Annotated in this window: 54 protein-coding genes, 2 tRNA genes and 1 pseudogene (1 of these 57 only partly in view); 18 read left to right on the top strand and 39 right to left on the bottom strand. The window is 69.6% G+C overall.

Annotation, left to right across the window (positions count from 1 at the left end; translation table 11 throughout):
- The 4 genes from TBIF_RS12280 to TBIF_RS12265 form a co-directional block, all read right to left on the bottom strand.
- Positions 1 to 1804, bottom strand: the 5' portion of a protein-coding gene (locus tag TBIF_RS12280; protein ID WP_148302253.1) for a DUF6541 family protein. The gene continues 323 nt to the left of window position 1, outside the view; only the first 1804 of its 2127 coding nucleotides appear in the window; it begins with the start codon at positions 1802 to 1804; its stop codon lies off the left edge, out of view.
- A gap of 266 nt (positions 1805 to 2070) precedes the next feature.
- A complete protein-coding gene (locus TBIF_RS12275) occupies positions 2071 to 2268 on the bottom strand; it encodes a CsbD family protein (RefSeq protein ID WP_024795088.1) in 198 nt (65 codons plus the stop codon).
- A gap of 349 nt (positions 2269 to 2617) precedes the next feature.
- Positions 2618 to 2693 (bottom strand) — tRNA-Thr (locus tag TBIF_RS12270).
- Positions 2694 to 2761: 68 nt separating this feature from the next.
- Complete coding sequence (locus TBIF_RS12265; protein WP_024795087.1) at positions 2762 to 3943, bottom strand: DNA polymerase III subunit delta'; 1182 nt, start codon at positions 3941 to 3943, stop codon at positions 2762 to 2764.
- A 92-nt stretch (positions 3944 to 4035) separates the two neighbouring features.
- Between TBIF_RS12265 and TBIF_RS12260 the strand changes: the two genes are divergently transcribed.
- Complete coding sequence (locus TBIF_RS12260) at positions 4036 to 5535, top strand: adenylate/guanylate cyclase domain-containing protein (protein WP_038170951.1); 1500 nt, start codon at positions 4036 to 4038, stop codon at positions 5533 to 5535.
- Positions 5536 to 5590: 55 nt separating this feature from the next.
- Positions 5591 to 7111 carry an adenylate/guanylate cyclase domain-containing protein gene (locus TBIF_RS12255; protein WP_084611682.1) on the top strand — a complete coding sequence of 507 codons (1521 nt, stop codon included), beginning with the start codon at positions 5591 to 5593 and terminating at the stop codon, positions 7109 to 7111.
- On the opposite strand, the gene TBIF_RS12250 is transcribed toward TBIF_RS12255, so the two are convergent.
- From TBIF_RS12250 to TBIF_RS12240, 3 genes are all read right to left on the bottom strand, one after another.
- Entirely contained in the window at positions 7092 to 7955 is an 864-nt protein-coding gene (locus tag TBIF_RS12250) for an alpha/beta hydrolase family protein (RefSeq protein WP_024795084.1), read from the bottom strand. The two genes, TBIF_RS12255 and TBIF_RS12250, sit on opposite strands and share 20 nt — an antisense overlap.
- 138 nt (positions 7956 to 8093) lie before the next feature.
- A complete protein-coding gene (topA, locus tag TBIF_RS12245; RefSeq protein WP_024795083.1) occupies positions 8094 to 11063 on the bottom strand; it encodes a type I DNA topoisomerase in 2970 nt (989 codons plus the stop codon).
- 138 nt (positions 11064 to 11201) lie between these two features.
- A complete protein-coding gene (locus TBIF_RS12240) occupies positions 11202 to 11810 on the bottom strand; it encodes a hypothetical protein (RefSeq protein WP_024795082.1) in 609 nt (202 codons plus the stop codon).
- Positions 11811 to 11942: 132 nt separating this feature from the next.
- Between TBIF_RS12240 and TBIF_RS12235 the strand changes: the two genes are divergently transcribed.
- Positions 11943 to 14264 (top strand): DEAD/DEAH box helicase, encoded by a 2322-nt coding sequence (locus tag TBIF_RS12235; protein ID WP_235174700.1) that lies wholly within the window; start codon positions 11943 to 11945, stop codon positions 14262 to 14264.
- A gap of 76 nt (positions 14265 to 14340) precedes the next feature.
- Here the strand turns inward: TBIF_RS12235 and TBIF_RS12230 are convergent, their stop codons facing one another.
- Positions 14341 to 14871 (bottom strand): GNAT family N-acetyltransferase, encoded by a 531-nt coding sequence (locus TBIF_RS12230; RefSeq protein ID WP_024795080.1) that lies wholly within the window; start codon positions 14869 to 14871, stop codon positions 14341 to 14343.
- 187 nt (positions 14872 to 15058) lie between these two features.
- Here TBIF_RS12230 and TBIF_RS12225 point away from each other — a divergent pair, with 187 nt between their 5' ends.
- Positions 15059 to 15430 (top strand): hypothetical protein, encoded by a 372-nt coding sequence (locus TBIF_RS12225; RefSeq protein ID WP_024795079.1) that lies wholly within the window; start codon positions 15059 to 15061, stop codon positions 15428 to 15430.
- Between the two features lie 19 nt (positions 15431 to 15449).
- Here TBIF_RS12225 and TBIF_RS12220 read toward each other — a convergent pair whose 3' ends face one another.
- The 11 genes from TBIF_RS12220 to ssd form a co-directional block, all read right to left on the bottom strand.
- Positions 15450 to 15806: an Rv3654c family TadE-like protein gene (locus TBIF_RS12220; protein WP_024795078.1), complete on the bottom strand. Its 357-nt coding sequence runs from the start codon at positions 15804 to 15806 to the stop codon at positions 15450 to 15452.
- A gap of 1 nt (position 15807) precedes the next feature.
- Positions 15808 to 16122 carry a TadE family type IV pilus minor pilin gene (locus tag TBIF_RS23555; protein WP_051461506.1) on the bottom strand — a complete coding sequence of 105 codons (315 nt, stop codon included), beginning with the start codon at positions 16120 to 16122 and terminating at the stop codon, positions 15808 to 15810.
- Positions 16123 to 16157: 35 nt separating this feature from the next.
- Positions 16158 to 16367 carry a DUF4244 domain-containing protein gene (locus TBIF_RS12210; RefSeq protein WP_024795077.1) on the bottom strand — a complete coding sequence of 70 codons (210 nt, stop codon included), beginning with the start codon at positions 16365 to 16367 and terminating at the stop codon, positions 16158 to 16160.
- 328 nt (positions 16368 to 16695) lie between these two features.
- Positions 16696 to 17364 (bottom strand): methionine ABC transporter permease, encoded by a 669-nt coding sequence (locus TBIF_RS12205; protein ID WP_024795076.1) that lies wholly within the window; start codon positions 17362 to 17364, stop codon positions 16696 to 16698.
- Complete coding sequence (locus TBIF_RS12200) at positions 17361 to 18380, bottom strand: methionine ABC transporter ATP-binding protein (RefSeq protein ID WP_024795075.1); 1020 nt, start codon at positions 18378 to 18380, stop codon at positions 17361 to 17363. Before TBIF_RS12200 ends, TBIF_RS12205 begins: the two co-directional genes overlap by 4 nt.
- The gene (locus TBIF_RS12195; protein WP_024795074.1) at positions 18380 to 19213 is read right to left on the bottom strand and encodes a MetQ/NlpA family ABC transporter substrate-binding protein; all 834 of its coding nucleotides are present in this window, start codon (positions 19211 to 19213) and stop codon (positions 18380 to 18382) included. Before TBIF_RS12195 ends, TBIF_RS12200 begins: the two co-directional genes overlap by 1 nt.
- Before the next feature lie 53 nt (positions 19214 to 19266).
- Positions 19267 to 20280 carry an isopenicillin N synthase family dioxygenase gene (locus tag TBIF_RS12190; RefSeq protein ID WP_024795073.1) on the bottom strand — a complete coding sequence of 338 codons (1014 nt, stop codon included), beginning with the start codon at positions 20278 to 20280 and terminating at the stop codon, positions 19267 to 19269.
- 304 nt (positions 20281 to 20584) lie between these two features.
- Positions 20585 to 21295 carry a type II secretion system F family protein gene (locus TBIF_RS24490; protein ID WP_024795072.1) on the bottom strand — a complete coding sequence of 237 codons (711 nt, stop codon included), beginning with the start codon at positions 21293 to 21295 and terminating at the stop codon, positions 20585 to 20587.
- A complete protein-coding gene (locus tag TBIF_RS12180; protein WP_024795071.1) occupies positions 21292 to 22095 on the bottom strand; it encodes a type II secretion system F family protein in 804 nt (267 codons plus the stop codon). Before TBIF_RS12180 ends, TBIF_RS24490 begins: the two co-directional genes overlap by 4 nt.
- Entirely contained in the window at positions 22092 to 23276 is a 1185-nt protein-coding gene (locus TBIF_RS12175; RefSeq protein ID WP_024795070.1) for a TadA family conjugal transfer-associated ATPase, read from the bottom strand. The genes TBIF_RS12180 and TBIF_RS12175 overlap by 4 nt, the downstream gene beginning before the upstream one ends.
- Complete coding sequence (gene ssd, locus TBIF_RS12170) at positions 23273 to 24343, bottom strand: septum site-determining protein Ssd (RefSeq protein WP_038170948.1); 1071 nt, start codon at positions 24341 to 24343, stop codon at positions 23273 to 23275. Before ssd ends, TBIF_RS12175 begins: the two co-directional genes overlap by 4 nt.
- A 330-nt stretch (positions 24344 to 24673) precedes the next feature.
- On the opposite strand from ssd, the gene TBIF_RS12165 reads away from it, so the two are divergent.
- Positions 24674 to 25492, top strand: a complete 819-nt coding sequence (locus TBIF_RS12165; protein WP_024795068.1) for an HAD-IB family hydrolase — start codon at positions 24674 to 24676, stop codon at positions 25490 to 25492.
- A 466-nt stretch (positions 25493 to 25958) separates the two neighbouring features.
- On the opposite strand, the gene TBIF_RS12160 is transcribed toward TBIF_RS12165, so the two are convergent.
- Complete coding sequence (locus TBIF_RS12160) at positions 25959 to 26816, bottom strand: SDR family NAD(P)-dependent oxidoreductase (RefSeq protein WP_024795067.1); 858 nt, start codon at positions 26814 to 26816, stop codon at positions 25959 to 25961.
- Positions 26816 to 27589 carry a Fic family protein gene (locus TBIF_RS12155; RefSeq protein ID WP_024795066.1) on the bottom strand — a complete coding sequence of 258 codons (774 nt, stop codon included), beginning with the start codon at positions 27587 to 27589 and terminating at the stop codon, positions 26816 to 26818. Before TBIF_RS12155 ends, TBIF_RS12160 begins: the two co-directional genes overlap by 1 nt.
- Before the next feature lie 129 nt (positions 27590 to 27718).
- Here TBIF_RS12155 and nhaA point away from each other — a divergent pair, with 129 nt between their 5' ends.
- The 3 genes from nhaA to TBIF_RS12140 all read left to right on the top strand — a co-directional run bounded on the left by nhaA (position 27719) and on the right by TBIF_RS12140 (position 30487).
- Entirely contained in the window at positions 27719 to 28933 is a 1215-nt protein-coding gene (nhaA, locus tag TBIF_RS12150; RefSeq protein ID WP_024795065.1) for a Na+/H+ antiporter NhaA, read from the top strand.
- 94 nt (positions 28934 to 29027) lie between these two features.
- On the top strand, positions 29028 to 29531 hold the full coding sequence (locus TBIF_RS12145) for a phage holin family protein (protein ID WP_024795064.1): 504 nt from the start codon (positions 29028 to 29030) through the stop codon (positions 29529 to 29531).
- A 20-nt stretch (positions 29532 to 29551) separates the two neighbouring features.
- Positions 29552 to 30487, top strand: coding sequence for an alpha/beta fold hydrolase (locus TBIF_RS12140; protein ID WP_024795063.1), 936 nt, complete (start codon positions 29552 to 29554; stop codon positions 30485 to 30487).
- Between the two features lie 9 nt (positions 30488 to 30496).
- Here the strand turns inward: TBIF_RS12140 and TBIF_RS12135 are convergent, their stop codons facing one another.
- The 6 genes and pseudogenes from TBIF_RS12135 to nth form a co-directional block, all read right to left on the bottom strand.
- Complete coding sequence (locus TBIF_RS12135; RefSeq protein ID WP_024795062.1) at positions 30497 to 31588, bottom strand: class I SAM-dependent methyltransferase; 1092 nt, start codon at positions 31586 to 31588, stop codon at positions 30497 to 30499.
- Positions 31589 to 32207: 619 nt separating this feature from the next.
- A pseudogene (locus TBIF_RS26715) lies at positions 32208 to 33421 on the bottom strand (IS110 family RNA-guided transposase).
- Between the two features lie 126 nt (positions 33422 to 33547).
- A complete protein-coding gene (locus tag TBIF_RS12125) occupies positions 33548 to 34738 on the bottom strand; it encodes a MarP family serine protease (RefSeq protein WP_024795061.1) in 1191 nt (396 codons plus the stop codon).
- Complete coding sequence (locus TBIF_RS12120; protein ID WP_024795060.1) at positions 34735 to 35448, bottom strand: NUDIX hydrolase; 714 nt, start codon at positions 35446 to 35448, stop codon at positions 34735 to 34737. The genes TBIF_RS12125 and TBIF_RS12120 overlap by 4 nt, the downstream gene beginning before the upstream one ends.
- Positions 35445 to 36104, bottom strand: a complete 660-nt coding sequence (locus TBIF_RS12115) for a TlpA family protein disulfide reductase (RefSeq protein ID WP_024795059.1) — start codon at positions 36102 to 36104, stop codon at positions 35445 to 35447. Before TBIF_RS12115 ends, TBIF_RS12120 begins: the two co-directional genes overlap by 4 nt.
- Before the next feature lie 10 nt (positions 36105 to 36114).
- Positions 36115 to 36843, bottom strand: a complete 729-nt coding sequence (nth, locus tag TBIF_RS12110; RefSeq protein WP_051461505.1) for an endonuclease III — start codon at positions 36841 to 36843, stop codon at positions 36115 to 36117.
- A gap of 134 nt (positions 36844 to 36977) precedes the next feature.
- Here nth and TBIF_RS12105 point away from each other — a divergent pair, with 134 nt between their 5' ends.
- Complete coding sequence (locus TBIF_RS12105; RefSeq protein ID WP_024795057.1) at positions 36978 to 37205, top strand: hypothetical protein; 228 nt, start codon at positions 36978 to 36980, stop codon at positions 37203 to 37205.
- A 369-nt stretch (positions 37206 to 37574) separates the two neighbouring features.
- Complete coding sequence (locus TBIF_RS12100; protein ID WP_024795056.1) at positions 37575 to 38249, top strand: Crp/Fnr family transcriptional regulator; 675 nt, start codon at positions 37575 to 37577, stop codon at positions 38247 to 38249.
- Positions 38250 to 38310: 61 nt separating this feature from the next.
- Here TBIF_RS12100 and TBIF_RS12095 read toward each other — a convergent pair whose 3' ends face one another.
- Genes TBIF_RS12095 through sp36 form a run of 3 tightly spaced genes read right to left on the bottom strand, consistent with a single transcriptional unit; the run spans position 38311 to position 39780 of the window.
- On the bottom strand, positions 38311 to 39132 hold the full coding sequence (locus TBIF_RS12095) for an MBL fold metallo-hydrolase (RefSeq protein WP_038170944.1): 822 nt from the start codon (positions 39130 to 39132) through the stop codon (positions 38311 to 38313).
- Positions 39133 to 39142: 10 nt separating this feature from the next.
- Positions 39143 to 39607: a RidA family protein gene (locus tag TBIF_RS12090; RefSeq protein ID WP_024795054.1), complete on the bottom strand. Its 465-nt coding sequence runs from the start codon at positions 39605 to 39607 to the stop codon at positions 39143 to 39145.
- On the bottom strand, positions 39604 to 39780 hold the full coding sequence (gene sp36 / locus TBIF_RS25410) for a Sp36 family protein (RefSeq protein WP_148302252.1): 177 nt from the start codon (positions 39778 to 39780) through the stop codon (positions 39604 to 39606). The genes TBIF_RS12090 and sp36 overlap by 4 nt, the downstream gene beginning before the upstream one ends.
- 115 nt (positions 39781 to 39895) lie before the next feature.
- Here sp36 and bagA point away from each other — a divergent pair, with 115 nt between their 5' ends.
- A complete protein-coding gene (gene bagA / locus TBIF_RS12080) occupies positions 39896 to 40903 on the top strand; it encodes an ATPase BagA (RefSeq protein ID WP_024795053.1) in 1008 nt (335 codons plus the stop codon).
- Positions 40900 to 42030, top strand: a complete 1131-nt coding sequence (bagB, locus tag TBIF_RS12075) for an ArsA family ATPase (RefSeq protein WP_024795052.1) — start codon at positions 40900 to 40902, stop codon at positions 42028 to 42030. Before bagA ends, bagB begins: the two co-directional genes overlap by 4 nt.
- Before the next feature lie 31 nt (positions 42031 to 42061).
- Here bagB and TBIF_RS12070 read toward each other — a convergent pair whose 3' ends face one another.
- A complete protein-coding gene (locus TBIF_RS12070) occupies positions 42062 to 42373 on the bottom strand; it encodes a WhiB family transcriptional regulator (RefSeq protein ID WP_038170942.1) in 312 nt (103 codons plus the stop codon).
- Between the two features lie 426 nt (positions 42374 to 42799).
- On the opposite strand from TBIF_RS12070, the gene TBIF_RS12065 reads away from it, so the two are divergent.
- The gene (locus TBIF_RS12065; protein WP_024795050.1) at positions 42800 to 45124 is read left to right on the top strand and encodes a penicillin-binding protein; all 2325 of its coding nucleotides are present in this window, start codon (positions 42800 to 42802) and stop codon (positions 45122 to 45124) included.
- Here the strand turns inward: TBIF_RS12065 and TBIF_RS12060 are convergent.
- Positions 45121 to 45591, bottom strand: coding sequence for a GatB/YqeY domain-containing protein (locus TBIF_RS12060; protein WP_024795049.1), 471 nt, complete (start codon positions 45589 to 45591; stop codon positions 45121 to 45123). The genes TBIF_RS12065 and TBIF_RS12060 overlap by 4 nt on opposite strands.
- An 82-nt stretch (positions 45592 to 45673) precedes the next feature.
- Between TBIF_RS12060 and TBIF_RS12055 the strand changes: the two genes are divergently transcribed.
- From TBIF_RS12055 to TBIF_RS12040, 3 genes are all read left to right on the top strand, one after another.
- Positions 45674 to 46636: a metallophosphoesterase gene (locus TBIF_RS12055; protein WP_372435173.1), complete on the top strand. Its 963-nt coding sequence runs from the start codon at positions 45674 to 45676 to the stop codon at positions 46634 to 46636.
- Positions 46637 to 46709: 73 nt separating this feature from the next.
- Positions 46710 to 46783 (top strand) — tRNA-Pro (locus tag TBIF_RS12050).
- A gap of 232 nt (positions 46784 to 47015) precedes the next feature.
- Positions 47016 to 48464 (top strand): cryptochrome/photolyase family protein, encoded by a 1449-nt coding sequence (locus TBIF_RS12040; protein ID WP_024795047.1) that lies wholly within the window; start codon positions 47016 to 47018, stop codon positions 48462 to 48464.
- Between the two features lie 16 nt (positions 48465 to 48480).
- Here TBIF_RS12040 and TBIF_RS12035 read toward each other — a convergent pair whose 3' ends face one another.
- The 6 genes from TBIF_RS12035 to TBIF_RS12010 form a co-directional block, all read right to left on the bottom strand.
- Positions 48481 to 49818, bottom strand: coding sequence for a TIGR01777 family oxidoreductase (locus TBIF_RS12035; protein WP_024795046.1), 1338 nt, complete (start codon positions 49816 to 49818; stop codon positions 48481 to 48483).
- Between the two features lie 25 nt (positions 49819 to 49843).
- A complete protein-coding gene (locus tag TBIF_RS12030; protein ID WP_024795045.1) occupies positions 49844 to 50830 on the bottom strand; it encodes an SDR family NAD(P)-dependent oxidoreductase in 987 nt (328 codons plus the stop codon).
- Between the two features lie 15 nt (positions 50831 to 50845).
- Positions 50846 to 51715: a Rossmann-fold NAD(P)-binding domain-containing protein gene (locus TBIF_RS12025; protein WP_024795044.1), complete on the bottom strand. Its 870-nt coding sequence runs from the start codon at positions 51713 to 51715 to the stop codon at positions 50846 to 50848.
- Between the two features lie 13 nt (positions 51716 to 51728).
- Positions 51729 to 52184 carry an SRPBCC family protein gene (locus TBIF_RS12020; RefSeq protein ID WP_024795043.1) on the bottom strand — a complete coding sequence of 152 codons (456 nt, stop codon included), beginning with the start codon at positions 52182 to 52184 and terminating at the stop codon, positions 51729 to 51731.
- 146 nt (positions 52185 to 52330) lie between these two features.
- Positions 52331 to 52633: an Asp23/Gls24 family envelope stress response protein gene (locus TBIF_RS12015; protein ID WP_038170940.1), complete on the bottom strand. Its 303-nt coding sequence runs from the start codon at positions 52631 to 52633 to the stop codon at positions 52331 to 52333.
- A gap of 116 nt (positions 52634 to 52749) precedes the next feature.
- Entirely contained in the window at positions 52750 to 52950 is a 201-nt protein-coding gene (locus TBIF_RS12010; protein ID WP_024795041.1) for a CsbD family protein, read from the bottom strand.
- 603 nt (positions 52951 to 53553) lie between these two features.
- Between TBIF_RS12010 and TBIF_RS12005 the strand changes: the two genes are divergently transcribed.
- Both TBIF_RS12005 and TBIF_RS12000 read left to right on the top strand, forming a co-directional pair.
- Positions 53554 to 54054, top strand: coding sequence for a flavin reductase family protein (locus TBIF_RS12005; protein ID WP_038170999.1), 501 nt, complete (start codon positions 53554 to 53556; stop codon positions 54052 to 54054).
- A 158-nt stretch (positions 54055 to 54212) separates the two neighbouring features.
- Positions 54213 to 55691, top strand: coding sequence for an SDR family oxidoreductase (locus tag TBIF_RS12000; protein WP_024795039.1), 1479 nt, complete (start codon positions 54213 to 54215; stop codon positions 55689 to 55691).
- 25 nt (positions 55692 to 55716) lie between these two features.
- On the opposite strand, the gene TBIF_RS11995 is transcribed toward TBIF_RS12000, so the two are convergent.
- Entirely contained in the window at positions 55717 to 56361 is a 645-nt protein-coding gene (locus tag TBIF_RS11995) for a lipocalin family protein (protein WP_024795038.1), read from the bottom strand.
- Between the last annotated feature and the right edge of the window lie 216 nt (positions 56362 to 56577).

The raw sequence follows: 56577 nt of genomic DNA, 5'->3' as shown, positions 1-56577 counted from the left end.
TGCCGAGATCGCGCAGATTCACCCACACGTCCCATTGCCGCGTCCCCACGTGGGCCGGCCAGAAGTAGTGATTGAACGCCATGTGCAGGCCGTTGAGCGAGTACGCCCAGCCGGTGCCCGTCGCGGGATCGTTGAAGATCGTCGTAGTCATCGCGTCCGGCTGCTCCGCCAGGAACGCGAACGCCTCCCGATCGCCCGCCGAGACCATCCGGTCCGTGCGGTCCATGTGGAGCATCGGCTGCATTTTGGTCGACAGCTCGGGGACCTGCCAGATCGCCGCGCCGAAGATGAACAAGACCACTGCGGCCAGTCCCCCGGCCCGCACCTTCTGCGGCACGGAGTCCAGCTTCTTGAAGCCCTGGAACGCGAACCAGAGCACCATGCCCAGCGCGCAGCCGGCGACCGTGATCATCAGGACGGCCTGGGGGTAGCCGAGCCGTCGGGCATCGTTGTAGAAGGAGTTGCTGAACTTGAACAGCAGGTCGGCCCACGGCTCGCCGAACGGGACCATCGAGTTCGTCGCAAGCAGCACCAGGCCGCCCCACATCGCCAGCCACCACCAACTGCGCAGCGCCAGCAGGATGACAGCACCCAGCAGCCCCAGGGCAAGCAGCACCCAGGGCGTCGAATGCGTGCCCAGGTCCCACCCCTGCTGCGAGATCACGTGGCCGAACGCCTCCATCCGCGGGATCGGCTGGACGAAGTCGAAGCTCTCGATCTCCTCGACCTCACCGAGCACTCCCAGGATCTGCGGCGCCAACACGATCGCCGTCAGGATCCCCACCGCGGCCAGGCTGCCCAGGTCCAGCAGCCGGCCCCGCCGGGGCCGGATCAGCACGTCGAGGAGCCACCAGGCGCCCACCATCATGCCCGCGACCAGCGCTCCCGAGGGGTGGATCGCGGCCAGGCCGATCAGGCCCAGCGCGGCCAACGGGATTCGCGACGGCGCGCCGGGCACCGCCATCACGAGCACCGCGACCAGACCCGCAAGCCCGACGCCGATCGCGAACGGCACCGCGCCGACGCCGATCTCCACATACGGCAGCGCGGGGAACATGCCGCTGATCCCCGCCGCGATACCCGCGGACAAGGCCGCCGGGGCCGGCGCCATCCGGTCGCGGACGATGCGCCAGGCCAGCGCGCCCACCGAGAGCGGGATCACCAGCGCCACCGTGACGATCGAGGAGATGTTGAACACCTGCACGGTCGTCGAGCCTGTCAGCGGGATGAGCAGCGCGTTCAAGGCATGCCACGCGTCGGGGTAGTAGAGCGCGCCGTGGGTCTCGACGTTCATCAGCCGGCCCAGTTGCACCGCGCTGGCGATGCCGGTCTCGTCGATGAACGTCATCACGCTGCCGTGCCAGTGCGAGTCCCAGCCGCTGGGGACGTTGTTCACACCGTCCACGGCCTTGAGGAGACTGTCCGCCAGGATGTACAAGATCGTGCCGAAGCCGACGACAACGCCCACGCCGGGGACGGCCAGCCACGGCCAATCAGGCAACTGCGACGGGCTGCTCGACTGCTCGGCCACCGCCGCATCGTCCCGCTTGCCATAGCGGGCCAGCACTACGCGGTACAGCACCGCCAAGGCCATAAAGACAAGCAGCGTGCCCGCCGCCGTCGCCAGATTCCACGGCACAGTGACCACACCCGTGAGGTAAGTGCCGACGGCAACCATCCCGTAGGTCACCGGCACCGCGAAGCCGAGCGCCAGATGCCACGGCATGCGGGCCAGATAGCCGACGATCAGACCCGGCACCACAGCGAGGAGAACCACCGTCCCCGCCAAGATTATTGTGTGCACTGCGGCCAAATCCTCCCGATGCCTAGGACTGCCGCGCTCTAGCGGACACGTCACCTGATGGTCCTGCCCCATTAAACAGGCCACCGTGGCGACACTCGCCATCGCCACGCGCAGTGCCCGTGTTACCGGCTCGTGTTACCGACACCCGGCTAGGTAGACGTGCGTCCTCTACCTGCATTCAGGACGACAGTCGCCAAAGGCCCGCTCGCAGCACTCTGCGAGCGGGCCCGATTGCAGCTTCTACGCTGCGGCTGAACGTCTTTGCGCTACTTGCCGGTCAGCTTGTCTGCGATCTCGTTGGCCTTGTCCTTGACCTTCTCAACGCCGTCCTTGACTGCGGAGGAAGCCTGGTCAGCCTTGCCTTCGGCCTTCAGGTCGTCGTCGCCAGCGGCGGCGCCGGCCGCCTCTTTCGCGCGTCCGCCGAGGTCTTCGGCCTTGTTGGAGAACTTGTCTGCGATACCCATCGTTCGACCTCCTAGTTATCCATTGGCGGTTGCCGCCCACCATGGTGCCACCACTCTTGAAACCTTGCAGCGCGAGAAGGTAGACGATCCGGCGCAACCGGCGCTCGACAAAAAGGGGCCCGCCCCGCTCTCCGGGGGGGGGTGGAGTGCGGGGCGGGAAGTAACTCTGCGGCCGGGGGGGTGGCCGACAGAGCCAAAAGCGGCGCGCACCAGGGGGGGTAGGCACCGACCGCCGCTGGACACAACGCTAACAGGTATCGGACGATAGTGCGAATTTAATATTGAACGACTTAACGCCAATATTTTCGCAAAAAAGTCCGGCCCCTCTTACTGGAGGGGCCGGACCTTATGGAGCCGCCTGACGGAATCGAACCGTCGACCTTCTCATTACGAGTGAGACGCTCTACCGACTGAGCTAAGGCGGCGAACTCGGCTTGTGGCCGAGCGAATGGAAGTTTAGCGACTTGCCTGCCAGAAGGAAAATCGGCGCCAACTATCGGGTCGCCGCCTCGAGTCCCGCGACCATCGCATCGACCGCGACCTGCGGTTTCACGTTGCCTGCCAACGCCTCGCGGCATTCCATCACCGACTCGACCGCCCGGAGCAACCCCTCCGGCCGCGCATGCTCCGCCAACTGGCGGGCGCGGTCCTCCACGTCGGGGTGCAACGCCGGCACGGAGGCCCCCAGCCGGATCGCCAACGCGTCCCGATAGAGCCCCGCCACGTCGATCAGCGCCCGGTCCAGGGCGTCGCGCTGCGAGCGGGTCAGCCGTGACTTCTGCCGCCGCTCAAGATCCTTCAGCACCCCCGCCGAGCCGCGCAGCGCGCCCCCCGAGCCCTTGCCGGTGCCGCCAGCCCCCAGCGCGGTGCGCATCTCCTCGGTCTCCTGCTCGTTGCGGTCGGCATTGGCCAGCTTGGCCTCCTCCGCGGCGGCCGTGATGAGGTCAGCAGCAGCCCCATAGCCGCCCGCGGGGCGCAGCACGGCCAGGGGGATCTGCAGCGCCTTGAGCCGCCGGGCACGGGCATCCGCGTCCTTCGCCAGCCACCGAGCCCGGCCCACGTGCCCGCCGCCGACGGATGCGGCCCAGTGTGCCGACTCCTCGTCGAGCCCGTCCGTCTCCCGGAGCACCTGCGCGATAGCCTCCGCGGTGGGCGTGGTCAGGCCCACGTGCCGGCAGCGGGAGCGGATGGTCACCGACACATCCTCCGGGTCGGTGGACGGGGCACACAGCAAGAACACGGTCCGCGCTGGCGGCTCCTCCACGACCTTGAGCAGGGCGTTCGACGCGCCCTCGGTGAGCCGGTCCGCATCCTCGACCACGACCACGAGCCAATTGCCCGTGCTGGGGCGCCTGCTCGCGATCCCGACAATCTCGCGCATCTCCTTCACACTGATGCTCAGGCCCTCGGGCACCACGCGCCGCACGTCCCCGTGGGTCCCCGCCATCGTCGTCGTGCACGCCTGGCACTGCCCGCAGCCCGGCACGCCTGGCGACTCGCACTGCAGCGCGGCCGCGAAGCACAAGGCCGCCACGGACCGGCCGGAGCCCGGCGGACCCGTGAACAGCCACGAGTGCGTCATCCCCGGCGCGCCCGAGCGCGCCGATTCCGCAGCGGCAGTCAACTCCGCTTCCACCGCCGCCTGGCCCACGAGCCGATCGAATACACCCGTCATAACCAGCGAGCGTAGTCGTAACCCCCGACAGCAGTCTGCGCGGACAGTGCCGCCGCAGGCTCGGGCCGACTACGGTTACATCCGTGCGTCGCATGTGGAAATTGGCTCGCTGGCTGCTCGGAACGCGCTGGCCGATCTATGCCTTCACCATGTTGCTCGCGAACATCGTCGGCGCGCTCGCCCTATTCGTGTGCATGAAGATGCTCATCCCCGACAGCCCCATCACCATCCCCAGCAGCTTCACCCCCGCCACCGCTGGCCTGTTCTTCGGCTACCTGGCGTTCGCCCTCGTGATCGGCGGGATCGGCGGCATCTACCTTGTCTTCCCGGTGCTCCGCTGGCAGCGGGACAAGGTTGGGAATGCCCACAAGGTGCGGCGCCGGGCACTGCGCATCCCGATATACCACGCAATCCTGCACCTGGCGCTGTGGTCGGTCGGCGTCGCGCTCATCACACTGATCAACGTCAACACCCTCGGTGGCGGGGCCCTGACCATCGCCGTGGCCGGCGCGCTCGGCGCGATCACCACCAGCGCGTTCGGCTATCTGCAGGCCGAGCGGATCCTGCGCCCCGTCGCGGCCGAGGCCCTCAGCTACGGCGTCATGGAGCAGACCAACGCGCCCGGCGTCTCGGGCCGCATTCTGCTGACCTGGGTCACCTGCACCGGCATCCCCATCTTCGGCACCGCCTTGATGGTCGCCGGGCTGTCCCTGGGCATCCTGCCGAGCGACTCCGAGAGGGTGCTCGACGTCGTCCTCGCCGTCTGTGTCATCACCCTCGTCGTCGGCGCCATCTCGTTCACTCTGATCGGCAGCACTATCGGCGACCCCATCCGCCAGCTTCGCGAGGCCCAGCGCAAGGTCCAGGGCGGCGATCTCAACACCCAGGTGACCATCTACGACGGCGGCGAGATCGGCCTCCTCCAGGCCGGCTTCAACAGTCTGCTCACCGGGCTTGAGGAGCGCCAGCGTCTGCGCGACCTCTTCGGCCGCTACGTCGGCGAGGACGTCGCACGCCGGGCCCTCGCCCACGGGACCGAACTGGGCGGCGCCGAGCGCTATGTGGCGGTGCTGTTCGTCGACCTCATCGGATCGACCCGGCTCGCCGCCACCGTCGGGCCCGAGGTCGTGGTGATACTGCTCAACGAGTTCTTCCGCGAGATCGTCGAGACCGTCAACCACCACGGGGGCTTCGTCAACAAGTTCCAGGGCGACGCTGCCCTCGCCATCTTCGGCGCGCCCCTGGAACATCCGGACGCCCCCGGGGCCGCTCTGGCCGCGGCCCGCGAGCTACGCCACCGCCTCGACATCGTGGTGGGCGAGGGCGAGTTCGGCATCGGGGTCTCCGCCGGCATCGCCATCGCCGGGCACGTCGGGGCTGCCGCGCGATTCGAGTTCACCGTCATCGGCGACCCCGTGAACGAGGCCGCCCGCCTGACCGAGCTGGCGAAGAATGAGCCCGGCGCCGTCCTCGCCTCGGCCCGTGCCGTCGAGGACGCCCGGGCCCCGGAGCCCAGCCACTGGGTCCTCGGCGAGACGGTCTTGCTCAGGGGCCGACGCGCGGAGACCCGGCTCGGCCGCCCCACCTGTTAGGACAGATATGTGGCGTACCGGCCGGCTCGCCCGCCCGGCACGATAGTTTTAGCCCATGCGTCTGACTGTGCCCTTCCGGAACAGGGCTGTGTGGGCCGCGCTAATCTCCGGCACCGCGCTGTCCAACGTGGCAGGCGCGATCTTCATCTACCTGCTGATGCGCTTCGCGCTCTCCTCGGCCGTCAACGAGCTGGCCACTCGCTCCGCAGAGGTATTCGTGGCCGTCGTTGTCATCGCGGCGGTGGCGCTGATGGCGGGCACCTTGTGGCTGGTCGAGCCGGTCGCGCGTTGGCAGCGTGAGAACCCCGGCCAACAGTCGGCGCGACATCCCGAGCATGTTCGTAGCCGCATCGTCAGCCTGCCAATCCGCCAAACGCTGCTGACCGCCAGCGTGTGGACGATTGCGGCGGCGGTCGTGGTCGTCCGCGCCGCGAACGAGTCCCCCGGTCTAGGCGCGGTGACCTTGCTCTGCGTGCTGCTCGGCGGCGTCGCCAGCTCCACCCTCACCTATTTCGAAGCCGAACGGATCCTGCGTCCCATCACCATCCAGGTGCTCGACGGCGCCGTGCTCGCCCGTGTCTACACCCCCACCGTCCGCACGCGCATCATCACCGCGTGGGTACTGGGCACGGCCCTGCCGATCCTCGGCATCCTCCTGGTCGCGGCGGACATCGGCATCGCCGGCAATGTGGGCCAGCCGGCCGATATCCGGCCCGCGATCATCTCCCTTTCCGTCGCGGCCCTGGCCTTCGGCGCGATCGCAACCTGGCTGGCCTCCGGCGCCATCGGCGATCCCGTCGACTCGCTGCAGCAGGCCGTCCAGCGGGTCCAGCGCGGCGATCTAGGCGCGCAGGTGACGGTGTACGACACCTCCGAGCTCGGCCAGCTCCAGGTCGGCTTCAACGCGATGACCCGCAGCCTCGCCGAGCAGCAGCGGATGCAGGACCTCTTCGGCCGCTACGTTGGCGAGGACGTCGCCCGCCAGGCGCTCCAGCACGGCACCAACCTCGGCGGGGAGGAGCGGCAGGTCGCGGTGCTGTTCGTGGATCTCGTCGGCTCCACCACCATCACGGACTCCTCGAGCCCCCAGGACGTGGTGCGCCTGCTCAACCGGTTCTTCGAGGCAGTCATCACCGTCGTCGACAAACACGGCGGCTTCGTCAACAAATTCCAGGGCGACGCCACCCTCGCAGTGTTCGGCGTGCCCGTCCCCCGAGGAAATTCCTGCACTGCCGCCCTAGCCGCGGCGCGGGAATTGCATCCGCTACTGGTCCAGATTGTCGGTCCAGCCGGTGCCGGTATCGGCATCTCGGCCGGCCCGGCCATCGCCGGACACGTGGGCTCGGCGGACCGCTTCGAATACACCGTGATCGGCACGCCGGTGAACGAGGCCGCCCGCCTCACCGAACTCGCGAAGGACGAGCCCGGCGTCACCCTCGCCTCCGAGACCGTCCTCGCGCTGGCCGATCCCGCCGAGCAGGCGCATTGGGTCCTCGGCGAATCCGTGACCCTGCGCGGCCGCACCGCCCCCACCCGGCTGGCCCGCCCGGCGGGTCTCACCCCCACGCCTCATTGAGGATCACCCGTTTGGCCTCTCGCCACGCGTCGGAGTCGACGTTGCCGAAATCCCCGTGCCCCGCACCGTCGATCAGCACTAGCTCCGCGGGATCGCCAAACTCCTGCGCCGCCTGAACATACGAGGACGACTGCACCGGATCCACCGTGGTGTCGGCGGTGCCATGCATCGCGATCACCTTCGTGCCGATCGGTAAATGCGCGATGGGAGCCGCCACCGCATAGCGCGCGGGATACTCCGACGGCGGGCCGCCGATCAGATCACGCACAAACTTGTCATGCCCGTTGAGCACTGCGAGCGCCGGATCGAACACCCCCGCCATCACCACCGCCGATTTCGCCAATACCGTGGGCTGTCCGCCCGGAGCGTCTGCCGGCAGCGTGTGCCGCCCCACGATCCACGCCGCCAGGTGCCCACCCGCCGAATGTCCGGCGACCACCACCCGGCCCAGGTCCAGCCGCCCATTCGCAGCGACCTGCACCACTCCGGTGAGCGCGTCGGTCGCATCGTCCGCGTCGGCAAGGGTCACGGGCCAACCGCCCGCGCCTCCCACCCGGCGATACTCGATATTCCACACCGCCACCCCCTCCGCCGCGAGCGCCTGCGAGAGCGGCTCGAAGTAGCTCAGGTCATGCTCCTGGATCCAACCGCCGCCGTGCACCATGACCACGACGGGAAAGGGGCCAAGGCCGGCGGGCACGTGCAACATCCCATAGTTGGCGGGATCATCGCCATAGGTGACCTTCGAGACCAGCGCCGCATCATCCGCAGACGACTCGCTGGCGCTGCACGACAGGAGCGCGCTCGCCACAAGCGCGACCATCGCCGCTGCGATCCAGGACATTCGACCCGAAGCCGACATCTGAACGTTCCCTCCACGTACCTGACAGTCAATAACGATTCGCCGTCGCTTCCGGCGTTCGCTCCCGTTGCAACGGGGGCGACCACAGGAAGCGACGGCGGATTCACATCGAGTAGGGGGCTACTCCGAGTCGGCGGCCTTCTTCGCCGCGACCTTCTTAGCCGGTGTCTTCTTGGCCGCCGCCTTCTTCGCTGGGGCCTTCTTGGCGGCGGCCTCCTTGGCAGGCGCCTTCTTGGCCGCCGTCTTCTTCGCGGCCTTCTTCACCGGCGCCTTCAGGCGTCGCTCGGCGAGCAGCTCCGCGGCACGGTCATCCGTGAGCGTCGCGACATCGTCACCCTTGCGCAGGCTGGCGTTCGACTCGCCGTCGGTGACGTACGGGCCGAAGCGGCCGTCCTTAATCACCATCTGCTTCTCGGTCGCCGGGTCGATGCCCATCTCGCGCAGCGGCGGCGTCGCGGCGGCACGGCCCCGACGCTTCGGCTCGGAGTAGATCTTCAGCGCCTCGTCGAGGGTGATCGTGAACATCTGGTCCTCGCTGGCCAGCGAGCGCGAGTCCGTGCCCTTCTTCAGGTACGGGCCGTAGCGGCCGTTCTGCGCGGTGATCTCCTCGCCGGACTCCGGATCGGCGCCCACCAGGCGCGGCAGCGACAGTAGCGTCAGCGCCTCCTCAAGGGTGATGGTCTCGAGGTTCATCGACTTGAGCAGCGAGCCGGTGCGCGGCTTCGGTCCGTCGGCCTTCTTCTTGGCAGCGGCCTTCTTCGCAGGCGCCTTCTTGGCCGCTGTCTTCTTCGCGGCGGCCTTTTTGGCGGGCTCGGCCGCTCCCGCTGCGGGCAGCGGATCCGGCTCGGGCTCCGGCTCCACGACAGCGGCCGCAGGCTCGGCAGGCGGCTCAGGCGTTGAGGGCTCAGGCAAAATCTCTGTCACGTACGGGCCGAAGCGGCCCTCCTTGGCGACGATTCGGTGCCCGGTGGCGGGGTCCACACCCAGCTGACGACCCTCCTGGGGCGTCGAGAACAGCTTCTCGGCGACCTCGAGGGTCAGCTCGTCGGGGGTGATCGAGTCGGTGAGGTTGGCGCGCTGCGACGTCGGCTCGCCGTCCTCGCCCACAATCGTCCGCTCCAGGTATGGGCCGTAGCGGCCGACGCGGACGAACACGGCGCGGCCCTCAGCGTCGTCGAAGACGTGGATGGAGTTGACCTCGCGCGCGTCGATGCCCTCGAGGTTGACGCCGACCATCTTCTTGAGCCCGCCAGAGCCGGACAGCGTGTCGGGCGCGTCGGTCTCGTCGCCGAAGTAGAAGCCCGTCAGCCAGTGGGTGCGGCTCTCGGTGCCCTGCGCGATGCCATCGAGCTCGTCCTCCATGGACGCGGTGAAGTCGAAGTCCACCAGGCGGCCGAAGTGCGTCTCCAACAGACCGGTCACGGCGAAGGCGACCCACGCGGGGACCAGCGCGCTGCCCTTCTTATAGACATAGCCGCGGTCCTGGATGGTCTTGATGATCGACGCGTACGTGGACGGTCGGCCGATGCCCAGGTCCTCGAGCTGCTTGACCAGGCTGGCCTCCGAGTAGCGCGACGGCGGCGAGGTCACGTGGCCCTCCGGCGTCAGCTCGGTGGCGGTGACGGACTGGCCCTCCTTGAGGTACGGCAGGCGGCGCTCGGCATCGTCGGCCTCGCCGCCGGACTCCGAGTCGACCGTCTCGACGTAGGCCTTGAGGAAGCCGGCGAACGTGATGGTCCGGCCCGAGGAGCTGAACACGCACTCCTCGCCGGAGGTCGCCGTGCCGGCGATGCGCAGGCTGAGCGTGACGCCCTTCGCGTCGGCCATCTGGGAGGCGACGGTGCGCTGCCAGATCAGCTCGTACAGGCGGAACTCGTCGCCATCGATCGCGCCGTGCAGCTGGCCGGGGGTCTTGAACGTCTCGCCGGCGGGGCGGATCGCCTCGTGCGCCTCCTGCGCGTTCTTGACCTTGCGGGTGAACTGGCGCGGCGTCGGGTGCACGTGGTCGGGGCCGTACAGCTCCCCTGCCTGCTGACGCGCGGCGTGGATCGCGGACTCCGACAGAGTCGTGGAGTCGGTACGCATATAGGTGATGTGGCCGTTCTCATACAGCCGCTGGGCGATGCGCATCGTGCGCTCCGCGGAGAAACGCAGCTTGCGGCTGGCCTCCTGCTGCAGCGTCGACGTCATGAACGGCGCATAGGGCTTGCGCGTGTACGGCTTCTCCTCGACGGAGGTGACGGTGAGTGCCTGGCCGCGCAGCGCCTCCGTCAGCGCCCGTGCGTAGGCCTCGTCGATGAGGACCGAGGTGTCCTTCGTGAGCTGGCCGTCCTGCCCGAAATCGCGGCCGGTGGCAACGCGTTTGCCAGCAACCGAGAGCAGCTTGGAGCCGAAGCTGCGGGGGCTGGTGTCGGCGCCGGCGTCGAGCACCGCGGCGATGTCCCAGTAGCCAGCGGACGTGAACGCCATGCGCTCGCGCTCGCGCTTGACGATGATGCGGGTGGCAACGGACTGCACGCGGCCCGCCGAGAGCTTCGGCATGACCTTCTTCCACAGCACCGGGCTGACCTCGTAGCCGTACAGCCGGTCGAGGATGCGTCGGGTCTCCTGCGCGTCCACCAGGTCGATGTCCAGGTCACGAGGGTTTTCGACGGCCGCAAGGATGGCAGGCTTGGTGATCTCGTGGAACACCATCCGGCGCACGGGCACCTTCGGCTTGAGCGCCTCGAGCAGATGCCACGCGATGGCTTCCCCCTCGCGGTCCCCATCTGTTGCGAGGTAGAGCTCGTCGACGTCCTTGAGCAGAGCCTTGAGCTCGGAGACCGTCGACTTCTTGTCGGGGCTCACCACGTACAGAGCCTCGAAGCCCTTGTCCACGTTCACGCCCAGGCGCGCCCACGGCTCGCCCTTATATTTGGCGGGGACGTCGGCGGCGCCGCGGGGCAAGTCGCGGATGTGCCCGCGAGAGGACTCCACTACATAGTTCGGGCCCAGGTAGGAGCCGATCGTCCGGGCCTTTGCCGGGGACTCGACGATCACGAGACGACGGATCGCGTCGCCACTGCTCTTGGAACCCTTAGTGCTCGCCACCTGTGGACCGCACCTTTCTTTCAACGTTTTTGCCGGCTTCAACAGCCGCGCGACACAACCAAGTTAGCCATAGGTTGCCAGATCATGGTTACACCAGCCTCGCATATTCCATCATGAGGTCCCCTGCGCAGCGACACTTCAGCCCACCGGCCAGGCCCCGACGGCCGTCGCACCCGACGGCGGCTCGCCGATATTCTCGGCCAACCGGGCCAGGCGCCGATGCCCCGTGATCCGCAGCGCCGGCCCGCCTCCCCGCGGTCCGATCAGCACGGCGGCGATGCCCACCCGGGCCAGCGCGCCGGCCAGCGGCTGGTGCGTGTCGGGCGCGTGCGGGTCCAAACCCAGCAGGTAGTGCCCGTCCTCGCTGTTGTCGATGCTGCCGCGTCCCGCCGCCAACGCCCACGCACGCTGCGCGCGAGAGCTGGGGGTCCAGCCGTCGGGCACGGTTTTCGCGGCCCCTTTGACCCAGGACCGGCTCAGTGCCGACAGCTCCGGCGCGAGTTCGGTGCGCACGAGGGGCCGGCCCTCCTCGGAGCGGCCGATCTCGGTGTCGAGGCGGCGGCCGGGAAGCGCACACTCCGCCATTAGCTCGGCGATCGCCTCCGCGCGCCACAAGTCCTCGACAACGACCGAAATGCGCGCCCGCTCCCCGGACAGCACGCATTGGCCGGGCCCCGCGAGTAGTCCCGAGAGGTCCGCGGGCTCCGGCGGCTCGGACTCGGCCGCGAAAAAGGAGAGCTGGTGCACAAGGGAAAGACTAAGGCACGCAGGGTCGCCCCGGACTCGCCGCGCGGCGACCGGCCCGGCCCACAGCCGGGACGCCTCCCATAGGCTGGCACATTGGAATCGATCCGCCACAGACCACAGGAGGCCACGGGCGTGACTCAGGCCTCGTTCGGGCAGTCGCTGCTGGCGCATATCCTCGCGGGCACTCCGGCCGCCGAGGCCAAACACGTTCTCACGCACACCGCCGAGCTGCCCCGGCGCGACGCCGTCTTCGCCGACTGGCCGGCCTGGTCCAACCCCGCCGTCATCGCCGCCATGGTCGAGCGCGGCATCGAGCGGCCGTGGCTGCACCAGACGCAGGTCGCCGAGCACGCTTTTGGCGGCCGGCACGTAGTGGTCTCCACCGGCACCGCCTCCGGCAAGTCCCTCGGCTACCACCTGCCGATCCTCACCGAGATGGCCGCCGACCCCCTCGCCAGCGCGCTATATATCGCGCCGACGAAGGCCCTGGGCGCGGACCAGCTCCGCTCCGTCGCCGAGCTGTGCCGCGACACCCCCGAGCTCGCCAGCGTTGGCGCCGCCTCGTTTGACGGCGACACCCCCACCGACATCCGGGACTGGGTGCGGGCCAACTCGCGCTGGGTGTTCACCAACCCCGATATGCTGCACCTGGGCATCCTCGCCGGCCACCGGCGCTGGGGGCCCTTCCTGCGCCGGCTCCGCTATGTGGTGATCGACGAATGCCATTCCTACCGCGGCGTTTTCGGCTCCAACGTGGCCCTCGTCATCCGTCGTCTGCGCCGCATCTGCGCCCGCTACGGCGCCAATCCCGTGTTCATCCTGGCCAGCGCCACCACCTCCGATCCCGCGGCCGCGGCGAGCCGGCTGATCGGCGCGGACGTTGTGGCCGTCACCGAGGACTCCTCGCCGCACGGGCCCCGCACCGTCGCCCTGTGGGAGCCGCCGCTGCTGCCCGAGCTCACCGGCGAGAACGGGGCCCCAGTGCGGCGCGCCGCCGGCTCCGAGGCCGCGCGGATCATGGCCGACCTCGTCATCGAGGGCGCCCGCACCCTGACCTTCGTCCGGTCTCGGCGCGGCGCGGAGCTCACCGCCATGGGCGCCGCCCGTCTGCTCGAGGAGGTGGACCCGGACCTTGCCCGACGCGTGACCGCCTACCGCGCAGGGTATTTGGCGGAGGACCGCCGCGCCCTCGAGGCCGACCTGGCCGACGGCACCCTCCTTGGCGCAGCGACCACCAACGCGCTCGAGCTCGGCGTGGACATCGCGGGCCTCGACGCCGTCGTCGTCGCCGGCTACCCGGGCACGGTCGCGTCGTTCTGGCAGCAAGCTGGTCGCGCGGGCCGCCGCGGCGAGGGCTCCCTCGTGGTGCTCATCGCCCACGACGACCCCCTCGACACCTACCTGGTGCACCACCCAGAGGCGATCCTCGGCAAGCCCGTCGAGGCCACCATCACCGACCCGTCGAACCCCTACATCCTCGGCCCCCAACTGCTGTGCGCGGCAATGGAACTATCGCTCACCGACGCCGAGGTCCAGGAGTTCGGCGGTGCGGAGGTGCTGGCCGTGCTGGCCGTACAGGGAAAAATCCGCCGCCGGCCCAATGGCTGGTTCATCACCGCCGGCACCCACCCGCACTCCGAGGTGGACATCCGCGGCTCCGGCGGCATGCAGATCGCGATCGTCGAGGCGGACACCGGGCGGATGCTCGGCACCGTCGACTCGCTTCGCGCGCCGGCCACCATCCACCCCGGGGCCGTGCACATCCACCGCGGCGACACGTTCGTCGTCGACGAGCTGGACCTAAACCACGGCGTCGCCCTCGTGCACGCCGAGAACCCCGACTGGACCACCAGCGCCCGCGAGATCACCGACATCGTCATCACCGACACCCACGAGTCCGTCACGCTTGGCGAGGTCACCATCGCGTCCGTGTCCGTGGAGGTCACCCACCAGGTCGTCGGCTACCTGCGCAAGCTGCTCACCGGCGAGATCCTCGACCAGATCGAGCTGGACATGCCGCCGGACACGCTCGACACCCGTGCCGTGATGTACACCGTCACACCCGAGCTTCTCGCCCGCGCCGGGCTCGAGGAGGCCGACTGGCCCGGGGCCCTGCACGCCGCCGAGCACGCCGCCATCGGCCTGCTGCCGCTGATCGCCACGTGCGACCGCAGCGACATCGGCGGCGTCTCCACCGCCCTGCACCAGGACACCGGGTTGCCCACCGTGTTCGTCTATGACGGCCACCGCGGCGGGGCAGGCTTCGCCGAGCAAGGACACCGCGACCTCAAGCACTGGCTCACCGCCACCCGCGAGGCCGTGCGCTCCTGCGGTTGTAGACACGGCTGCCCGTCCTGCGTGCAATCGCCCAAGTGCGGCAATGGCAACGACCCGCTGAGCAAGTCCGGAGCCATCGCACTGCTGGGCGCGGTGCTCGGCGAGATCACCCGCTAGGTCGCAGCCTCTAGACCGGTGCTGGACCTCTCGACAGGTGTTGATTGTGCAGCTACGCAGGAGCAAAGCCAGCTCGCTAGGCCGTGCCCGATGCCGCCAGCACCCTATGCGCCGCCGAGACCTCACGTGCCATCCCAATCCGCGGCCAGTCCTCCGCGTCAAAACTGTCCTCGTGGCTGAGGACCTCCTCGAGCTCCTGGTTGAGGTGCTCTCGAAAGCCCAGGCTCGAATAGTAGGGTGCGTTCCAGGGCACCTCGGTGAAGGTGGTGAGCGTCAGCAGCGGATAGCCCCGGGCCGCGGCGTCCTGCTCGGCGTGCTCAATGAGCCGGGCGCCATAGCGCAGACGCGCGAACGCCGGATCCACCGAAACCTGCTCGATGTGCAGGCTCGCGTCCAGGCCGATCGCCGCCAAGTACGCGACGACGCCTGCCGTCCGCGTCTCATACACCCAGCACATCTCTCGCTCGATGGCCTCCATGAGGCACTCCGATGATGGCGGGTCGTCGTCGGCGACGCTGAGCATCCCCAATTCACGAAATGGCTCCCCCGCCGCCACCTCAATCTCCTGCAGCCGAAGGATCTCCCATAGACGAGCCGTGCGAATCACCTCTACAGGATAGTCCGAGACCCCACCCTTCACCCGCCTCCACTGATAGACAGCCGCCCAGGAGTGCGACAAGTTAACGACAACCCCGGTCCATACTGAAACATCTGTGGTTCTACACTGACGTCCATCTGGGTTGCCGGGCGCCCTGCCACGGCGTCGACAACACTCAGCGCGGACAGGGGAACACATGAGAGTCAATCGCATCACAGCCATTGCGGCGGGGACCGCGGCACTGGGGGCCAGCCTGGCGATCGGCGCCGGCAGTGCCGCCGCGATCACGCCCTGGAGCGGCACCGGCTATGTCGGCGCCACCCTCACCCACGACGAGACGGTGCTCGCCGACCAGCTCCGCGCTGGCGCGCTCATCAACGTCGCGTTCGGGGACAACTGGCGAGTCCGCCTGCCCCACGACTCGATCTGGCACACCGGCGGCTGGACTCCCGTGACCGGCGAGCAGTTCGTCGCCGAGGCGGCCTCGCACCCCAACGGTCAAATCGGCGTGTGGCTGCAGGACTCCGGTATGTACGGCGAGCCCTTCCTGGCCGAGTCCATCTGGTGACCCGGGCACTGGTGGCGGCTCACTCGTAGACCGGCCCCGCCCGCGCTGCCGCGACCGCCGGCCCCAGCCCCACCGAGCCCAGTGGCAGGCCGAGCGGCAGCGCCACCGTCACCCGCACCACGACATCCGCCCCCTCGACGACGCAGCTCGAGAGCTCGCCCCCATTGCGGTCGGCGAGCCGCAGCGCCGCTGCGCAGCCCTCCCCGCCCAGCGCCACCTCGCCCGCGGCCGCCAGCGCCGCGAAGTCCGCCGCCGATTGCGCCCGGTGCCGCGCCGTCACCGCCCCACCGATCTCAATTCCCGCGGCCGCGAGCAGCAGCAGCGCCAGCAGCGCGAACGCGGCGAAGACCGTCCCCGCGCCCCGGTCGTCACCCATCTCAGCCGACCTCCGGTTCCATCGCGGCGACCGCCGTCGCACCGAAGGACACCAGCGGCAGCAGCGCGCTCTGGGCCCGCACGGTCGCGGTCGCGGTATCGCCGTCGACCCGCACAGTGATGCTCGCCCCCGCGGGGGCGACGCGGCCGGCGACCTCCTCGGCCCACGCAGTATCCCCGCGGGCGGCGAGCCTCGCGGCCTCGCGGGCAGCGTCGACGCACTGCACCTGCTGCCCCACCGCGAGGATCGCCCCCACGCAGCTCACCACCACGACGATCAGCGCCGCCAACGCGAGCGCGGCCTCCACCGTCGCCATGCCGGCGTCCCCCGCAAGGCCACCGGACCGACTGCTCAGACGCTGGTGCTCAGCGCCCGATCGATAATGCCCGTCAATGCGCTGACGATGTTGTCGCCGGTCACAACGGTGTACAGGATGGCGCCGAAAGCCGCGGCCGCAATAGTCCCGATCGCATATTCTGCGGTGGACATGCCGTCGTCCTCCAGCGCGGCCAACGTGATCCGCGCCTGCGTCCTCCTGATCCCCGTGCCAATCGCGCCCATGCCAATCGTCCCCATGGCCCGCCCCCTTCTCTTCTCCCACCGCGGCCAATCCGCGGCGGACATCGCCGGCGCTCACAGCACGTCCCCGTCGGGTAGCTGGGCCCTTGACCGGCCCCACCCCCGCGGCCGGACGGCGACGCGACTCGGCTCTGCGCCTTGCCGGTTCCCCTCGATCGCCATGGCTCCACAGTGCCCCATCACCGCAACCGGGCACCCCGAGAAACCGGTCGCCTGTGAATTCGCGAGTGCTTGTGGATAACCCTCAGAACCTGCACCGCCGCCCCACTCTCAGAGCATGGGGCGGCGGTGTGGAGCCAAATCCGCGCGCCTAGCGGCGGTGGGCCAGAGCTCGAACGATGCCATCGCCGATCGACTGGAAGATCTGCACCATGACGATCAGCACGACGACCGAGACCAACAGCACCGGCGTGTTGAACCGCTGGTAGCCATAGACGATCGCGAAGTCGCCCAGGCCGCCACCCCCGATGACCCCGGCCATCGCGGAGTACCCGACCAGCAGCACCACGGTCAACGTCGCGCCCGCCACCAACGCCGATGCCGACTCCGGCAGCAGCACCTTGCGGACGAGCTGACCGTTGGTGGCGCCCATGGCTTGACCGGCCTCGACGCGGCCGACCGGAACCTCGCGCAGCGCGGCCTCGACCACCCGCGCGTAGAACGGGATCGCGCCGATTGTCAGCGGCACGATGGCCGCGGTCGGGCCGATCGCCGTGCCGACGATCCACCTGGTCACCCCGATCAGCGCGATCATGAGGATCAGGAACGGCAGCGACCGGAAGACGTTGACGATAGTGCCAAGCACCATGTTGATGGCCCGCTGCGGCCACAGGCCCTTCGCCGAGGTGACATGCAGCACCACCCCGAGCAGGATCCCGCCAAGCACGGTGAGCAAAAATGCGATCGCCACCATGTACAGGGTTTCGAGCGTCGCGTCCCATACCTCGGGCAGCGAGTCGTACCAGGACAGTTTCTTCATTCGAGCAGTCCCTCAATCTCGATGTCAGCGCCCCAGGCGAGGGTGACGTTCGGTTGCGCGGCGACGAACGCGTCGACGGCAGCGCGGTCCACATCCGGACCGAAGCGCAGCCGCAGGCGGCCGACGGTCACGCCCGCCACCTGCTCGACCCGGCCGCCGACGACGGCGACATCGGCGTCCAGCGTGCGCACAAGCTGCGCGAGCCACGGCCCGTGTGCCTCGGCCCCGATCGTCGTGACCAGCGCGGTATCCGCGCGGTCGCCGCCGGACGGGTCGTCCCCGACCGGGACGATCGCCGCGCCCAGCGCCGAGCCGGGGTCGGCCACCAGGTCCAGGATCCGCCCCGTCTCGGCGACCCGGCCGTCCTCAAGCCGGGCGGCAGCGGTGCAGATGCGCCGCAGCACGCCCAGCTCATGGGTAATGAGCACGACCGTGACGCCGAGCGTGCGGTTGAGCTCGACGAGCAGGTCGAGGACCTGATCGGTGGTGTCGGGATCGAGCGCGCTGGTCGCCTCATCGCACAGCAGCACGTCCGGCTCCGACGCCAGCGCTCGGGCGATACCGACGCGCTGTTGCTGACCGCCGGAGAGTTGCGACGGGAACGCCTTCTCCTTGCCAGTCAGGCCCACCAACGCGATGAGCTCATCAGCCCGGGCCCGTCGCTGCACCCGGTCCAGGCCCGCGAGCTCGAGCGGGAACTCGACGTTGGCCCGCACCGTCCGCGCGTGCAGCAGGTTGAACTGCTGGAACACCGTGCCAATACGCCTGCGTGCGCCACGCAGGCTGGCGCCGGCGAGCTGCGAGAGGTCATCGCCGCGCAGCGCGATCCGGCCGGAGGTGGGCTGCTCGAGCAGGTTCAGGCACCGCAGCAGCGTCGACTTGCCCGAGCCGGACGGGCCGACGATGCCGAATATCTCGCCCTCGGCGATCTGGAGGTCGATCCCGCGCAGGGCTGAGACTTCCCCTGCCCCGCCTGCGGCGGGGAAGGTCTTTACCAGGTTCTCGACGAAAATCATCAGCTAGCCGCGTGCACCGGGACGACGGAGCCGGAGTAGTTCTCTTGGATCCAGGCGGCGGTCTCCGGGGAGACGAGAGCGTCGGCGAGCGCCTCGACTGCCGGGGAGTTCTCGTCGGCGGCGCGGACGACGAGCAGGTTCGCGAACGGGTTGCCGACGACGGTCTCCGACAGCAGCGCGTCGTCCGCCGGGATCAGGCCGGCCTCGATCGCATAGTTGGAGTTGATGACGGCGGCGGTGATCTGCGGGTCGCCGAGGTTGCGCGCGATCTGCGAGCGCTCGACCTCGATGAAGTTGAGGTTCTTCGGGTTCTCCTTGATGTTCTTCTGCGTCACGATCGACAGGTCCGCCTCGGCGAACGGCACGTCCATCTGAATCAGGCCGGCCGACTCGAGCAGGTACAGCCCGCGGGAGAAGTTGGTGGTGTCCTTGGGCAGCGCGATGGTCGAGCCGTCGGCGATCTCGTCGACCGCGGAGACCTTCTCGGAATACAGGCCCATCGGCTCGAGGTGCACGTCGGCGACGGCGACCAGGTCGTCGACGCCCTTCTGCTTCTGCCAGTCCGCCAGGTAGGGGGCGTGCTGGAAGTAGTTGGCCTCCACGTCGCCGGCGACGAGCAGCTCATTGGGGTCGATCTCGCCGGTGACGGGCTTGATGTCCAACTTCACGTCGCCCAGGGCGCCAGACGCGGCGATGTGCTCGAGGATCTCCACGTGCGGGGTGCTGGACGCGGAGACCACCAGCGTGTTCTCGTCACCGCCCGAGGAGCAGGCGGCCAGGCCCAGCGTGAGCAAGGCGGCGGCGGAGAGAACTGCGGTGCGGCGCAAAAACATTCGAGATGTCCTTTCGGTGGCGTCGGCCGTGGCCGACAAGAGCGTGGGAATGGTCAGCCGCGGAGTGCGGGCAGGTCGAGGAGGTCGCGGTGGTACCGCTCGGTCACGTTGGGGTGCGCGCGCAGACGCGACTTGAGCGCGTTGAGCCCGTACTGGGCGTGCAAGGCGCCGCCGTGCTCGTCGGGTCCGACGCCAGCGGCCTCGGCCGCGAGCTCGGGCGACAGCGACACAGTGGGCAAGGCGTGGTCGTAGCCGGGGTTGAGGAAGAACGGCAGCGAGACGCGGTCGGAGCCGGCGGGCGGCGGCAGCACCCGGTGCACGGTGGCCTTGAGATAGCCTCCGGTGGCGACTTCAAGGAGCTCGCCGATGTTGACCACCAGGTGGCCGGGCAGCGGCGCGACGTCGAGCCACGCGATCTCGCCTCCCGCACCCCCCGTCTCCACCTGGAACCCGGTGCTGCCCGGCTCGGGGTAGAGCAGGGTCAGTGCCCCGACGTCCTTGTGGCTGCCCACCCCCTGGCCGGTGACCGAGCCGTCGTGGCCCGGGTAGCGGGCGATCTTCAGCAGCGGGTCGGGATCGGCGAACGCCGCGTCGAAGAATTCTTCCGAGACGCCGAGCGAGGACGCCCACGCGCTGATCAGCCGCAGCCCGGCGGTTTGCGCCTGGGAAGACCACTCGAGCGCCAGCTCGCGCAGCCGCGGCACCCCGGCCGGCCACAGGTTCGGCCCGTGCAGCACGTCCCACGGGCGGTCCGGGTCGAACGGCTTCACCGCGGCGCGCTCGGGCCCGATATCGAGCTGCTCGCGCCAGTCGATATACCCCTGGGTGCGCTCGCCGCCGACCCGGGTGTAGCCCCGGAAATGCGGTGATTTGCCGTTCTCGATCTCCAGCTTGTCGGCCTCGGGCAGCGCGAAGAACTCACGGGCCGCAGCGACGAGGTCGTTGGTGAGCTGCTGCTCGATGCCGTGGCCGGTGAGGTAGAAAAAGCCGATCTCGTGCGTGACCGCACGCAGCAGATCCAAGTCGAGGCTCTCCAGATCGATTATCGGGAGGGTTTGAGCAGGCATGGCAATGATTCCTTTTCCCACGGGCACCGGCGGACCACTCATGCTGCGACGGTGTGGTGCCCGGTGGGAAGAATCAGCACAGGGATGCGGGATGGCCAGGAGGGGCCATCACGCGGGATCTCGTCTCAGTTCACGCGCATGCAGCGACAACACACGTGGCGCATTCGCGTCGCGGTGGCGGTGGCTGCGGTGCCGCGCATCGAGGTCCTTCCCGGACATGATCTAGAACGGGCGTGTCGGGGGTTGACATGCCGATCGGGCATAGGCTAGCGGCTTCCAGCCGCCCAATCAAATCGCGGCGCGCTCACAGCACGCCCCCGCCGAGCACTTTCCCGGCCAGGCCCAGCACCACCGGCGCGATCCCCAGGCAGAGGAAGGCGGGCAGAAAGCACAGGCCCAGGGGCCCGGACACGGCGACGCCGGCCCGCTCGGTGGCGATCAGCGCGCGGTCTCCGGCCTGTTCCCGGGTCGCCGTCGCCAACTCCGCCGCGCCCGCCGCCAGCGAGGATCCCGAGTCCGCAGAGCGCCGGGCCATCCGCGCCACCGGCCCCAGCCCCTTAGCCTGCCCGAGGGTCTCCCACACGGCGCCGGCATCCCCGCCGAGCGCGAGCAGATCCGCCGCCCGGCGCAGCCCCGACCGCATCCGCGGCGCGCCATGCAGCGTCCCCGCCACCGCGCCGACGGCCGTCGCCAACGGCAGCCCCGCCAGTAGGCAGGCGGAGAGCAAGTCGAGCCCCGCGGCGACCGCCAGCGGATCATCCGCCGGCTCCCGCACCGACCATCGTCGCAGGACGAAGGCCAGCGCCGCGGCAATCACCGCGCCTGCCAACACTCCGGCGAGGCCGCCGACCACCGCCGCGGCCGCCAGCCCGCCGAGCACCGCGAAGACGCTGTGCCGCAGCCACTCCGCGCCGCCGGATCGCTCCAGGGTCGACAGCGGGAGCCGCTCGCGGACCTGCCGGCGCGGGGCCGTCAGCACCGCCGCGGCGAGGAGCACCGCCACCAGCGCCGTCATCGGACACCGACCCGGGCGATCCGCTCCGCCCACAGCAGCCCGCCGCAATCGAGGAGGACACCGACGACCAGCAGGACCCCGCCGAGACCGCCGCCGAGGAGGACCCCCAGCGGGGCCGCCCCCATGAGTTGCCCCAGCCCCACCCCCACGACTGGCAGGAGGGCGAGCACCGTGGCGGTCGCCCGTGGACCGGCCAGGCCAGCCGACACTCGCCGGCGAAATCCCTGACGCTCCAACAGGTCCCGGCGCACCACGTCGAGCATCTCCCCCATCGCGATGCCGTGCCGCTCCGCCAGCGCCCAGACTCCCGCCACGCGCGGCAAGTCCGGGAAGTCCGCGACGTCCGAGTCCAGCGCCTCGGCGATCGATCCGCCGAGCGCCGCCTGGGCCGCCGCCCGCTCCAGCACCGGGCCGACGGGACTCCCGCCGCATTCCACGGCCGCGAAGGCGCACGCCATGCCGGGATGCACGCCCACTCGAAGCTGCGAGACCAGCACGTCGAGGGCCTCCACCAGCGCTGCGGACCCCTCCTCCCCGCGCGCGTCCAGGATCCGCGCGTGCCGCCGAAAAGCCAACGTGCCCACCACCATCGCCGCCGCCACGATCCCCGCGAGACCCACCCAGAATGCGCCGGCCAGCACAGCCAGCACAGCGAGCACCCCACCCGCCTGCCCCCGCCTGCGCACCGTGCGGATCCCGCGCGCTGGGTCCGCGCGCAGCCGCTGCCGGGCCGCGCCACCCGGCCAGGCCAGCAGCGCACCGGCCAGGGCGAGCGCCGCGAACCCCAGCCCCGCGGTCATGCGAGACCCCCGCCGTGGCCCCGGTCCGCGAGTAGACGCACCAACTCCGGAAACCCCGCCGCGGGCCCCGCGCCAGCCGTCCACGCCTCCACCACCCGCGCGCTGTCCCCACCGCGGACGAGCATCGCGATCGAGGCGAGCTCTCGTCGTCCGCCCGCTGTCCGTCGCACATGCAGCACGGCCTGCACCGCCGCCGTGAGCTGGCTGTGCAACGCGGCGCGGTCCATCCCGCCGGATGCCGCGAGCGCCTCCATCCGTGCGGGCACCTCGAAGGGCGAGTTCGCGTGCACCGTCCCCGCCCCGCCGTCGTGGCCAGTGTTCAGCGCGGCGAGCATGTCCACGACCTCCGCGCCGCGAACCTCGCCGACGACGATCCGGTCCGGGCGCATGCGCAGGGCCTGGCGGACGAGGTCGCGCAGTGTCACGGCCCCAGCCCCCTCGACGTTGGGCGGGCGCGCGACCAGCCGCACCACCTGCGGGTGCTGCGGGGCGAGCTCGGGGGCGTCCTCGACGCAGATGATCCGCTGCGCGGGGTCGACCTGGCCGAGCATGGCTGAGAGCAGCGTGGTCTTGCCGGCCCCGGTGCCGCCCACGACGAGGAAGGACAGCCGCGCCGCGATGATCGCCCGCAGCAGCAGGTGGGCCCGCGGCGCGATGGCCCCGCTGGCCGCGAGCGCGTCGAGACCCTGGGTCGCCGGGCGCAGGACGCGCAGCGAGATGCAGGTGCCGTCGATCGCGATGGGCGCGAGCACCGCGTGCATCCGCACGGCCGAGACGCCGGCATCTGCCCCTGCGAGGCGACCGTCGACCCAGGGTTGCGCGTCGTCCAGCCGTCGGCCGGCCGCGAGGGCCAGCCGCTGGGCGAGCCGGCGCACGGCGGCCTCGTCCGGGAATCGGACCGCCGCGCGTCGCAGCCCCGCGCCGTGGTCGACCCACACCTCCGCGGGTCCGTTGACAACCACGTCGGACACCCGCGGGTCCGCGAGCAGCGGCGCGAGGATCCCAGCGCCGGTCAACTCCATCTCGAGTTCCCGCAGGATCAGCAACATGTCGGTGTCGCCGACCACCCCCGAGGACTCCGCGCGCACGGCCGCGGCCACCGCTGCCGCCCCGGCGGCTCCCCCGACACCCGCGAGCCGCTCGCGCACCCGCTGGACCAGCCCGGGGTCGACAGCGCTCACGCCGCACCGTCCGGCCGCAGATTGTGCACCCGCAGCACAGCTCCCGCCGCGGCCGCCAACGGTGACCGCCGGCCCAACACCAGGCCCGAGTGCTCGAGCCGGCGGGCCAGGCCCGGCTCCGGCCGCATCGAGGTGAGCAGCGGCAGCCCCACCGCGGCAGAGATGTCGGTCGCACGCAGCCCGCCCGGGGACGGCCCGCGCACCACCAGGCACCGGTTGGGGTTGTGCGGCAGGATCCACGCCGCGGCGCGGGCGGCCGCGGCGCACGCCGACACATCCGCCGTCGCGAGGAGCACCACCAGGTCCGCAAGCTCGAGGGCCAACTCAGCGACGGGGCTCCGCGACCGGGACACGTCGCACACCACAACGAGCCCGCCGTCGCGTCCCGCCTCCAGAACCGCGCGCACCGCGGGCTCGGCGGGCGGCGCCAGATCCCGGCCAGAGGACAGGACCGAGACCCCGCCCTTGCTCGGCAACGCCCGCCGCAGCGCCGCCGCATGCACGCGGCCGCCCTGCAGGCGCAGATCCGGCCAGCGCAGCCCGGACGCGCGCTCCAACCCGAACATCAGATCCAGGCCCGCCCCCATCGGGTCCAGGTCCACGAGCAACGCCGCCGGCTGCGCGCAGGCGGCGACGGCCGCGGCGAAGACCGAGGCTCCGACCCCGCCCTTGCCGCCGACCACCGCGACCACCCCACCAGTGCCCGCCCCCGTCGCCCGCGGCGCGCTGCCCAGCAGCCGCACGAGCTGCGCGGCGTCGGCCGGCAGCGCGAGCACGTGCTCCGCGCCCAGCCGGACGGCCAGCTGCCAGGGGTCCGCACCCTCGGATCCATCGCTCAACACCAGCACCCCGCCTCGGCGGGGCAGCCCGGCCTCGATGCATGCCCCTGCCGCCTCGACATCGAGGAGGAGCGTGCGCGCGCGGTCCCACTGCCCACGGCCCGGCGCCGAGTCCAGCTCCTCCACCGCCACCGCCGCCGCCGCGGTGGCCCGAGACACCTCGCCGCGCAGCACGGGCCCGCTGAGCCAGCTCAGTACCGGCTCCGGCCGGGGTTCGTCGATTCCCATGACCCCACCGTGCCCCAGCGCTTAGCCCTCGCACCCCGCGAATCAGGCCGCCTGTGGATAGGCGAGCAGCTGTGGATAACTCCAATGTCTAGAACGGAGGTTCAGTTATCTGCGAAGGAAGACGCCCGAGAACATGGGACAACCCCCGCCAAGGGGGGTGGGCGGGGGTCGTCGCGTCCAGCCCCGGGGGGCTGAAGGCGCTCGGGCCTGGCCCGAGCGCTGTCGATGCTACTCCCGGATCGACGCGTTGTGTCCGAGTCCCCGAACCGTCTCACCAGCGGTTTGTCCGATGCCACACCCCCCGTGCCGGCGTCCGCCTATCCTTGACTGGTGAGCGAAGACAACAGCACCACCACCTCCACCGGGCGCGTGGCGGCGTTCTTCGACCTCGATAAGACCCTCATCGCGAAGTCGAGCACGCTGGCATTCAGCCGCCCCTTCTTCGACGAAGGCCTGCTCAACCGCAGAGCGGTGCTCAAGAGCAGCTATGCGCAGTTTCTGTTCCTGATCTCGGGCGCCGACCGCGACCAGATGGACAGGATGCGGACTTACTTGACAGCCATGTGCGCGGGCTGGGACGTCGAGCAGATCAAATCGATTGTCGGCGAGACCCTGCATGACATCGTCACCCCACTCGTGTTCGCCGAGGCCGCCGACCTCATCGCGGAGCACACCGCGCTGGGCCATGACATCGTCGTGGTGTCGGCCTCCGGGGAGGAGGTGGTCCAGCCCATCGCGAAAGCCCTCGGAGCCACCCATAGCGCAGCCACCAGGATGTGCATCGAGGACGGTAAATACACCGGGGAGCTCGAGTTCTACTGCTTCGGCGAGGGCAAGGTCGAGGCCATCAACAGGCTGGCCGCCGAGCATGGCTACGACCTCGAGCACTGTCACGCATATTCGGACTCCAGTACGGATCTGCCGATGCTAGAGGCGGTGGGCCACCCCACTGCCGTCAACCCCGATCGGCTGTTGCGCAAGTCCGCCGCCGCGCATGGCTGGCCGGTGCTGACCTTCACCGACGCTGTCGCGATCAACTCCCGCCATCTGACCCCCGGCCCCTCCACTCTCGCCGCGGGCGCGGCGGCGGGCGTGGGCGCGGTCGCGGCGGGCGCGCTGGCCTACCGTTTGCTGCGCCGCCGGCCCTGAGCCCTGCCGAGACCCGGCTGCGGACTGCGGCGACTGCTCTCACCAGCGGGCAACCCCTGCATTCTGCCTGAGATTCGCCCGCCTCGTCGCCAATTGGCGGCCTTCGAATTACCCCTTGCACCACTGCGAGAGACGGGGTAGAACTGTGTTACGGAAAGCACGGCAGGCCAAGGCCGGATCAGAAGAGAAGGTCCGCTCTCCCGGCCGTGAACTCCCGACATGGACATCCAGACTCTCCACGCGGAGCACGCCGCATCAGGCATAAAGCGTTGTGGGCCTGCGTTGTGCTCGCCGAATCAGTGGGACATGAACCCTTTGGGTAGGGGTCCCCACATGGACGACGAGCACCCGCCGAGGCCACCCACACAACCCACCATTGCACGCTTGGAAACTGGCAGTCTGTGTTCGCGGGCGGCGGGGTTCGAGAAGGTCGGACACGCCGCCCGCGTCATATTCTCTAGAAGGATTAGATCCCCGCGCGCCGCACCGCGGCATCCATCAATCGCGGCGACACCCGATTCACGATTCGCAGCAGATCGACATTGCGCGGATGGATCTCCAACTCCCGGGTGCGCAGCGCCCGCAGCACCCACCCCGCGGCCTGCTCTGCGGTCAGCGCCGGTTGGTCCTTGTACGCGGCGGTCGGCGCGATCATCTCGGTACGGATCAGCGGGAAGGACACGGCGGAGGCATCGACCCCGCTGCCGCGCAACTCGGCTCCCAGACTCCGCGTGAACGCGCTGATCGCGGCTTTGGACCCGTGGTACGCCGAGAATCTCGGCATCACCCCCGCCGGCACGCCCCACGTTGCGACGTTGACGACATGGCCGCGGCCCGCCTCAACCATGGCCGGCACCAGCCCGAGGGTCAGGCGCACCGCGGCAAAATAGTTGATCGCCATCGTGCGCTCATAGTCGTGGAAACGGTCGACGGACTCCAGCACCGAGCGCCGGATGGAGCGCCCCGCGTTATTGACGAGCACGTCGACGCCGCCATCCGCCAGCACCTGCGCCACGAGCGCGTCGACCTGCGCGCCATCGGTGACATCGCAGACCCTGCCCCTAGCGGTTCCGCCCGCGGCGGCGATCTCCGCACACACCTGCTGCAGCTCGTCCTCTCGGCGGGCGACCACGGTGACGTCCGCGCCCCGCTTCGCCAGCAGCTTCGCCGTCGCCGCCCCGATACCGGCGGACGCGCCCGTGATCAGCACCCGGGTGCCGGCCAGCTCGTCCGGATGTCGCCGCCGCGCGGTGGACACCGCCGCCCGCAGGCTCGGGGACGGTCCGAGCAGCAGCGCGGCGGCCGACCTCACCAGGCGGGCCACTACTGCGCCGCGTGCGCGTTCGCGATGCCCAATGCCTCCTGGGCTCCAGTCTCCAGCGCGCCGCAACACGTGATCACCCAGTTCGCGACACCCTCTGGAGTGCCGGTCGCGAAGCCGTCCAGCGCGGCGAAGTACGCCTTGCGACGCTTGAGCCAGTACACCTCGGGCACGCCCAGGTTATGCGGGTCCAGGCCCGTGGATGTCGAGATCAGCCGGGACACGGCGCGGGCGATCACACCGTCCGCCTGGCCAAAGGGCTCGAGCGCGGCCAGTTCACCGTGCACGACGGCCGCCAGCACCGGAGCCGGCACATTCGTACCGCCCGTCACCAACTGCGACAGCGCGTCGAGCCGCTCGCCCACGCCCTGATCGGTGCGGGGCCGGCCCAACTCGTCCGCGCTCTCGACCAGCCCGGCCGCGGCCAGCACGTGCAGCCGCGCCAGCACCTGCAGCGGCGCGCGCTGCCAATTCGCGATCGTCGCGGGCAGCGCGTCCCCGTCGAGCGCCGCGGACACCCGCAGCGCGCCGGCCAGAATCGGGTCCTGGATATCGCCGTCGAGAGGCAGTTCCAGGGAGCCACCGGCGATCGAGGCGGAGGCCCGCGCGCCACGCACCGACGCCTCGGTGGCCGTCGCCGGCCAGCCCCGTCTGTTCGTCTTATGCCGGTGCACCTCTTCGAGGCCCTTGCGCGCCCGGTCCGCCGCCTCCGCGACGCCGGGCAGCGCAAGGATGGGGCCGAGTGGGTCCGTGTCACTGAATTGGCTGGCGGTCACAGTTTCCGACGCTACCCGGCCCGACGGGGCTTGGGCAGCTAGGCTCTATCACTGGTGTGCCGGGAAGTCTGGTCGGCGGCCGACGAAAACGTCGGTCTTCGCGCCTTGTTATGCCCGGAGAGGGACACCATGACCGACCTTCCCAAGCCCACGGCTTTCGGCCGCTATCTGCGGACCGAGACCGCCGGCGGACTGTTCTTGCTGGCAGCGGCCGCCCTGGCGCTGCTCTGCGCAAACACCCCCCTGTACGACGCCTACCTCAATCTGCGGGACTTCAACCTCGGCCCGGCGTCGCTCAATCTGGACCTGACCCTCGGCACGTGGGCGCAGGACGCCCTGCTCGCCGTGTTCTTCTTCGTTGCCGGCATCGAGCTCAAGCGGGAACTGGTGCTGGGCGAGTTGGCGGACCGGCGCAAGGCCGCGCTGCCGATCATCGCCGCGTTCGGCGGCGTCATGATCCCCGCGGTGATCGCGCTGTCCATCGGCTGGGGCACCCCCGGCATCGACCAGGCGTGGGCGATCCCCGTCGCCACCGACATCGCGTTCGCCCTCGGTGTGCTGTCGTTGACGGCGAAGCGGATCCCGGCGAGCGCGCGGGTGTTCCTGCTCAGCCTCGCCGTGGTCGACGACCTCGTCGCGATCGCCATCATCGCCCTCGTCTTCACCGCGACCATCGCGATGGCCTGGCTGGCCGGGGCCATCGCCCTCCTCGTGGTCTACGCCCTCGCGCAGCGCCGCCGCATCACGACCCCGCTGCTGTATGTGCCGCTCGCCATCCTCGCCTGGGTCTGCATGTACCAATCTGGGATCCACGCCACCGTCGCCGGCGTCGCGCTCGGCCTGCTCACCAGGGTCGTCCACGACCCGGGTGAGGCGGAGTCCCCCGCCAGCCGCCTCGCGCACCGCATCCAACCGTGGTCCGCCGGCCTGTGCGTTCCGCTGTTCGCGTTCTTCGCCGCGGGCGTCCACGTCAACGGCGCGCTACTGCAGAACATCACGACCGACCGGATCGCGATCGGCATCATCGTGGGCCTGGTGGTCGGCAAGACAATCGGTATCTTCGGCTCGGCATGGCTGGCAATCAAATTCGGCCTCGCCACCCGCCCCGCCGGCCTGCAGAACGCGGACATGTTCGCCTTGGCAGTGCTCGGCGGCATCGGATTCACTGTCAGCCTGCTGGTCGTGGAGCTCTCGCTCACCGGCATCGACGGTGGCGAGGCGGTCGAGACCGCGAAGGCCGCGGTGCTCATCGCGTCGGTCATCGCGGCCTTGGCCGGCTCGTTCCTGATCTCGCGTCGGGGCAAGCATTACCAGCGGGTCGCCGCACAGCCGCCTAACTCCTGACGCCACGCCGTCGACGCCATCCGGTGCGCGCTCGGCGGGCATGGCACGATGAGGACCGATACCGCGCAGGACAGACACATTTCGGAGGGTTGACGTGAGCTTGACCGACCGCACCACAGGCCGAGGAGCCGGCAATGGGGCCCCGGGCTCCATCACGTCGATCCCGCTGACCAACTTAGATCCCGACGTGGCGCAGGCGTCCATCGGCGATCTCGTCAAGAACGCGACCAGCCAGATGTCGACGCTGGTGCGCGCCGAGGTTGAGCTGGCGAAGGCCGAGGTCACCGGCGAGGTCAAGAAGGGCCTGCAGGGCAGCATCTTCTTCATCCTGGCTGGCACGATCCTGCTGTTCAGCACCTTCTTCGCGTTCTTCTTCCTCGGCGAGCTCCTCAGCGAGTGGCTGCCGCGCTGGGCGGCCTTCCTGATCGTGTTCGCCGTCCAGGTCCTGGCGGCCGCGCTGTTCGGTTTCCTCGGCTATCTGCGGGTCCGCAAGATCCGTGCGCCGAAGAAGACGATCGACTCGGTCAAGGAGATGTCGACGCTGCTGCCCGGCTCCGACGCGGCTGGGTCCGACACCGGCCGCCACGCCCTGCGCTGACCAGGCACTAAGCTCTGTCAATGCCCACACCTGATCCCTCGAGCGTCCGGCACCCCGGGCCGTGGCGGCATCTCGACGTCCACGCGAACGGCATCCGGCTGCACGCGGTGGAGGCCGGCCCGGATTCGCCCGACGCGCCCCTGGTGGTGCTCCTGCACGGGTTCGCCGACTACTGGTACTCCTGGCGACGCCAACTTGTCGCCCTGGGCGCCGCCGGCTACCGCACGGTGGCGGTCGACCTGCGCGGCTACGGCGATAGCGACAAGCCGCCGCGCGGCTACGACGGCTGGACCCTCGCCGGCGATATCGCCGCGCTGGTGCGCGCGCTGGGCCACGACACCGCGACGCTGATCGGGCACGCCGATGGCGGTCTCGTCTGTTGGGCCACCGCGCAATTGCACCCGAACCGGGTCGCGGCCATCGCCACGGTCTCCGCGCCACACCCTCTCGGCCTGCGCCAGGCCGTCCTGCGCAATCGCGCCCAGCGCGCGGCCTTCGCGGGACCACTGCTGCGGGATCAGCAGCCACGTGTCGCGGAGCGCAGGCTCACCGACGACGACGGTTTCGGCGCGGAGCTGCTGCTGCGCGCCCGCTCCGGCCCGGCCTGGCTCGGCGGGCCCGACTTCGCGGAATCCGCCGCCCACGCCCGATCCGCCATCCAGGTCCTCGGCGTCGCGCACTGCGGCCTGGAGTACCACCGCTGGGCCTTCCGCAGCCAGTTCCGCCCCGACGGCCGCCGCTTCCGCGCCGCGATGGGTGGCCGGGTGCGGGTGCCCGTCCTGCAGATCACGGGCCAGCAGGACCCATATGTGCTCGCCGCCACGTATCGGCGGTGCACCCGATGGGCCCCGCACCGCACTCTGACGACGCTGCCGGTGGGGCATTTCGCCCACCAAGAGGCCCCCGCCGAGACCACCGCGGCGCTGCTGGGGTTCCTCGACGCCAATAGGGCCTAAGAACCGCGTTCACTCTCGCAGCAGGTAGAACCGCCAGAATCCAAAGTCCTCGATCGGCAGCACCTCGAACTCGGCGAACCCCGCAGCCTCCGCATACCGCCGCAAGGTGTCGGCGCGCATCACGGTGCCGGTCGCCACGCTCGCCGGATGCGCCATCCCGTCAGGTAAACAGACAGTCAGGCTGAACCCGTACATCAGCCTCTCCGTCTCATCGCCGGGTGCGGCGAACGTGTCCGCGACCGCCTCATCCATCACGATCATCACCCCGCCCGGGGCAAGCGCGCGGCGGGCGGCGGCCAACACCTCCACTGGCCGTGGCATGTCGTGCACGCATTCGAAGGCGAAAACCGCCTGGTAACCTCCCCGCGGCAGCGCCGCGGCGTCGGCCTCTGTGACGGTCACCCGCACGGCCACCTCGGGGGCCGCGGCCACGTTGGCCCGGGCGAGCTCGACGGTGGCGCGGTCGATGTCCACGCCCCGCACCGTCGCCTCCGGATAGGCCCGGGCCAGCGCGATCGTGGACCAGCCACCCCCGCAGCCAAGATCGGCGAGCATCGAGCCGGGGGCTCGGAGCAGCCTATCCACCTCCGGGATCGAGCCAAGCGCGTCGGCCAGCGAGTGTTCGTACCAGGGCCGGTTCATGTCCGCCTGCCCGTCCCGAGCGTCACGCCCGTACCGCGCCCAGCCCACCCCGCCGCCGGACCGGTACGCCTCCAACAGCTCCGGCAATCGCTTCGCAGCGCCGCACAACAGCCTCGCGAGCGGGGCGAGATACGCCAGGCTGTGCTCGTCCGCGAAAACCTCGGCTCCCGCCCGGGACAGGGCGAACGAAGGGTGCTCTCCATCGGCGACGTCGAGAAGTCCGGTCACCGCCTGCTGTTCCAGCCATTCCCGCGTGTACCGCGAGTTGGTCCCGGTGCGGGCAGCCAACTCATCGGCCGTGGCTGGCCCATCGACGTCGAGGCTGCGGTACCAGCCGAGCCTGTCCCCGAGGTAGATCGAGAGGATGTCAACGGTCCCCAAGGCTGCGTCCACGACCCGCTGGGCCAGCGCATCGGCCGGGGAGCGCTCAGGGGATAGGGCTTCTGCGGTGCTGGACATGGAGTTCCCTCCGGTCAGTCGGTGGAAAGTGCAGTCGCCTCCATCTTCGTCGCCGAACCGACCGCTGTCACCCGTCGGCCGCCTAGCTGGCTATAGGTCGTGTCAAGTGTGGGCTCCGCCAGGTGGCATCGCCGTCGCAGACGGCGGCGGTGTCAGGGCCGGTGCTGTTGAGCCGAGAAGTCGTGGCGGGGGTGGGCACCCAGCGCCCACGCTGACATATGCGACCTCACCCCATGCGGTGGTGGGTCATCTGGCGACGTTCGGGCTGCTATGAGGGCGAGGGGCCGGGTGCCAAGCTAGGCGCGGCGTAACCGGGTGACCGGTCCGCCATAGCTCACGCGGCATCTGATCCAGCCCCTCGTCCCCCCTCTAGCGTGGCATCCTCGGCTGGCGTTGTGAAGGGCAAACGCAAATAGATTCCTCCTGACGTCCGGTGTCATGACTGTGTCGCCCTGGGCCGGGCCTCCGCGGCCGATCGCGCGAGTGTGCGCCGGTGCTCGTCGCCGTCCACCACCTCAATGAAAACTGTTGACAGGCAACATATTTCCGGTGGTGGACCGCTCCTGCGCGCCAACGCCGACGGCGAGGACCGGGGGCGGGGGCAGCTCCGGAGCTCTGGTCAGGCCCAGCGGCCGGGTTCGTAGACCGTGTGATCGCGGACCATCGCGTAGGCGATCCGGTTCGCCCGGTTCGCCATCACGCAGGCGATCACCTTGCCCTTCTTGCCGCGGGCCTTCAGCTCGCCTGCGCGGGCCTTCGCGGCGGGCTCGACCAACCACAACCCCATGCCGAGGTCGATCAGGGCGCGGCGCAGCCGCACGGAACCCTCGCGGCTGATCTTCCCGTCCCGGCGCCGCCCGGCGGACTCGTACTGCATCGGCGAGAGCCCGGAGGCCCGGTAGACCTGCCGTGGTCCGGGCCATCGGCCTGGATCACCCAGCGCCCCACCATAATTCGCGGCGCGGACGACGCCCCAGCCGGGGACGGTGGGCAGCGTGGCGAACGGGCTGGCGGGCAGCAGTTCCGCGAGCCGGGCCTCGGCGTCGGCGATCTGGCCGTCGAGGACGGCGAGCATCGCCACGTCCTCGGCGAGGATCTGCCGGGCCGATTCCGCGGCGTCGGTGGGCATCGCCTCACGGGCTGCAGCGACGATCCGCTCCGCAACGGGCAGTCGTAGTTGCAGTTTCCGCTTGCGGCGAAGGTCACCAGCTTGGCGGGGCCGAGGGCGCGGAGGCGGGCGGGGTTGGCGAACTCGGCGACTATCAGGCGCCCGATTTTGGTGCCGAGTACGTTGGGCAGCGCCAGGGCCAGGCCGGGGAAGGTCCGGTCGAGTTGGCCGATCAGTTGGTTCTTGACCGCCGTGCGGGCCAGGACGCGGCGGCTGCGGTGGGCGGTGAGCGCGGTGATCTGCTCGATGACCAGGGCATGCGCGGCGGCAGGATGACCCTGTCCGGCGAGGACGAGGTCGGTGATCGCCACGAGGTCGATGGCATCGGTCTTGATCCGGCGTTTGCCATTGATCCGGCGTTGTTCGCCGACGCGGGCGGGGTTGATCTCGAGGACCTCCCAGCCGGCGGGCCAGGTGTGGTCGAGCAGGGGGTGGTGGTAGTGGCCGGCGGCCTCGATACCAACCTTGACCTGGGCGTCCGTGGGGATGCAGGAGCTGATCTGGGTGGCCAGTTCGGCGACCGCGGACTCGGTCATGGTGATCTCGGCCGGTCCGAAGAGTCGGTGGCGGTCGGCGTCGGTGGCGGAGATCGCGGCGACGGACTTGCCGACATCGACGGCGACGACGATGGTGGACGGTGTGACTGGAGCGATGGTGACAGACACGGAAAACACCTCCGGTGGTGCACGGGGCTGGACGCGTCAACGTCTTGGGCCTCGGCGAAGTGGGAACTACTGACATTCCCTTCCTTGCACCTCCGGAGGTGTTTGTGAAGGCCTACTCGATATATATCAGCTCACGCAGGCGCCCGTGCCCACCTCGCGGTGCATGGCGGCCGAGGCGTCGAGGTTCGCGCGCACCTCCGCCGCCGTGAGCGCGAAGCCCGTGTCCGAATCATCCGCCGCGGCGCCGAACACCACGCCGAGCACCTTGCCGTCGACGCCTACCAGCGGCCCGCCGGAGTTGCCGGAGCGCACCTGCCCGCGAATCGTGTAGACCTCGCGGGTGACGGTGGCGCTGTGGTGAATGTCGGGGCCAGAGAGCATGATCGTGTCGCGGATACGCGCCGCGCTCGCCGTGAACGGTCCACCGCCGGGGTAGCCGAGCACCACAGCCTCGTCCCCGCTGTGCGCGGGGACTGCGGTGAACGAGAGGGCGGGCTCCGTCAGTCCTGGAACGTCGAGCACCGCGATGTCGACATCGGGGTCGAACAACACGACAGTCGCCGCGAGCGGGCCGTCGGCGCTCTGCACCACCACATCGGTGGTGCCGGCGACCACGTGGGCGTTCGTCATCACCCGCTCGGGAGACACGACGAATCCGGAGCCCTCAAGCGCCCGCTGGCAACTGGGCGCGGAGCCGAGGATCTCCAGCACGCTCGCGCGGGAGGCGGCGACGACGGGCAAGTTCGCGATCGCCGGGTCGGGCGGATCGACGGTGGTGATCGGCGTCTTGCCGAAGGGGCCCAGGACGTCGGGCAGCCCGGAGTCGTCTAGGAGCGCGGACAGCCTGCTCGGCACCGCCCGTAACCAGCCGGGGACCACCGTGTCGACGTTGCTGAGCACCCACGAGCCGCGCACCGCTGCCGCGACCGCCGGCTGTGTGCTCGAGGCCAGGGGCACCGCCAGCAGCCATGCGATCGCTAGCACCGCCACCGTTTGAAACAGCGCGCCCACCGTCGAGTCGACGGTCCGCACCGCGCCGCGGGAGAGTAACTGCCGGGCGTATCGGCCGCCGAACATGCCGAGCATCTGCCCGGCCACCACCAGCACGACGACAACCAGCACGCCAAGCAGCACCCGGCCGCGCGGATCGGTCACGCCGGAGACCAGGTGCGGCGCGAGCGTGATGCCCACGGCGGCGCCGGCCAGCACGCTCACGAATGACAACGCCGACGCGACCGCGCCGTGCCGCCACCCCGACATGGCGGCCGCGATCGCCACGGCGACGACCAGCAGGTCCAGCCAGTGCGAAGCCGTCACTGCTCGATCACCGTGGCCTCCAGGTCCGCCAGGCTGGCATCCAGCTCACGTACATCCCCGGTGTCCCACTCCTGCTCCCAGCCGGCCTCGGCGATCAGCGCGGACAGCAAGCCTGCGGTGAAGCCCCACACCAGCATCCCGTCCACCGTGAAAGCCGGGCCCTTGAACATTCTGCGATAGCTGATCTGAAAGCGGTTCGCCGGATCCACCAGATCCGACAGCGCGATCCGCGACACCCGCGCCGTCTCCGCCTGGTCCACCGCGCGCACCGGGCTCGGCTCGCGCCAGTAGGCCAGGACGGGGCTGACGACGAATCCCGACGGCGGGATATACAACGTCGGCATCACCACCAGCGGCTGCACGCCCGCCGGGTCCAGCCCGGTCTCCTCCTCCGCCTCCCGCAGCGCTGTGCCGATCGGGCCGGCGTCGCCCGGATCCTGCACTCCGCCGGGAAATGCCACCTGGCCGCTGTGGTGCCGCAGCGTCGACGCGCGCTGCAGGAGCAGCACGTCCGCGCACGGCACTCCCGGCGGCGGCATGAGCGTGCTCACCGGCTCCTCCGATTCGCCGAACAGCATCAGCACAGACGCGGGCCGAGAGCTCGTGCCGGGGGGAATCAGCCGCTGCTGCAACCGTTCTGGCAGCGAGCCGCCGTGATAGTCGCGCACACGCTCCGCGAGGTCGGACAGCCAGTCGGGAGTCTCGCTCATGCCGCCACCCCGAGGTACTCCCGCACGGCGTCGGCGATCTCGTCCGCATTCGTGAACGGCACCGCGAGCACCTTGGCCACCGTGCCGTCCGCACGCAGCAGCACCGTCACCGGCAGCACATTGGGGGCGCTGGCCGCGGCCGCGACCTTCGCGCCGGGGTCGTCTACTCCGGGCAGCTGAACCCCCAGCTCGGCCAGCATCGCCAACCCGCGATCCTGATTTTTGTCCTTGTGGACCGTCAGCACGGTCACCGCGTCGCCCGCACGCGCGGCGAACTCCGCCATCGCTGGCAGCTCCGCCCGGCACGGCGCGCACCAGTACGCCCACAGGTTGAGGACTGCGGGCCTGCCAGCGAGTGCGGCGCCAAGGTCCATGGGCGAGCCGTCCGCCAGGCATTCCAACACCAGCCCAGCAAACGGGCCGCCAGCCGAGGGATTCGCCATCGCCGCACCGCTCGGGGCCGGGCACAGCTCTAGGCTCGCGTCGGCGCGCAGCGCGGCCAGCTCGCTGGTGTCCACCGGCGCCTCGGCGCCGCTGGGCAGGACGGGTGCGGCCAAGCCACCCCCACTGTCCTTGTCCCAGATCGGCAGAATTGCGATCATCAGCGCCACTAGCACGACCAACACGCCAATCCCCGTCTTGGCAGACACGCTCATCTTGGTCAATTCACAGCCCTGCCAGCGCGAGCAGATGCTCGGTCTCAGGTCCGCGCACCAGCGCCGCCGCGGCGGCGGGATCGGTGGGGCCCAGTCCGTACGACGGGCAATCCCGGGCGAGGACGCACACCCCACACGCAGGCTTGCGCGCATGGCAGACGCGGCGGCCGTGGAAGATCACCCGGTGGGACAGCAACGTCCACTCCTTGCGCTCGACCAACTCGCCGATCGCGTGCTCAACCTTCACGGGGTCTGTCAGCTCCGTCCACCGCCAGCGGGCGACCAGCCGTAGAAAATGCGTGTCCACCGTGATGCCGGGGATATTGAACGCGTTGCCCAGCACCACATTTGCCGTCTTGCGTCCGATGCCGGGCAATTTCACCAGTTCAGCGAGCGAGTGAGGAACCTCACCGCCGTGGTTTTCCAACAGTGCCTGTCCGAGGCCGATCAGCGAGTTCGCCTTGTTCCGGTAGAAGCCGGTGCTGTGGATCAGCTCCTCCAATTCGCCACGATCCGCCTCCGCGTAGCCCCGCGCGGACGGGTAGCGGGCGAAGAGCGCAGGGGTCACGATGTTGACCCGCTTATCGGTGCACTGAGCCGAGAGAATAGTGGCAACCGCCAGCTCAAGGGGGGTATTGAAGTCGAGCTCGCAATACACGTGGGGGAAGGCCTCACCCAGTCTGCGATTCATCCGTCGGGCCCGCCGAACCAGAGCCAGCCGCGTTTCCGGCGCCGCCATCCGCCGGGCGGAGGGCCGCGCCTGTTCAGTCGTCACTCCCACAGACTACGGACCACCTCTGACAGGGCTGCCCCCCGCCAACCCGTCGCCTCCCCGTTGCCGTTCCGAGACATCGACGGTGTTTACTCAGCGGTATGGAAGGACTACTCGTTGTCATCGCCCCTGTGCTCCTGATCCTGTTCGCCCTCTCCATGGAGCGGATCGAGGGGCATCTTCGGCGACTGACCGTCCAGCGGCAGGATGTCCAGGATTTCATCGAGACGCATGCGCCGGTGGACATCCTCACCGATCCCGCCGTGGGGCTGATGTCCGTCAGCGCTCCACTGCCCCGCCCCGCGAACGCAGGCAGCGCCGCCCACTAGCGCGTCGACCGGTCCCGGAATCCGATGCGCTGACAATCGCCGCCACACAAGGCATAGTGTGAGTGGGATCTCACGGGTCGCCCGGCAGAGCCCCACAGCAGTCAGCGAACAGCAAGTGCCCCATTAGCAGACGGCATCGCCGCCGAGGTTGTAGCCTCGGTCACACGGCGACGCAGGCGTTCACTACACTGTTGTGCGGCACCACTGTCTGGTAGCTCGACAGGGGTGCCTTGCCTGTGTGGTCCGCGTGAAACCGGGTCCACACGTAGCGTTGAATACCTACAGCTCGAGTTAAATATTTACACCCCAGTATCAGCCGCCCACCGCATCCAACCCCCGGTGGCAATATCGATCGATGAGGAGCCCCACGTGGACGAGATCCTGGCCAGAGCAGGAATCTTCCAGGGAGTCGAACCTTCCGCCGTGTCAGCGCTGATCAAGCAGCTGCAGCCGGTCGAGTTCCCCCGCGGCCACATCATTTTCCATGAGGGCGAGCCTGGCGACCGGCTCTACATCATCGGCAGTGGCAAGATCAAGATCGGCCGCCGTTCCCCGGACGGCCGCGAGAACCTATTGACGATCATGGGTCCGTCCGACATGTTCGGCGAGCTGTCGATCTTCGACCCCGGCCCCCGCACGTCCAGCGCCACCACCGTCACCGAGGTGCGCGCGGTGTCCATGGACCGGGACGCGCTCAAGGACTGGATCGGCCAGCGCCCGGAGATCGCCGAGCAGCTGCTGCGAGTGCTCGCCCGTCGTCTGCGCCGCACCAACAACAGTCTCGCGGACCTGATTTTCACCGACGTCCCCGGCCGCGTCGCCAAGGCGCTGCTGCAGTTGGCGCAGCGCTTCGGCACCCAGGAGGCTGGCGCGCTGCGGGTCACGCACGACCTCACGCAGGAGGAGATCGCCCAGCTCGTCGGCGCCTCCCGCGAGACCGTGAACAAGGCCCTGGCCGACTTCGCGCATCGCGGCTGGCTTCGGCTCGAGGGCAAGAGCGTGCTGATCATCGACTCCGAGCGCCTGGCCCGCCGCGCTCGCTAGTCCACAACGCCGAATGGCGCTGGTCCCCTAGGGGGCCAGCGCCATTCGGCGTTTGGCGACGTTAGGCGCGCTCACGCAGGTAGCGCAGCTGCACCTCGACCGACCAGGCGGCGACGGGCCACAGGGCCGGGTCCACATCCTGGTAGACGTGCTCGACAATCGTCTTCACGTCGGCTGTCGGCCCCATCAACGCCAGAGCGTCGCGGACCTGCGTCAGCCGCTCATGCCGGTGGTCCCGATACACGCGCGCGATGGCCGCCACGTCGGGCAGCTCCGGGCCGTGCCCGGGCAGGCAGATCCGTCCGACGCCGGCCTCGATGAGCACGTCGAGGGAGTCCAGGTAGTCCCCCAGGTCCCCGTCCTGCGGGTCCAGCACGGTCGTGCCATGGCCGAGGATCGTGTCGGCGGTGAGCACCGCGCCCGGATCGTCGGGACCGATGCCGTCCAGCACCAGCGAGACCGAGTCCTTCGTGTGGCCGGGCGTACGCAGGACGGTCAGCCGCAGCCCATCGACCTCGAAGACCTCCCCGTGCTCGAGCCCACCGCCGCCGCCGGAGCGGAATTCCTCGGTGACCGCGTGCACGGGGCTGCCCGTGAGCTTGACGAATGTGTCCAGGCCCTCTGTGTGGTCGAAGTGCTGATGGGATGCGATCGTCAGCGCCACCTCCCCGACATCGGCGACGCGGCGTAGGTGCTCAGGGTCCTCGGGCCCGGGGTCGAGCACCACGACGCGGTCGCTGCCCGGCGCGCGCAGGATCCACGTGTTGGTGCCGTCCAGGGACATCTGGCCGGGGTTGTGGCACAGCAGCACCGAGGCGGTCGGGGTGACCGCGCGTAGCGTGCCGTACGAGGGGTGCGTCAACGCTCCCGGGCTCTCTGCCATTCCCACTCCTCTAGCCGACCTCGACCTGCAGCTCGATCTCCACCGGGGAGTCGATTGGCAGGTCCGAGACGCCGACAGCGCTGCGAGCGTGGATGCCGGCCTCGCCGAACACCGCGCCGAGCAGCTCGGACGCGCCGTTGACGACGCCAGGCTGGCCGCCGAAGCCGGGCGCGGACGCGACGAAGCCGACGACCTTGACGATCCGGGTGATCGAGTCCAGCCCGACGAGGGCGTCGATGGCCGCGAGGGCGTTGAGCGCGCACACCTGCGCCAGCTCCTTCGCATCCTCCGGCGACACGTCGGCGCCCACCTTGCCCGTGCGCAGCAGCTTCCCGTCCACGGTCGGCAACTGGCCGGAGGTGAACACCCACGACCCGCTGCGCACCGCGGGCACGTAGCTGGCCAACGGCGTCGCCACCGGCGGCAGGCTCAGGCCGAGCTCGGCCAGGCGCGCCGCCGGTCCGGTCTCGCTCACTTGCGGCGCTTCAGGTACGCGACGTGCTGCTCCCCGGTCGGGCCGGGGAGCACCGAGACGAGTTCCCAGCCGTCAATCCCGAAGTTATCGAGGATCGCCTTGGGGTTGTGGATGAGGAGCGGTGCGACGAAGTACTCCCACTGGACTGGCCCTGCCTGCGTTGATTCACTCATGCCGTCACCCTAGCCGCCCGGCGGCGACGCGCAGAAGTGGCACGGGCCACCATTCCCAACGGAACTTCGGGCGGGCTTATAGGCTCAGGCGGTGTCCACCACCGAACCACGCTCATTGGTCGCCGACATCACGTCGGCCTGGCCGGCGCAGGCCCAGCAGGCCCGACTGCACTTCGTCACCGGCAAGGGCGGCACCGGCAAGTCCACCGTCGCCGCCGCATTAGCGCTCGCGCTCGCGAAGGGCGGCCGCAAGGTCCTGCTCGTCGAAGTGGAGGAGCGTCAGGGCATCGCGCAGCTCTTCGACGTGCCCCCGCTGCCGTACGTGGAGACGAAAGTCGCGGTCGCCGACGAGGGTGGCAGCGTCTTCGCCCTCGCCATCGACATCGAGGCAGCGTTCCTGGAGTACCTCGACATGTTCTACAACCTCGGCTTCGCGGGCAAGGCGATGAAGAAGGTCGGCGCCGTGGAGTTCGCGACGACGCTCGCGCCGGGCCTGCGGGACGTGCTGCTGACCGGCAAGATCAAAGAGGCCGCAGTACGTAGAGATAAGGCGGGCCGTTATGTCTACGACGCCATCGTCGTCGACTCGCCCCCCACCGGCCGCATCGGCAGCTTCCTGGACGTGACCAAGGCGATGGCCGACCTCGCGAAGGGCGGCCCCATCCGCTCGCAGTCCGAGGGCGTGATCAACCTGCTGCACTCCCCGGACACGATGGTGCACCTCGTGACACTGTTGGAGGCGCTGCCCGTGCAGGAGAGCCTGGACGCCGTCGCAGAGCTGACCGGCCTGGATCTGCGCCCGGGCACCGTCATCGTGAACCGCACGGAGTCCACCTACCTCGCCGAGGACACCCTCGCCGAGGCGGCGCAGGGCCGCGTCGACGCCGCCGCGCTGCGCGCTGACTTCGCCGCGGTGGGGCTCAAGGTCGACGAGGACGACTTCGCCGGGCTGCTGACCGAGACCATCGAGCACGCCATCCGCTGCCAGGCGCAGCGCGTGAGCGCCGAGGAGCTCAGCGCGCTCGACGTGACACAACTGGAATTGCCGCAGCTGTCCGATGGCGTCGACCTCGGCGGAATCTACGAGTTGGCCGACAAGCTGGCCGGGCAGGGCGTGCGATGAGCACCATCGATGTGGGCGCCATCCTGGCGAACCCTGTGACCCGCGTGGTCGTGTGCTGCGGCGCCGGCGGCGTCGGCAAGACGACCACCGCCGCAGCGCTGGCCCTGCGCGCGGCCGAGCTGGGCCGCTCTGTCGTGGTCCTGACGATCGACCCCGCCCGGCGCCTCGCCCAGTCGCTGGGAGTCGAGGAGCTCAACAACACTCCACAGCCGGTGCCGCTGCCGGACAACACGTCCGGCGGCCAGCTCCACGCGATGATGCTGGACATGCGCGGGACGTTCGACGACATGGTCATCGAGTATGCGGCCCCCGACCGCGCGCAGGAGATCCTGGGGAACCCGTTCTACCAGACTGTCGCGTCCTCCTTCGCTGGCACGCAGGAGTACATGGCGATGGAAAAGCTCGGCCAGTTGGTCGGCGAGGCCGAGTGGGACCTTGTCGTCGTGGACACCCCGCCCTCGCGCAACGCGCTGGATTTCCTCGATGCCCCGCAGCGCCTGGGCGCGTTCCTGGACGGGCGCATGATCCGCATGTTCATGGCCCCCGGCCGTGGGCTGCGCAGGCTTGTCACCGGTGCCGTCGGGCTCGGGATGAAGGCCGTCTCGACGGTGGTGGGCAGCTCCATGCTGTCCGACGCGTCGATGTTCGTGCAGTCCTTCGAGGAGATGTTCGGCGGTTTCCGCGAGCGCGCGAACCGCACCTATGAGCTGCTGCGCCAGCCGGGCACCGAGTTCCTGGTGATCTCGGCCGCTGAGCCGGACGCGCTGCGCGAGGCCGCGTTCTTCGTCGAGCGCCTCACCACCGAGAACATGCCGCTGGCCGGCCTGGTGCTCAACCGCACCCATCCGATGCTCTCGCAGCTGCCCGCCGAACGGGCCCTATCTGCGGCGGAGGACCTCGAAGAGAGGGCCGAGGAGACCGCAGACCAGCCGCTCTCCGCAGCAGTGCTGCGTATCCACGCGGAGCGAGCGGCGACGGCGAAGCGGGAGATCCGGCTGCTCAGCCGCTTCCGCGGCGCACACCCCAGCGTGCCGATCCTCGGCGTGCCGTCGCTGCCGTTCGAAGTCTCCGACCTGCAAGCCCTCCGTGCCATCGGTGACCAGCTGGTGCCGGCCAGCCAGGCCTAGCCGCTTTCGCGGAGGGCTGTCCGTGAAGCCGTCAGCCCGCCGCTTGACGACGTCGATGCGCCTCGAAGAACTCGCCCCACGACGTCACATCGGGATGCTGTTTGAGCAGGGCTCGGCGCTGCCGCTCGGTCAGGCCGCCCCACACCCCAAACTCCACCTTGTTGTCCAGCGCGTCTGCCGCGCACTCCATCATCACCGGGCAGTGCCGGCAGATGTTCGCGGCCTTGCGCTGGGCGGCGCCCCGAACGAATAGCTCGTCCGGATCGATGCTGCGGCACGTCGCCTGGGAGGCCCAGGCCAGTCGCGCCTCCGAGCTGTCCACTGAAAAGGCCGGCACACCCACCCGACGCAATTTCGTCGGCCCCGCCCCTTGAATCACGTTGGTCTCGCCAATCTGATTATTGCCGTCATTACTGTTGGCGACTAGTCCGGACGATGCCTGCTTGACCGTTACGCGCATGCAGCCTGCCCTTTCACGAGGGACTCCGCATCCGCGGAGTACCAGCCGACCGTGATGTACGAACGTCCCGATCACTACACACCGGGAAACACACTTCGCGGAGATACATCACATTATCGGCTTCTTGTTAACTGGATCACACTGATTAATAACTTAGGCGACTGAACACCCCGCCGCAAGACCGGGGGTCGATTACGTCCTGAACTTCCGTCCTATGCCACTAAAAGTAGGGTCGAAACCGGGTCGACACCGCCCGCGCTTCCCTGCCGCAACGCGCCTTTGCCGCTGCGCCTGCGTAGTCTGTGCTTCGTGCCACCTGGAAAGACCATCTGGAAGTTCATCGGACTGTGCCTCATCGCGGGCGTAGTGCTCTCTGGCGTGCTGTTCCCCGTGTTCGGCGGCCTCGGCATCGCCATCAACCGGGCAAGCGACGCTGTGGACTCGACGTCAGGCGAGGTCCTGGAAGGCGACGCGCCCGCGGTCACCACCGTCACCGACGTCAACGGGACACCCATCGCCTGGCTCTACGACCAGCGCCGCTTCGAGGTACCCACCGAGGAAATCTCGAACTACATGAAGATGGCCCAGGTCTCCATCGAGGACCGCCGATTCACCGCCCATAAGGGCGTGGATTGGCAGGGCACCCTGCGCGCGTTCCTGACGAACACCAGCAGCGGCGAGGTCCAGCAGGGCGCGTCGACCATCGACCAGCAGTACATCAAGAACTATCAACTCCTCGTCGTCGCGCAGACGGACGCGGAGCGCAGGGCCGCCGTCGAGACCACCGCCGCACGCAAGATGCGCGAGATCCGGATGGCTCTGACCCTCGACAAGTCCCTGTCGAAGACCGAGATCCTCACCCGCTATCTCAACCTCGTCCCCTTTGGCAACAGCAGCTTCGGCGTGCAGGACGCCGCGAACACGTACTTCGGCATCGACGCGAAGGACCTCAACCTGCCGCAGGCCGCGATGCTCGCCGGCATGGTGCAGTCCCCGTCCCGGCTGAACCCGTTCACCAACCCGGAGGAGGTCACCGCCCGGCGCAACCTCGTCTTGGACTCGATGGTGACCAGCAGCTCCATCACCGCACAAGAGGCGGCCGAGACCAAGCTGCTGCCCCTGGGCGTGCTGCCCGAGCCGCAGTCGCTGCCCCGCGGCTGCATCGCCGCCGGCGACCGCGGCTTCTTCTGCGACTACGTGGTCAAGTACCTCTCCGACGCCGGCTTCAGCTCGCAGCAGCTCAACCGCAGCGGCTACACCATCAAGACGACGCTCGACCCGGCCGTGCAGGACGCCACCAAGGGCGCCATCGCCAGCGAGGCCCCCGCCAGCCTCGACGGCATCGCCATGGTCATGAACGTGATCCAGCCTGGCCAGGCCGAGCACCGGGTCCTCGCCATGGCCAGCAGCCGCACCTACGGGCTTGACGTGAGCCAGGGCGAGACTGTGCAGCCGCAGCCGTACTCGATGGTCGGCGACGGCGCGGGCTCCATCTTCAAGGTCTTCACCACGGCCGTCGCGATGGAGCAGGGCCTGGGCCTCGACACCGTGCTCGACGTGCCGTCGTTCTTCGCCGCGCAGGGCATGGGCCACGGCGGCGTCGTCGGCTGCCCGGCCGACTCGTACTGTGTCCGCAATGTCGGCGCGTATCCGCCCACCATGACGCTGACGCAGGCGCTCGCCACGTCCCCGAACACCCCTTTCGTCAAGATGATCCAGGACGTCGGGGTCTCACCGACCGTCGACATGGCGGTCAAGCTCGGCCTGCGTTCCCTGGACCATCCCAACACCTCCGGCGTCGACGGGCGCAGCCTCGCCCAGATCGTCAAGGACGAGAACCGCGGCTCGTTCACCCTCGGCCCCACCCCGGTCAACGCGCTCGAGTTGTCCAATGTGGCGGCAACCCTCGCGTCGGACGGCGTGTGGTGCCCGCCCAGCCCCATCGACTCGGTCACCGACCGCAACGGCAAGCCCGTCGCGGTCACCCAGCAGGCGTGTGAGCAGGTCCTGGACCCCGGGCTCGCCCGCACCCTGTCTGTCGGCCTGGGCCAGGACCACGTCGGCGGCGGCACCTCCGCCGCGGCCGCAGCGTCAACCGGCTGGACGGCCCCCGTGTCCGCTAAGACCGGCACCACGGAGACCTTCCGGTCCTCGGCCTTCCTCGGCTACACGGAGTCGCTGGCCAGTTCCACCTACGTCTACAACGACGGCACCCGGCCCGGCCCGGTGTGCTCCAGCCCGCTGCGCCCCTGCGCCGAGGGCAACGTCTACGGCGGCACGGAGCCAGCCCGCACTTGGTACAAGGCCATCGGCGCGCTGCTCGGCCAGTTCCCCGCGAACGGACTGCCCCCGGCCGATCCCCGCTTCGTCGCCGGCGCGGTGGAGTCCGCCATCCCCGACGTGATCGGGCGGACCGAGCAGTCCGCGACGACCCGCCTCAAGGGTGCCGGCTTTGCCGTCAAGGTGGCCACCGTCCCCGGCAGCGACCGTCGCGGCACCGTCGTCTCCACCACGCCCTCGGGGTCCGCGGTGCCCGGCTCGACGGTAACCATCAACATCAGCGACGGCTCCCAGCCGAAGCCCCCGCGGGGAGCGCAGCCGACATCGCCGGCGGGCACCCCCCCAGGCGACTAGCCGGCGAGCTTCGCCCGCACGATCGCCGAGATCCGCGTGCCATCCGCGCCGCCGGCAGCGCGGGCGGTCGCGGCCTTCATGACCTGGCCCATCTGCCGCATGCCGGGAGCCTCGCCGGTCTGCGCCTGGACCTCCGCCATCGCCTCGGCCACCAGCGCCGCGACGGCGTCGTCATCGAGCGGCGCGGGCAGGTAGGCGGCGATGACCACTCCCTCGGCGCGCTCCTTGTCGGCGAGTTCCGGGCGGCTGGCGTCGTCGAATAGCTGCGCCGCCTCGGCCCGCTTCTTCGCCTCCTTGGCGAACACCTTGAGCACCTCTTCGTCGCTGAGCTCGCGGGCCACCTTGCCGGCGACCTCCTCCGCCTGCACCGCTGCCAGCAGCATGCGCAGCGTGCCGGTCGTCAGCGCGTCGCGGGCCTTCATAGAGGTGGTCATATCTTTCCTGAGCCTGGCTTTCGCATCCGTCATAGCCGTAAACGCTACGCCCCCTTGGCCCGGCAACCGACCCAGGAACGCCCTTCTCCCTGCGTGTTGACGTATCCTGGTCTACGTGTCAAAACTGTTGCGCCACCCCTGGACCACTGCGGCAACCGCGGTAGCCGGCGCTGGAGCGCTTGCCCTCGGCTACGCCACCCTCATCGAGCGGAACGCGTTCACCTTGCGCACCCAGACCATGGAGGTGCTGGCCCCCGGCTCCGCCACGCTGCGCGTGCTGCACATTAGCGACCTGCACATGATGCCGAACCAGAAGCTGAAGCAGGACTGGATCCGCGAGCTGGACCGACTAGAGCCGGATCTGGTGATCAACACCGGCGACAATCTGGCGCACCCGAAGGCCGTGCCCGCGGTGGTGCAGGCGCTCGGCGGGCTGCTCGCCCGGCCGGGGCTGTTCATCTTCGGCAGCAACGACTACTTCGGTCCGCTGCCCAAGAACCCCCTCAAGTACTTCGACAAGAACCATAAGCGGGTCGCCGGCGAGCCGCTGCCGTGGAAGGACCTCCGCGCGGCGTTCAATGAGCGTGGCTGGCTCGACACCACCCACAATCGCCGCGAACTCCGGGTGGGCGGCGTGCGCATCAGCGCGGCGGGGGTAGACGATCCGCACCTCAAACGCGACCGCTACGACACCATCGCCGGCCCCGCAAACCCCGAGGCAGATCTGCGCATCGCGCTCACACACGCGCCCGAGCCCAGCATCCTCGACAAGTTCGCCGCGGACGGCTACGACTTGGCACTGGCCGGGCACACCCATGGCGGGCAGCTGTGCCTGCCGCTCTATGGGGCGCTGGTGACCAACTGCGGTATCGACCGCTCCCGTGTCAAGGGCCCGTCACGCTGGGGCGCGCACATGCGGCTGCATGTTTCGGCGGGCCTGGGCACCTCCCCGTACGCGCCGGCGCGCTTCCTCTGCCCGCCCGAGGCAACACTATTGACACTGGTCCCGGTCAAATCCGATACCGTCCGCACCCTCGAGACTAAGGGCGTTTCGCGTTTTGAGGCTGGTGTGCGTTAGACTCAGCGAGGTTCGATCGACCGGCAATAGCCATGAGATCAGACTGCAATAAGGATCAGCTAATTGATCAAAACGGGGTGTGGCGCAGCTTGGTAGCGCGCTTCGTTCGGGACGAAGAGGTCGTGGGTTCGAATCCCGCCACCCCGACGCTTTGGTTGAGAAGCAGTCGAGACCCCGGCTAGCGGAAACGCAGGCCGGGGTTTCCTCGTATCTGCAGGAGCCGCAGGTCCCGCAGCCATCGTCGGCAACGGCCGGCCTCGCCGCTGCGTCTTCTCGCGGCCCGGTGCAATATGGAGATTGACATGACAGACGCCCATACAGGACTCGCGTATCGCACCGACCAGATCGCGATCACCCCGCCGGCCGCCACGTCGTGGCGATGACCGCCCCCGCCATCATCTGGTTCCGCCGCGATCTGCGCGTTGCCGACCTCCCCTCCCTCCTCGCGGCGGCGGACCACACGCGGAACGCCCTCGCCGTGTTCGTGCTCGACGACGCGCTCCTGGGCCCCGCGGGGACGCCCCGCATCGCCTTCCTCGCCGGCTGCCTGCGCGCGCTCGACTCGGACCTCGGCGGCCGACTCCTCCTCCTGCGCGGCGACCCCGCCCGCGTGCTCCCCAACCTGGTGACGACGGTCCAGGCGGGCGCGGTGCACGTGAGCGCGGATTTTGGCCCCTATGGCGCGCGCCGCGACGCCGCGGTCGAATCCGCGCTCGCCGCCGCCGGACCCCCGGCGCCGCTGATCCGCACAGGCTCTCCGTACGCCGTCTCCCCCGGCCGCATCCACACCAAGTCCGGTGGCCCGTACAAGGTGTTCACGCCGTTTCGGCGCGCGTGGCTCGAGCACGGCTGGCACACCCCTGCGCGCACCGACGCCGGCACCCTCGACTGGCTCGACCCCACGGCCCTGCCCGGCCGGATCAGCGTCGAGGACGCGGCGCGGGCGATGACCGGCGCACCCGCTGCCAGCGATGCCGCGGCGCTCCCCGAGCCCGGCGAGGCGGCCGCCCTGCGCCGGTGGCGTCAGTTCCGCGGCGAGCCGCACGGCGATCTGGACCGCTACGACCCCGACCGCGACCGCCCAGACCTCGACACCACCTCCCGGCTGTCCCCCCACCTGAAGTTCGGCTGCATCCACCCCCGCACGGTGCTGCACGATCTGCGGGGCCGCACCGACCCCGGCGCGAACACCTTCCGCAGCGAGCTGGCCTGGCGGGACTTCTACGCCGACGTGCTCCACCACCGCCCCGAGACCGCCCGTCGCAACTACAACGCCAAGTTCGACCTCCTCCGCCACGACACCGGCCCCGACGCCGACCGGGCCTTCGAGGCGTGGCGCACCGGCCGCACCGGCTACCCGATAGTGGACGCGGGCATGCGGCAACTGCTCGCCGAGGGCTGGATGCACAACCGCGTCCGGATGATCACCGCCTCGTTCCTCACCAAGGATCTCCACCTGCCGTGGTGGCGCGGGGCCCGCCATTTCATGGCCCACCTGGTGGACGGCGATCTCGCCTCGAACCAGCACGGCTGGCAGTGGACCGCCGGCTGCGGCACGGACGCCGCCCCCTACTTCCGGGTGTTCAACCCCACCGCCCAGGGCGAACGGTTCGACCCCACCGGCGAGTATGTGCGGCGGTGGGTGCCGGAGCTGCGCGGGATCCCGGGCAAGGCAGTGCACCGGCCGTGGGAGGCCCTGGTCGCGGAGGATCTGTTCACCGCGTCCGCGTCCCGGCACAGCACGAGTCCAGCCGGCGGGTACCCACGCCCGATCGTGGACCACGGAGAGGAACGCCGGGTCGCGCTTGCCCGCTACGGGGAGTTGTGAGCGGCGGCGCTCGGGTTTAGGTCTTCCCCAACTGGTGCCGCAGCGCCGTCTCCAGGTCGGGGTGGCGGAACCGGTGGCCCCGCTCCTCGAGCCTGCCGGCGGCCACCCGCTGGCAGGCGAGGGCCAGCTCCCTCGCGCCCTCCGCGCCGAGCAGCAGTCGCGGGCCGAACGCCGGCGCGGGGAGGACTGCGGGACGGCGCAGGACCTTCGCGAGCACGGCGGCGTACTCGGCGTTGCGCACCGGGTGCGGCGCGACCGCGTTGACCGGGCCGCGCACGTCGAGATCGACCAGCGCCCGGTGGTAGACGCCGACGAGGTCGTCGAGGTCGATCCACGAGAGCCACTGCTGTCCGCTGCCCAGCCGACCGCCCACCCCGAGCTCGAACATCGGCCGTTGCAGGCGCAGCACCCCGCCGAGCGGGGACTGCACAATGCCGGTGCGCACGGCCACCACCCGCAGGCCGGCGGCCGATGCGGGCGCGGTGGCCGCCTCCCAGTCCGCGACGGTGTCCGCGAGGAATCCGTCGCCGCGAGTCGAGTCCTCGGTCAGCACCTCGTCCCCGCGGTCGCGGCCGTAGAACCCGACGGCCGACGCGCACAGGAACGTCGCCGGCCCGTCCGCCGTGTCGGCCGCCAGCTGGGCGAGTTTCCGCGTGGGCTCGATGCGGCTGGCGCGGATGGCCCGCTTGTGCGCCGGGGTGAAACGCCCCCCGATGCTCGCCCCCGCCAGGTGGATCACCGCGTCCACGCCGGCGAGCAGGTCCGGCGCCGGGGTCTCGACATCCCAGCGCCGCTCGTCGGGCCCCGCGGGTGCGCGGCGGACCAGCCGGATCACCCGGTGCCCGCCGGTGCTCAGGAACGCGGAGAGCGCGGTGCCGACCAGCCCCGAACTGCCGGTGATCGCGACTGTCAACTTGCGGTCGCCGATCGAGTCGGCCCAGCGGTGGGCGGCGAGGTCCGCCGCGACCTGACGGTGGCGGTACTCGAACATCGGGCGCAGGAACCACTCCGGCGCCACGGTCTCGACCTGGTCCGTCATCAACGTCCGGCCCTCCGCCACCGCAGCGAACGTGTGGGTGTGCCGCCAGGGCAGGACCGTGGCGAGCGGACGGCCCGCCGAGTAGTCGACGAACCGGCGCGGCGGGTCGTAGGCGGCCGCGTCGTGCTGCGCGACCCACCGCACCCCGCCGGGCAGCCGCAGCAGCGCGCTCCCGTCGGCGAGGGAGTCGGCCTCCCGGAGCAAGCGCATCGGCTGCCAGGGCGGGGAGAGCCGGGTGAAGGCCCCTGGCCTGCTGTGCCAGTCGAAGACCTCGGTCTGTGCGGCCTCGACTTCGCTTGCATATGTGATGCCCATTACTAGACAATAGCCGTCTCGGTGCTCAGCCTTGCAGCGCGCGCTCCACGAACTGCCGTAACACGTCCACCTCGGCCGCGGAGTTCCTGGTGCGCGGCAGGTAGTGCTCCGGCCGGGTCTTGCGGTCGTGCCAGAACCGCGCGTTCGGCAGATCGTGGGCCGTGGCGGCGAGCCAGGTGATGGTGTCGGCGCCCTGATCAGGACTGCGCAGCACCGCGCCGGCCACCCGGTGGAATCCCGGGAGCGATGCCGCCACCCCCGGAGTCTCGACCCACCCGGGATGCATGGCCGCAACCGTCACATTCGCCTCCGCCCAGCGCGCGGCCAAGGCGGGGAGCAGCGCGACCTGCATACGTTTGCTCCGGGCATATGCGGTCGCGCCACGGTACGTCCCACTGCGGTACTCGAGGTCCTCCACGTGCAGAGACTGGGTGTACATGCCGCCCGAGCAGACGAACACGACGCGCGGGCGGGCCGATCGGGCGAGCGCCGGCAGCAACTCCTCGGTGAGCAAGATCGGGCCGAGGACATGCGTGGCCATGGTGATCTCGTGCCCCTGCGCCGATTGCCTCCGCACGTCGGGCAGCACGCCGGCGTTGTGGACGAGCGCGTCCAACTTCGGCAACGTCTCCCCTAGCCGCCGGCCTGTCGACCGCACGTCGTCGAGGTCGGAGATATCGCAGCGCTCAATCCGGATGCGCGCGCCCGGGTTTGCGCGCAGGATATCCGCGCGCGCGGCAGCGCCCTTCTCCACGTCGCGCACGAGCATGACGACCTCCGCCCCGAACCCCGCCAGCTGCGCCGAAGCGGCCTTGCCGATGCCGGAGTTGGTGCCGGTCACCGCGACGACCGCGCCGGTCAGCGCCTGGTCGACAGGGTCCTCGTCGCCCCAGCGGCGCGCCCGAAGCGCATACCCGAGGCGGGAGTAGCCGGGCGCCACCATTCGGTCGAGCGCCGCGTCGGCGAACGCGGACACGGCCGATCCGGCCTCGCGTGGCGAGAATCGTGTCATGGCGGGGTTCCTTCCCTACGGATGTCGCGCGCCCTCTGCGGAGAGTAGGTGTGCGTACCCCTCCCGGTAGGTCGGGTAGGCGAAGCGGAATCCGCTCTCGCGCAGCCGCGCGTTGGTTAGCTGTTTGCCGGCCAGGGGCGTTCGCCCATCGTGCTGTGCAGACTCATCGACTGACGGTGTCCCCGCGTCCGCCGGCAGCACTCCCCGCTGCGCGGCCAAGAACTCTGCCACGTCGCTGCGCACCGCCGGCTCGCAGTCGCTGCCGAGGTACAGACGCCGGGGTTCCGCCACTGCGCTGGTCAAATGCACAATCGCGGCGGCGTCATCGCGGTGAATCCGATTGGTGTAGCGGTCGGGACCGGAGTGCGCGACGCCGTCACGCACCTGGCGCAGCAAGCGCCCGCGGCCCGGCCCATACAGCCCGGACAACCGCAGCACGATGGCGTCGGGAGCCCGGAGACGCACCAAACATTCGCCCGCGTAGACGATCTCGCCGGTGCCAGGCCGCGGCGCCACCGGCGACGATTCGTCCAGCACGCGGCCATCGTCGATGTCGCCCCACACCGAGGTCGAGGAGACCAGCAGTATCCTCCTCGGGCGCGCCCCGGCCTGCTCGAGCGCGGCGAGCAGGTGCGCGGGGGCATCGAGGTAGGCGTGCCGGTAGCCGTCGACGCTCCGCGTGTCCGGCGTCAGCGCGAGCACCACGATGTCGGTGTCAGCGGGAATCTCGGGGATGTCACGGGCTAGATCAATCCGGCGGCCCTCGATGGCCGACGGCAATAATTCCGGGCGGCGGCGCAACCCGAGCACCCGGTGGCCGGCGGCGGCGAAACGCAGACCGGCCTCGGTGCCCAGATCACCGCAGCCGGCGATCACGACCGTCACCGGTGCTGTCCGCTCATGCCTCGACCACGGCTTTCATGCGTTCCAGGGTGCGGCGCATGTCGTTGCGAACCCGCCGTCCACGGAGAGCGCCGAACAGGATCCAGTACGGCCGCGCCCACAGCGCGGCGGTGAAGTCGAACGTCTCGGTCACCTCGACGCCGCCGCCCGCCCGGGGCTCGAGCCGATAACCCCAGCGGGTCAGTGGGTTGTCGGCCGCGCCGACGCCGAAGGTGAACTCGCGCTGCGGGTCGCACACCTGCACGGTGCACGGGGTCCAGTAGGTGGGGCCGATCTCGTTTCGGCGCACGTGGCCGCGAAACCGTGCCCCCGCCGCCGGTCCGGTCGCGCCCCCGAGCCATTCGGCCTCGAAGGTCTCCGGCGAGAACTCCCCGATGCGGGTCACATCGCTGACCAGGTCCCACACCTTGTCGATGTCGGCATTCATCGTGATCGTCGCTTCCTCATGCATGACACGACACTACCGGTGCTCCTGGACCGCACCGCGATGTCAGCGGGCCACACCGGGTTTGCCGTCCACGGCGCTGAAATCGGTGATGCCCAGTTCAGAACACCGCGATGAGGTGCGGGCGCGGACTCCGGATCGAGTCGCCAACTCTATGCGGCGACCAATTCACGCAGATCAATCACGTCCTCGACACACACATCCACAGACCTCCGGACCAGGCGGCGCACGGCGACGCGGACGTCCTCCGCGACAGCGGCCACCGAGCTGCCGCAATCAACGATTATGTGCACCTCGACGCGCTCGAACTCGTTGACACGTACCCCGCGGATCCGCCGGCCGAACAGCTGCGTCACGATCTCGTCGTGCGAACCGCCATCGAGTTCGATCACCCCCGGAATTGATTGAACGGCCGCAACAATCTTATCGGCCAACCCTGCAGTGCTCACTGTCATCGTGCACTCACTTCCACCCGTGTTGATTACTCACCTCGCCGACGGCCTCAGCTCTTCGCCCGCTATAAAGCGCGGGCGACTTCAGGGACCTTGAAGTCGCCCGCGTCGAAACTCGGCTAGTTGTCGCCGGCGATCTTCGCGGCGATCTCGTTCGCCTTGTCCTTGACCGTCTCTGCGGCCTTCTTCACTCCCGACGACACCTGATCGGCCTTGCCCTCGTTCTCAAGGTCCGCGTCGCCGGTCGCCGCGCCCGCAGATTCCTTGGCACGGCCCTTCAACTCTTCTGCCTTGTTCTCGAACTTGTCCTTAATACCCATGTCAGCACCTCCGTGATTGGGGACTTTCACTTTCCGCACAGCGCGCGGGATTAACAGCTGCGCCATGGCGATGTCCTGCAGCCTGCGATTACGGCGGGCACTACGCGGTTTGACTAGATCGCGGCCGGCGAGAGTCGCGCTTCGCACGAGGTTCCGCCACACGATGGTCGTCGATCACTGAGCGCCGACCACTGAGCGCCGATCAGAGCAGGCTGCCCGGTTCCCCGAGGGGGGTTACCAAGGTGAATGCAAACGATCCGAGCACCATGCTGATGTCCTTTCGATCGTTGTTTGATGCATGCTCGACGGTAGGACATGAATCTGTGTGTTGCAACAACTTTGAGTGGTGGAATCCAGGGGAAATACGCGCTGCGCTGGTATGACCTGAACAAAAATCGCCCTCGGGGACGGCGGGTCGCGGGGCTGCTGTCCGCCGTGCCGCTGCCAGCTCGCACCGCAGGATCGCTGCCACGCCCAATCTGTCAGAGAGGCGCATCGTCGCTGCGAAGTCCCGGCGGCTGTGGCATCGTCGAGGTCATAAACCCGAGCCGTTGCCTGTGCACGGCGGACGGCATCCAACGTGCGGAGCGAGGTGAGATGGCCATGGCCGCCAGCGCCAGCGGGGACGCCTTCGAAGGCGTTGCCGCTGAACTCGACTATCCGATGCTGATCGCCACCACGAGCGCGGACGGCGAGTCCACCGGCTGCTTGGTCGGCTTCGCCACCCAGGTCAGCCTGCAGCCAGCGCGCTTCCTGGTCTGCCTGTCCGATAAGAACTACACCCATGCCGTCGCCACCCGCGCCAGCCACCTCGCGGTGCACTACATCGCCGCCGATCAAGTGGAGTTGGCGCGGCTATTCGGCGAGCAGACGGGCGACGTGATCAATAAATTAGCGCGCTGTGACTGGCGCCTGGCCGCAGACGGCCTGCCCGTGCTCACCGGCGCCGAGTGCTGGTTTGCGGGCCCCATCGTGCAGGTTGTCCCGTTCGGCGACCACACAGGTTTTGTCATCGAGCCCGACCGCGGGGCAGCGCCAGAGCGCTCAGCCCAGCTATTGTCCTCGCTCCAGGTCCGGAGCCTCGAGCCTGGACACGGAGCGTGACCTCGACTGCATCTCGTGCGTGCCGTGCCCGCCGGGGAGACGCGTCCCGCGCACCGTCGCCGGGGCTCGTGGCGGCGCACCTCGTCGGGGTCGGCGAGCTGCGCATGGATTGGCCTGGACACGCCGCGCACGCGGCAGGCGGCGCGTAGCCTCGGACCATGAACCGCGAGCGAGTGCTGGTGACAGGCGCCACGGGGTATATCGGGGGCCGGTTGGCCCCGCGTCTCGCCGCAGCGGGCTTCCGCGTGCGGGTGCTGGCAAGGTCGCCGCAGAAGCTCCAAGACGTGCCGTGGGCAGACAGCGTCGAGATCGCCCGCGGGGATCTCGACGACGTGGCCACGCTGCGGGCCGCCTTCACCGACGTGGACATCGTCTACTACCTCGTGCACTCGATGAGCGGGTCCGCGAACTTCGTCGAGGCGGAGCGGCAGAACGCCGTCAATGTCGCCGCCGCGGCGCAGGAGTGCGGTGTCGGCCGGATCGTGTACCTCAGCGGTCTGCACCCGGACACCGCCGACCTCTCCCCCCACCTGCGGTCTCGGACGCAGGTGGGGGAGATCCTCATCGGCTCGGGAGTGCCGACGATGGTGCTGCAGGCGGGGGTGGTCATCGGCTCCGGGTCGGCCTCCTTCGAGATGATCCGCCACTTGACCAATCGGCTGCCGGTGATGACCACGCCCAAGTGGGTGAACAACCACATCCAGCCGATCGCGATCCGCGACGTGCTGCACTACCTGCTCGCCGCGGCGGACGCCGAATTGGCCGCGAGCCGGACCTTCGACATCGGCGGCCCGGACATCCTCACCTATAGCGAGATGATGAAGGTCTACGCGGAGGTTGCTGGGCTGATCAGGCGTCGGATCCTGGTGCTACCGGTGCTGACCCCGAAACTCGCAGGGCTCTGGATCGGCCTGGTCACGCCAATCCCCCTACGGCTCGGCCGCGCGCTGATCGAGTCACTGAGCCACGACGCGGTCGCGAGCGAGCATGACATCGACGCCGTGATCGCGCCGCCCGCCGAAGGCCTGACGCCGTATCGCCGCTCCGTCGAGCTGGCGCTGCGCCGCATCGAGACCGGCGAGGTGGAGACCACCTGGGCCAACGCCTCGGCCGTCGGGGCGCCCTCCGACCCGCTGCCCTCCGACCCAGACTGGGCGGGCGAGGTCGTCTATGTGGACCGCCGGAGCACCGAGTGCGAGGCTGACTCGCAGACGCTCTGGGAGGTGGTCGAGGGCATCGGCGGCGAGAACGGCTGGTACTCCTTCCCCCTCGCCTGGTCGGTGCGCGGCTGGCTGGACCGGATCGCGGGCGGGGTGGGCCCCTACCGCGGCAGACGCAACCAGGATCGGCTGAACACCGGCGATCCCCTGGACTTCTGGCGCGTGGAGAAAATCGACCGCGGCTCGCTGCTGCGCCTGCGGGCGGAGATGCTGGCACCGGGCGGAGCCTGGCTCGAATGGGAGATCAGCCCGCTGCCCGGCGCACGCTCCCGGTTAGACCAGCGCGCCATCTTCTTCCCGCGCGGTTTGGCCGGGCGCGCCTACTGGTACGCGATCTTGCCCTTTCACGGCGTCATCTTCCGCGGCATGCTCCGCAATCTCGCGGGCACCGCCGAGCGACGCCAGGAAGCGAACTAGGCCCGCACGCGCACCGCCGGCGCCATCACACGGTGCACAGCGGCTGCACGCCCGCGCGGCCGCCCGTCGTCGGCGAGGTCAACAGCAAGCACGAGTTATAGCCGCGGGCCTCGACCACCGAACGAATCTCCCGCCACTGCGCATCGGAGACCGACGGGTTGCGCGAGAGCACGAACCCGGACAGCCGCGCGGGATCGCCCACCAGCGCCCACGAGTAGTCGTCGGCGATGTGGGTCACCACATAGTTCGACGGCCCGTCCTGCCCGCCCTGGAAGGGCACCCCCGGAAAGCTCACGTGCAGTGCGGCCCCGGTGATCGGATCGTTGACCCGCGCGTTCCCCGCAATGCCGCTGACGCCACCGGTGTACGTGGTGCACCTGTTGTCCACGCTGATATTGGACTCGTCGATCAGCCCGTAGGTCGCGGTGGTGTCCCGCGCGCAATTGAGGTTGAACGGCTGCGGCACGGCGGCCAACTGATACCAAGATCCCAGGTAGCGGGCCGTGTCGAGCTTAGCCACAGGGGCCAGCGGCGCAGGGAAGACCGCGCCCAGGGAGCCCACCACCGGATTGGGTGCCGGCCCCGCCACCGCTGGCGCCGCCCCGAGCAACAAACCCACGGCCCCCGCCACGGTGCCAGCTGCCGCGCACCACCTCGTCATTTTGCCCATGATTCGCACACCTCGTCCATTATCCGGGCCGCAAGGTTTGCGGCCACAAGAGAGAATTCGGAGCGACCGGCGATTCGGATGGCCCCGCGGCCATCCGAATCCTGCGCGGCTCCGAATCTGCCATAGATCTACTGTGCTCTATTGAACTGCCCCAGGTTCTGTGCCGCTCCTAAACGGGCTGCGGCTCAGCCTTGAGGGCAGCATAATGAACTTGCT

The organism is Tomitella biformata AHU 1821, assembly GCF_000524475.1.
GTDB classification, from domain to species: Bacteria; Actinomycetota; Actinomycetes; order Mycobacteriales; family Mycobacteriaceae; genus Tomitella; species Tomitella biformata.
This window is presented reverse-complemented; position numbering and strand designations above follow the sequence as displayed.

Bases quoted from the DNA above. Each gene is read 5' to 3' on its own strand.
- TBIF_RS12255 (WP_084611682.1), top strand. From the start codon at position 5,591: ATGCGTCTGACTGTGCCCTTCCGGAACAGGGCTGTGTGGGCCGCGCTA.
- TBIF_RS12035 (WP_024795046.1), bottom strand. From the start codon at position 49,818: ATGGGCATCACATATGCAAGCGAAGTCGAGGCCGCACAGACCGAGGTC.
- TBIF_RS12040 (WP_024795047.1), top strand. From the start codon at position 47,016: ATGACCGCCCCCGCCATCATCTGGTTCCGCCGCGATCTGCGCGTTGCC.
- TBIF_RS12105 (WP_024795057.1), top strand. From the start codon at position 36,978: ATGGAAGGACTACTCGTTGTCATCGCCCCTGTGCTCCTGATCCTGTTC.
- TBIF_RS12060 (WP_024795049.1), bottom strand. From the start codon at position 45,591: ATGACGGATGCGAAAGCCAGGCTCAGGAAAGATATGACCACCTCTATG.
- TBIF_RS12140 (WP_024795063.1), top strand. From the start codon at position 29,552: ATGCCCACACCTGATCCCTCGAGCGTCCGGCACCCCGGGCCGTGGCGG.
- sp36 (WP_148302252.1), bottom strand. From the start codon at position 39,780: ATGAGTGAATCAACGCAGGCAGGGCCAGTCCAGTGGGAGTACTTCGTC.
- TBIF_RS12225 (WP_024795079.1), top strand. From the start codon at position 15,059: ATGAGAGTCAATCGCATCACAGCCATTGCGGCGGGGACCGCGGCACTG.
- TBIF_RS12115 (WP_024795059.1), bottom strand. From the start codon at position 36,104: ATGAGCGTGTCTGCCAAGACGGGGATTGGCGTGTTGGTCGTGCTAGTG.
- TBIF_RS12000 (WP_024795039.1), top strand. From the start codon at position 54,213: ATGAACCGCGAGCGAGTGCTGGTGACAGGCGCCACGGGGTATATCGGG.
- TBIF_RS12005 (WP_038170999.1), top strand. From the start codon at position 53,554: ATGGCCGCCAGCGCCAGCGGGGACGCCTTCGAAGGCGTTGCCGCTGAA.
- TBIF_RS12250 (WP_024795084.1), bottom strand. From the start codon at position 7,955: ATGTCCTGGATCGCAGCGGCGATGGTCGCGCTTGTGGCGAGCGCGCTC.
- TBIF_RS12260 (WP_038170951.1), top strand. From the start codon at position 4,036: ATGTGGAAATTGGCTCGCTGGCTGCTCGGAACGCGCTGGCCGATCTAT.
- TBIF_RS24490 (WP_024795072.1), bottom strand. From the start codon at position 21,295: ATGACGGCGCTGGTGGCGGTGCTCCTCGCCGCGGCGGTGCTGACGGCC.
- nhaA (WP_024795065.1), top strand. From the start codon at position 27,719: ATGACCGACCTTCCCAAGCCCACGGCTTTCGGCCGCTATCTGCGGACC.
- TBIF_RS12135 (WP_024795062.1), bottom strand. From the start codon at position 31,588: ATGTCCAGCACCGCAGAAGCCCTATCCCCTGAGCGCTCCCCGGCCGAT.
- TBIF_RS12120 (WP_024795060.1), bottom strand. From the start codon at position 35,448: ATGAGCGAGACTCCCGACTGGCTGTCCGACCTCGCGGAGCGTGTGCGC.
- TBIF_RS12275 (WP_024795088.1), bottom strand. From the start codon at position 2,268: ATGGGTATCGCAGACAAGTTCTCCAACAAGGCCGAAGACCTCGGCGGA.
- TBIF_RS11995 (WP_024795038.1), bottom strand. From the start codon at position 56,361: ATGGGCAAAATGACGAGGTGGTGCGCGGCAGCTGGCACCGTGGCGGGG.
- TBIF_RS12205 (WP_024795076.1), bottom strand. From the start codon at position 17,364: ATGAAGAAACTGTCCTGGTACGACTCGCTGCCCGAGGTATGGGACGCG.
- TBIF_RS12010 (WP_024795041.1), bottom strand. From the start codon at position 52,950: ATGGGTATTAAGGACAAGTTCGAGAACAAGGCAGAAGAGTTGAAGGGC.
- TBIF_RS12190 (WP_024795073.1), bottom strand. From the start codon at position 20,280: ATGCCTGCTCAAACCCTCCCGATAATCGATCTGGAGAGCCTCGACTTG.
- bagB (WP_024795052.1), top strand. From the start codon at position 40,900: ATGAGCACCATCGATGTGGGCGCCATCCTGGCGAACCCTGTGACCCGC.
- TBIF_RS12020 (WP_024795043.1), bottom strand. From the start codon at position 52,184: ATGCATGAGGAAGCGACGATCACGATGAATGCCGACATCGACAAGGTG.
- TBIF_RS23555 (WP_051461506.1), bottom strand. From the start codon at position 16,122: ATGGCGACGGTGGAGGCCGCGCTCGCGTTGGCGGCGCTGATCGTCGTG.
- TBIF_RS12095 (WP_038170944.1), bottom strand. From the start codon at position 39,132: ATGGCAGAGAGCCCGGGAGCGTTGACGCACCCCTCGTACGGCACGCTA.
- TBIF_RS12180 (WP_024795071.1), bottom strand. From the start codon at position 22,095: ATGACCGCGGGGCTGGGGTTCGCGGCGCTCGCCCTGGCCGGTGCGCTG.
- TBIF_RS12220 (WP_024795078.1), bottom strand. From the start codon at position 15,806: ATGGGTGACGACCGGGGCGCGGGGACGGTCTTCGCCGCGTTCGCGCTG.
- TBIF_RS12265 (WP_024795087.1), bottom strand. From the start codon at position 3,943: ATGACGGGTGTATTCGATCGGCTCGTGGGCCAGGCGGCGGTGGAAGCG.
- ssd (WP_038170948.1), bottom strand. From the start codon at position 24,343: ATGGGAATCGACGAACCCCGGCCGGAGCCGGTACTGAGCTGGCTCAGC.
- TBIF_RS12195 (WP_024795074.1), bottom strand. From the start codon at position 19,213: ATGTTTTTGCGCCGCACCGCAGTTCTCTCCGCCGCCGCCTTGCTCACG.
- TBIF_RS12030 (WP_024795045.1), bottom strand. From the start codon at position 50,830: ATGACACGATTCTCGCCACGCGAGGCCGGATCGGCCGTGTCCGCGTTC.
- TBIF_RS12015 (WP_038170940.1), bottom strand. From the start codon at position 52,633: ATGACAGTGAGCACTGCAGGGTTGGCCGATAAGATTGTTGCGGCCGTT.
- nth (WP_051461505.1), bottom strand. From the start codon at position 36,843: ATGGCGGCGCCGGAAACGCGGCTGGCTCTGGTTCGGCGGGCCCGACGG.
- TBIF_RS12210 (WP_024795077.1), bottom strand. From the start codon at position 16,367: ATGGGCGCGATTGGCACGGGGATCAGGAGGACGCAGGCGCGGATCACG.
- TBIF_RS12200 (WP_024795075.1), bottom strand. From the start codon at position 18,380: ATGATTTTCGTCGAGAACCTGGTAAAGACCTTCCCCGCCGCAGGCGGG.